At 49.6% G+C, this 57,671-nt stretch carries 48 protein-coding genes (2 of these 48 cut by a window edge); 13 read left to right on the forward strand and 35 right to left on the reverse strand.

The window, feature by feature from the left end; genetic code table 11:
- On the forward strand, positions 1 to 959 hold the 3' portion of the coding sequence (locus Q0698_RS01530) for a TolC family outer membrane protein (protein WP_298633035.1). Its footprint begins 400 nt before the window's first position; 959 of the gene's 1,359 nt are visible here — the last part of the coding sequence; its start codon lies off the left edge, out of view; its stop codon occupies positions 957 to 959.
- A 233-nt stretch (positions 960 to 1,192) separates the two neighbouring features.
- On the opposite strand, the gene waaA is transcribed toward Q0698_RS01530, so the two are convergent.
- A complete protein-coding gene (waaA, locus tag Q0698_RS01535) occupies positions 1,193 to 2,452 on the reverse strand; it encodes a lipid IV(A) 3-deoxy-D-manno-octulosonic acid transferase (protein WP_298633037.1) in 1,260 nt (419 codons plus the stop codon).
- A gap of 121 nt (positions 2,453 to 2,573) precedes the next feature.
- Between waaA and Q0698_RS01540 the strand changes: the two genes are divergently transcribed.
- Entirely contained in the window at positions 2,574 to 3,233 is a 660-nt protein-coding gene (locus Q0698_RS01540) for an NAD(P)H-binding protein (protein ID WP_298633039.1), read from the forward strand.
- Here Q0698_RS01540 and acs read toward each other — a convergent pair.
- The 9 genes from acs to Q0698_RS01585 form a co-directional block, all read right to left on the reverse strand.
- On the reverse strand, positions 3,223 to 5,160 hold the full coding sequence (gene acs, locus Q0698_RS01545) for an acetate--CoA ligase (protein ID WP_298633041.1): 1,938 nt from the start codon (positions 5,158 to 5,160) through the stop codon (positions 3,223 to 3,225). The genes Q0698_RS01540 and acs overlap by 11 nt on opposite strands.
- Before the next feature lie 261 nt (positions 5,161 to 5,421).
- Positions 5,422 to 6,270 (reverse strand): pantoate--beta-alanine ligase, encoded by an 849-nt coding sequence (gene panC, locus Q0698_RS01550; RefSeq protein WP_298633043.1) that lies wholly within the window; start codon positions 6,268 to 6,270, stop codon positions 5,422 to 5,424.
- A 9-nt stretch (positions 6,271 to 6,279) separates the two neighbouring features.
- On the reverse strand, positions 6,280 to 7,662 hold the full coding sequence (gene dnaB, locus Q0698_RS01555) for a replicative DNA helicase (RefSeq protein ID WP_298633045.1): 1,383 nt from the start codon (positions 7,660 to 7,662) through the stop codon (positions 6,280 to 6,282).
- 79 nt (positions 7,663 to 7,741) lie between these two features.
- Positions 7,742 to 8,188 (reverse strand): 50S ribosomal protein L9, encoded by a 447-nt coding sequence (rplI, locus tag Q0698_RS01560; RefSeq protein ID WP_298633047.1) that lies wholly within the window; start codon positions 8,186 to 8,188, stop codon positions 7,742 to 7,744.
- 46 nt (positions 8,189 to 8,234) lie between these two features.
- The gene (rpsR, locus tag Q0698_RS01565) at positions 8,235 to 8,465 is read right to left on the reverse strand and encodes a 30S ribosomal protein S18 (protein ID WP_121875657.1); all 231 of its coding nucleotides are present in this window, start codon (positions 8,463 to 8,465) and stop codon (positions 8,235 to 8,237) included.
- A gap of 11 nt (positions 8,466 to 8,476) precedes the next feature.
- The gene (gene rpsF / locus Q0698_RS01570; RefSeq protein WP_298633053.1) at positions 8,477 to 8,923 is read right to left on the reverse strand and encodes a 30S ribosomal protein S6; all 447 of its coding nucleotides are present in this window, start codon (positions 8,921 to 8,923) and stop codon (positions 8,477 to 8,479) included.
- A gap of 241 nt (positions 8,924 to 9,164) precedes the next feature.
- Positions 9,165 to 9,434 carry a hypothetical protein gene (locus tag Q0698_RS01575; protein ID WP_298633055.1) on the reverse strand — a complete coding sequence of 90 codons (270 nt, stop codon included), beginning with the start codon at positions 9,432 to 9,434 and terminating at the stop codon, positions 9,165 to 9,167.
- Positions 9,435 to 9,485: 51 nt separating this feature from the next.
- Positions 9,486 to 9,704: a VF530 family protein gene (locus Q0698_RS01580; RefSeq protein ID WP_298633057.1), complete on the reverse strand. Its 219-nt coding sequence runs from the start codon at positions 9,702 to 9,704 to the stop codon at positions 9,486 to 9,488.
- 108 nt (positions 9,705 to 9,812) lie between these two features.
- Positions 9,813 to 10,151: a zinc ribbon domain-containing protein YjdM gene (locus Q0698_RS01585; protein ID WP_298633059.1), complete on the reverse strand. Its 339-nt coding sequence runs from the start codon at positions 10,149 to 10,151 to the stop codon at positions 9,813 to 9,815.
- Positions 10,152 to 10,682: 531 nt separating this feature from the next.
- Here Q0698_RS01585 and Q0698_RS01590 point away from each other — a divergent pair.
- Both Q0698_RS01590 and Q0698_RS01595 read left to right on the forward strand, forming a co-directional pair.
- Positions 10,683 to 13,259 carry a TonB-dependent receptor gene (locus Q0698_RS01590; RefSeq protein WP_298633061.1) on the forward strand — a complete coding sequence of 859 codons (2,577 nt, stop codon included), beginning with the start codon at positions 10,683 to 10,685 and terminating at the stop codon, positions 13,257 to 13,259.
- Between the two features lie 55 nt (positions 13,260 to 13,314).
- Positions 13,315 to 15,300 (forward strand): tetratricopeptide repeat-containing sulfotransferase family protein, encoded by a 1,986-nt coding sequence (locus Q0698_RS01595; RefSeq protein WP_298633063.1) that lies wholly within the window; start codon positions 13,315 to 13,317, stop codon positions 15,298 to 15,300.
- Positions 15,301 to 15,353: 53 nt separating this feature from the next.
- Here the strand turns inward: Q0698_RS01595 and Q0698_RS01600 are convergent, their stop codons facing one another.
- The 5 genes from Q0698_RS01600 to Q0698_RS01620 all read right to left on the reverse strand — a co-directional run bounded on the left by Q0698_RS01600 (position 15,354) and on the right by Q0698_RS01620 (position 22,671).
- On the reverse strand, positions 15,354 to 15,896 hold the full coding sequence (locus Q0698_RS01600; RefSeq protein ID WP_298633065.1) for a phosphoglycerate mutase family protein: 543 nt from the start codon (positions 15,894 to 15,896) through the stop codon (positions 15,354 to 15,356).
- A gap of 61 nt (positions 15,897 to 15,957) precedes the next feature.
- Positions 15,958 to 17,121 carry an FAD-dependent oxidoreductase gene (locus Q0698_RS01605; RefSeq protein WP_298633067.1) on the reverse strand — a complete coding sequence of 388 codons (1,164 nt, stop codon included), beginning with the start codon at positions 17,119 to 17,121 and terminating at the stop codon, positions 15,958 to 15,960.
- A gap of 167 nt (positions 17,122 to 17,288) precedes the next feature.
- Entirely contained in the window at positions 17,289 to 19,955 is a 2,667-nt protein-coding gene (locus Q0698_RS01610) for a TonB-dependent receptor (protein WP_298633068.1), read from the reverse strand.
- A gap of 81 nt (positions 19,956 to 20,036) precedes the next feature.
- Positions 20,037 to 21,638: a hypothetical protein gene (locus Q0698_RS01615; protein ID WP_298633069.1), complete on the reverse strand. Its 1,602-nt coding sequence runs from the start codon at positions 21,636 to 21,638 to the stop codon at positions 20,037 to 20,039.
- Between the two features lie 337 nt (positions 21,639 to 21,975).
- A complete protein-coding gene (locus Q0698_RS01620) occupies positions 21,976 to 22,671 on the reverse strand; it encodes a hypothetical protein (protein ID WP_298633070.1) in 696 nt (231 codons plus the stop codon).
- A 246-nt stretch (positions 22,672 to 22,917) separates the two neighbouring features.
- Here Q0698_RS01620 and Q0698_RS01625 point away from each other — a divergent pair, with 246 nt between their 5' ends.
- A complete protein-coding gene (locus Q0698_RS01625) occupies positions 22,918 to 23,979 on the forward strand; it encodes an aromatic ring-hydroxylating dioxygenase subunit alpha (RefSeq protein ID WP_298633072.1) in 1,062 nt (353 codons plus the stop codon).
- On the opposite strand, the gene rlmB is transcribed toward Q0698_RS01625, so the two are convergent.
- Complete coding sequence (gene rlmB, locus Q0698_RS01630) at positions 23,971 to 24,708, reverse strand: 23S rRNA (guanosine(2251)-2'-O)-methyltransferase RlmB (protein ID WP_298633074.1); 738 nt, start codon at positions 24,706 to 24,708, stop codon at positions 23,971 to 23,973. The genes Q0698_RS01625 and rlmB overlap by 9 nt on opposite strands.
- A 45-nt stretch (positions 24,709 to 24,753) precedes the next feature.
- Entirely contained in the window at positions 24,754 to 27,540 is a 2,787-nt protein-coding gene (gene rnr / locus Q0698_RS01635) for a ribonuclease R (protein ID WP_298633076.1), read from the reverse strand.
- 219 nt (positions 27,541 to 27,759) lie between these two features.
- Here rnr and Q0698_RS01640 point away from each other — a divergent pair, with 219 nt between their 5' ends.
- The 6 genes from Q0698_RS01640 (at position 27,760) to Q0698_RS01665 (ending at position 35,913) form a co-directional block, all read left to right on the forward strand.
- Positions 27,760 to 29,256, forward strand: a complete 1,497-nt coding sequence (locus Q0698_RS01640) for an MFS transporter (RefSeq protein ID WP_298633077.1) — start codon at positions 27,760 to 27,762, stop codon at positions 29,254 to 29,256.
- Entirely contained in the window at positions 29,253 to 30,665 is a 1,413-nt protein-coding gene (locus Q0698_RS01645; RefSeq protein WP_298633078.1) for an MFS transporter, read from the forward strand. The genes Q0698_RS01640 and Q0698_RS01645 overlap by 4 nt, the downstream gene beginning before the upstream one ends.
- A gap of 66 nt (positions 30,666 to 30,731) precedes the next feature.
- Entirely contained in the window at positions 30,732 to 31,607 is an 876-nt protein-coding gene (locus tag Q0698_RS01650; RefSeq protein WP_298633080.1) for an aldose 1-epimerase family protein, read from the forward strand.
- 66 nt (positions 31,608 to 31,673) lie between these two features.
- A complete protein-coding gene (locus tag Q0698_RS01655) occupies positions 31,674 to 34,322 on the forward strand; it encodes a family 20 glycosylhydrolase (RefSeq protein WP_298633082.1) in 2,649 nt (882 codons plus the stop codon).
- A gap of 216 nt (positions 34,323 to 34,538) precedes the next feature.
- Positions 34,539 to 35,258, forward strand: coding sequence for a CPBP family intramembrane glutamic endopeptidase (locus Q0698_RS01660; RefSeq protein WP_298633084.1), 720 nt, complete (start codon positions 34,539 to 34,541; stop codon positions 35,256 to 35,258).
- A gap of 13 nt (positions 35,259 to 35,271) precedes the next feature.
- Positions 35,272 to 35,913, forward strand: coding sequence for a glutathione S-transferase family protein (locus Q0698_RS01665; protein WP_298633086.1), 642 nt, complete (start codon positions 35,272 to 35,274; stop codon positions 35,911 to 35,913).
- Between the two features lie 10 nt (positions 35,914 to 35,923).
- Here the strand turns inward: Q0698_RS01665 and Q0698_RS01670 are convergent, their stop codons facing one another.
- From Q0698_RS01670 to Q0698_RS01700, 7 genes are all read right to left on the reverse strand, one after another.
- The gene (locus Q0698_RS01670) at positions 35,924 to 36,193 is read right to left on the reverse strand and encodes a hypothetical protein (RefSeq protein ID WP_298633087.1); all 270 of its coding nucleotides are present in this window, start codon (positions 36,191 to 36,193) and stop codon (positions 35,924 to 35,926) included.
- 152 nt (positions 36,194 to 36,345) lie between these two features.
- Entirely contained in the window at positions 36,346 to 37,686 is a 1,341-nt protein-coding gene (locus Q0698_RS01675; RefSeq protein WP_298633089.1) for a sugar MFS transporter, read from the reverse strand.
- Positions 37,687 to 37,748: 62 nt separating this feature from the next.
- The gene (nagA, locus tag Q0698_RS01680) at positions 37,749 to 38,879 is read right to left on the reverse strand and encodes an N-acetylglucosamine-6-phosphate deacetylase (protein ID WP_298633091.1); all 1,131 of its coding nucleotides are present in this window, start codon (positions 38,877 to 38,879) and stop codon (positions 37,749 to 37,751) included.
- Positions 38,876 to 39,874, reverse strand: a complete 999-nt coding sequence (gene nagB-II / locus Q0698_RS01685) for a glucosamine-6-phosphate deaminase NagB-II (RefSeq protein ID WP_298633093.1) — start codon at positions 39,872 to 39,874, stop codon at positions 38,876 to 38,878. Before nagB-II ends, nagA begins: the two co-directional genes overlap by 4 nt.
- 108 nt (positions 39,875 to 39,982) lie before the next feature.
- Positions 39,983 to 40,990 (reverse strand): cupin-like domain-containing protein, encoded by a 1,008-nt coding sequence (locus Q0698_RS01690; protein ID WP_298633094.1) that lies wholly within the window; start codon positions 40,988 to 40,990, stop codon positions 39,983 to 39,985.
- 3 nt (positions 40,991 to 40,993) lie between these two features.
- Positions 40,994 to 41,698 carry a SapC family protein gene (locus Q0698_RS01695; protein WP_298633096.1) on the reverse strand — a complete coding sequence of 235 codons (705 nt, stop codon included), beginning with the start codon at positions 41,696 to 41,698 and terminating at the stop codon, positions 40,994 to 40,996.
- A 71-nt stretch (positions 41,699 to 41,769) separates the two neighbouring features.
- Positions 41,770 to 44,418 carry a TonB-dependent receptor gene (locus tag Q0698_RS01700; protein ID WP_298633098.1) on the reverse strand — a complete coding sequence of 883 codons (2,649 nt, stop codon included), beginning with the start codon at positions 44,416 to 44,418 and terminating at the stop codon, positions 41,770 to 41,772.
- Between the two features lie 388 nt (positions 44,419 to 44,806).
- Between Q0698_RS01700 and Q0698_RS01705 the strand changes: the two genes are divergently transcribed.
- Complete coding sequence (locus Q0698_RS01705; RefSeq protein WP_298633100.1) at positions 44,807 to 45,829, forward strand: LacI family DNA-binding transcriptional regulator; 1,023 nt, start codon at positions 44,807 to 44,809, stop codon at positions 45,827 to 45,829.
- A gap of 33 nt (positions 45,830 to 45,862) precedes the next feature.
- Here the strand turns inward: Q0698_RS01705 and Q0698_RS01710 are convergent, their stop codons facing one another.
- Both Q0698_RS01710 and Q0698_RS01715 read right to left on the reverse strand, forming a co-directional pair.
- Complete coding sequence (locus tag Q0698_RS01710; RefSeq protein ID WP_298633102.1) at positions 45,863 to 46,303, reverse strand: NfeD family protein; 441 nt, start codon at positions 46,301 to 46,303, stop codon at positions 45,863 to 45,865.
- Positions 46,304 to 46,315: 12 nt separating this feature from the next.
- Positions 46,316 to 47,218 (reverse strand): SPFH domain-containing protein, encoded by a 903-nt coding sequence (locus tag Q0698_RS01715; RefSeq protein ID WP_298633104.1) that lies wholly within the window; start codon positions 47,216 to 47,218, stop codon positions 46,316 to 46,318.
- Positions 47,219 to 47,335: 117 nt separating this feature from the next.
- On the opposite strand from Q0698_RS01715, the gene Q0698_RS01720 reads away from it, so the two are divergent.
- Positions 47,336 to 47,650 (forward strand): DUF6471 domain-containing protein, encoded by a 315-nt coding sequence (locus Q0698_RS01720; protein ID WP_298633105.1) that lies wholly within the window; start codon positions 47,336 to 47,338, stop codon positions 47,648 to 47,650.
- An 89-nt stretch (positions 47,651 to 47,739) separates the two neighbouring features.
- On the opposite strand, the gene Q0698_RS01725 is transcribed toward Q0698_RS01720, so the two are convergent.
- The 9 genes from Q0698_RS01725 to Q0698_RS01765 form a co-directional block, all read right to left on the reverse strand.
- Entirely contained in the window at positions 47,740 to 49,035 is a 1,296-nt protein-coding gene (locus Q0698_RS01725) for an adenylosuccinate synthase (RefSeq protein WP_298633107.1), read from the reverse strand.
- Positions 49,036 to 49,061: 26 nt separating this feature from the next.
- Positions 49,062 to 50,222: an ATP phosphoribosyltransferase regulatory subunit gene (locus Q0698_RS01730; protein ID WP_298633109.1), complete on the reverse strand. Its 1,161-nt coding sequence runs from the start codon at positions 50,220 to 50,222 to the stop codon at positions 49,062 to 49,064.
- A 139-nt stretch (positions 50,223 to 50,361) separates the two neighbouring features.
- Positions 50,362 to 51,243: a protease modulator HflC gene (hflC, locus tag Q0698_RS01735; RefSeq protein ID WP_298633111.1), complete on the reverse strand. Its 882-nt coding sequence runs from the start codon at positions 51,241 to 51,243 to the stop codon at positions 50,362 to 50,364.
- Entirely contained in the window at positions 51,240 to 52,382 is a 1,143-nt protein-coding gene (gene hflK / locus Q0698_RS01740) for an FtsH protease activity modulator HflK (protein ID WP_298633113.1), read from the reverse strand. Before hflK ends, hflC begins: the two co-directional genes overlap by 4 nt.
- A gap of 97 nt (positions 52,383 to 52,479) precedes the next feature.
- The gene (gene hflX, locus Q0698_RS01745) at positions 52,480 to 53,799 is read right to left on the reverse strand and encodes a ribosome rescue GTPase HflX (RefSeq protein ID WP_298633115.1); all 1,320 of its coding nucleotides are present in this window, start codon (positions 53,797 to 53,799) and stop codon (positions 52,480 to 52,482) included.
- A 14-nt stretch (positions 53,800 to 53,813) separates the two neighbouring features.
- Positions 53,814 to 54,062 (reverse strand): RNA chaperone Hfq, encoded by a 249-nt coding sequence (gene hfq, locus Q0698_RS01750; protein WP_121875610.1) that lies wholly within the window; start codon positions 54,060 to 54,062, stop codon positions 53,814 to 53,816.
- Between the two features lie 112 nt (positions 54,063 to 54,174).
- Complete coding sequence (gene miaA, locus Q0698_RS01755) at positions 54,175 to 55,119, reverse strand: tRNA (adenosine(37)-N6)-dimethylallyltransferase MiaA (protein ID WP_298633117.1); 945 nt, start codon at positions 55,117 to 55,119, stop codon at positions 54,175 to 54,177.
- A 10-nt stretch (positions 55,120 to 55,129) separates the two neighbouring features.
- A complete protein-coding gene (gene mutL, locus Q0698_RS01760) occupies positions 55,130 to 57,004 on the reverse strand; it encodes a DNA mismatch repair endonuclease MutL (RefSeq protein ID WP_298633119.1) in 1,875 nt (624 codons plus the stop codon).
- Position 57,005: 1 nt separating this feature from the next.
- Positions 57,006 to 57,671, reverse strand: the 3' portion of a protein-coding gene (locus Q0698_RS01765; protein ID WP_298633121.1) for an N-acetylmuramoyl-L-alanine amidase. 633 nt of this gene lie beyond the right edge of the window; the window shows 666 of its 1,299 coding nt (coding positions 634–1,299); its start codon lies beyond the right edge, outside the window — the gene reads right to left on this strand; the stop codon is at positions 57,006 to 57,008.

Here is a 57,671-nt window from a genome sequence, read left to right on the forward strand (position 1 = left end):
GGGTAGTTCAAGCATATCTTGATGTACTCCGTGCCGTTTCTGACTTAGAAACTTCTAAGGCCGAAGAAACCGCTCTGACGCGCCAGTACGAACAAACCCAACAGCGCTATGATGTTGGCTTAATCGCTATTACCGATGTTTACGAAGCCCGCTCTACCTTAGATGGAGTCATTGCTAATCGCATTCAACTTGACGGCCAAGTGGCGGTGAAATTCGAAGCATTGGAAGCGATCACAGGGCAACCTGAATCGAGTGTAGCTCCGCTGATGTCCGAGTTCCCCATTACTCAGCCCGTTCCGTCTTCACCAACACCTTGGGTAGCGGCATCGTTAGAAAACAATCTCAACCTCAAGGTTTCCATGGCACAGATGAATGCTGCTGAGCGAACCGCGTCTGCTACGAGCTGGAATAGAGGCCCGAAGGCAACGTTGTCAGCCGACTATGGGCAATCCACCGCTGAGATTGAATCTCCTATTGCTTCGGAAACTGATATTGACGGCTGGACTGCGACACTGAGCGTAAGCATACCGCTATTCGCTGGCGGTGGTTTGAACGCCTCGAGTCGCCAGGCTCACGAGCAGTTCAACGCTGCGAAAGAGCGACACGTAGGTACTCAGCGTGCGGTTACTCAGCAAGCTCGCTCTACCTATCTTACCGCGACTACTGGTGTCGCAACGGTTGATGCGCGCAAGCAAGCAATCATTTCAGCACAGAGCTCATTGGATGCTACCCAGGCAGGCTATGAAGTGGGCACCCGAAATATTGTTGATGTGTTGAACGCTCAACAGGCACTTTTCCGCGCTCAGTCTAACTTCAGTAACGCGCGATTCGACTATATCATTTCCCTACTTCAACTTAAGCAGGTTGCAGGCAGTTTGAGCCCTGAAGATATTCAGCGCTTGAATAACTGGCTGGACTCAGAAAATGAATTAAATCGCGTTGATCTTTCATCGTACTAAACTGTTCGTCTCATCCTATTGAGATTGTCTTACGTCAGTTTTGCGTAAATGATCGAAGTAAAAAAAGGGGTCTTAGTTATTAACTAAGACCCCTTTTTCACGCTATCTTCATATTCGTGCGTTAATGCCGAACGCGCCTCCCCGTCAGAATCACTTCATAACAGCATGGTAAGATTGCTTGATTGGAATGTAATAGGTACAGCCAAAAAACTACTAAAACTGAGATTTGATTCCTATAACAAGGCGAGTATGCATTGCAATTGCATCACTAGCGCACCACGCTTAGTGTCTAAAAACGCCGCCGAACCATCACCTTTCTCTTTACACATTCGCGCATCGGCCACAAGGGACTGCAAGTACTCAGCTAAAGCTGCACTGTTAGCAACAATTTCAAGCGCTCCGGCGGCTCTCATCTCCGTACAAATAGCCTCAAAGTTATGCACATGCGGCCCACTCACTACTGGGATTCCCCATACTGCAGGCTCCAATACATTGTGACCGCCATGTTCGATGAGGCTGCCACCAACGAATGCCGCTGAGCTTGCACCGAAAAGCACCATCATTTCGCCCATGGTATCGCCCACATAGATCGCTGTGACCTCTTCGGGCAACTTGCCAGATGAACGCCTCACGGTAGGCGCTGACTTAGCGGCCAGCTGTGCGACTTGATCGAACCGTTCTGGGTGACGAGGCACCAACACTAGCAACGCATCGGGAACCAGCGTGCGAAGCGCAAGATGAGCGTCGATAATTTGCTCGTCCTCTCCCCGGTGAGTGCTTGCTGCAACCCAGACGAAGCGACCGCCAAATTGTTGCTTGAGTGCTTCGGCGGCGCTGAGCTGAGGTGGCGTAATCCTAATATCAAATTTAACACTACCTACCTCATGTACTTTCTCTGGCAGCGCTCCAAGCTCAACGAAGCGCTGTGCATCACTGTGATGCTGGGCTAAAATTGCCTCAAAGCTGGTGAGCATTGGCTTCGTGATTCGCGGCAGCTTTGCGTAGCCTTGCGAAGACTTCTCGGATAGACGAGCATTAGCAAGCACTGAAGGCACACAACGAAGTGCTAAACCAGCAATGAGGTTGGGCCACAGTTCAGTTTCCATCATCACCGCTATGGTCGGCTCCCAATGACGGAGAAAACGTTTTACACAGCCCGGTGTATCCCAAGGGCAATAGACGTGTTCAACCCGGTCACCAAAAATTGCCTTAACCCGATCGGATCCCGTTGGGGTGGTAGTGGTTATCAGCACTCTATTCACTCGTTCGTCCGCCATCACCGCCTCAATTAAAGGCGCCGCGGCAATGGTTTCACCCACACTAACGGTATGAAACCAGACTAAGGAGCCTTCTGGACGAGGGCACTTGCTGTAGCCCATCCGCTCGGACCAACGCGCTCGGTAGGCCGGCGATTGACGACCCTTCAACCAGAGCCTCAGAACAAGAGCGGGCAAGAGTAGGGTTATTAAAATGCTGTAAAATGTGCGGCCCATTCGAGCTTCCGTCAATTAGTTGAATAGAGGTAGTTTAGCGAATATCGATGGCTGCGCCTAACGCTTCGTTGACAGTAGATAGCTTTTTGCGCTCTAGTAGCGCTAAAGCTAGGAGATATAAATGAATACCGCATGGATTTTTGGCGCCACGGGCGCCACCGGACAAGCTCTTATCACACTCATCGTCGAACAGCAGAATTTTAGTGAGGTGGTGTGTATTAATCGTCGACCACTGGCCGAACGGCCGGCCGGAGTGACTGAGCAAATTGTTAGCGAATTATCACCTGAATCCGTGAGCGAACTAGCGGGTTCACCTGATAGTGTCTTCATCTGTCTGGGAACCACGCTTGCTAACGCAGGCAGCAAAGCGGCGTTCAAGCGTATTGATTTAGATCTCATCTGCGCGGTAGGTAAGTGGTGCTTAGATCACCAAGTTAAGCAGGTTCACCTAATTAGTGCTGTAGGCGCAAATCGCAGCGCTATGAGCTTCTATTCACGCATAAAGGGCGAAACTGAGGATTATTTTCAATCGCTCAAACTACCTATTCTGACCATTTACCGACCAAGTATACTGACCCAAGCTACGCGAAGTGATGAGCGGTTTGGAGAGAAGTGGGCGGCACGAATTATCGCGATCTTTGACTGGCTACCGCTCTTCGCTGGTATTCGACGCGTGCCTGTCAAAACACTGGCACACGCCATGCTTAGCGCCGATGAAAAGCGCCTTAACGGCACTATTTCATCAACTCAGATTCAGCAACTTGGGAAGGCTAGCGATTAACCCGCCCCTCAATAATTGCGTCGACCACGGAAGGGTCTGCAAGGGTTGAAGTATCTCCTAAGGTATCAATCTCATTGCACGCTACCTTGCGCAAAATACGGCGCATAATCTTCCCAGAGCGTGTTTTCGGCAGTCCCGGCGCAATTTGAATGATGTCTGGCTTCGCAATCGCACCAATTTCCTGAGTGCAGATTTGGCGAAGCTCCTGTTGGAGTTCGTCAGTAACTTCTGCACCGGTCATCAGGGTCACGTAGGCATAGATGCCCTGACCTTTGATGTCATGAGGGTAGCCAACCACGGCAGCTTCGTTAATCGAAGTGTGCTCAACCAATGCGCTTTCTACTTCTGCAGTACCCATCCGGTGACCGGAAACGTTTAAGACATCATCAACGCGACCAGTAATCCAGTAGTAGCCATCTTCATCCCGGCGAGCACCGTCGCCCGCAAAGTAGTAGCCCGGGTAAGTGGTATAGTAGGTATCGATACAACGCTTGTGATCACCGTAAACAGAGCGGATCTGGCTTGGCCACGTGTTCTTAATAACAAGAGAACCTTCGCCCGGACCTTCTACCTCTTTACCGTCTCCGTCTAACAACGCAGGTATGACACCAAAGAATGGACGCGTTGCCGAGCCCGGTTTTAGGTCCGTAGCACCAGGTAGCGGCGTTAGCATGTGCGCACCCGTTTCCGTTTGCCACCAAGTATCAACGATTGGACAACGAGTCTCACCCACTACGTCGTGGTACCACTGCCACGCTTCGGGGTTGATAGGCTCTCCTACCGTACCCAATAGACGCAAGCTCTTGCGACTTGAGCGAGTTACATATTCGTTCCCAGCGCCCATGAGTGCTCGAATGGCGGTAGGGGCCGTGTAAAATATAGCCACATTATGCTTATCGCAGATATCCCAGCAGCGCCCTGCATCAGGGTAAGTTGGCACACCTTCAAACATTAATGACGTTGCACCGTTAGCCAGTGGGCCGTAAACGATATATGAGTGGCCGGTAACCCAACCTACATCGGCGGTACACCAATACACATCACCCTCTTGATAATCGAAGGTGTATTTGAAAGTCATTGCCGCCTGAAGCAGGTAACCGGCGGTGGTATGAAGTACGCCCTTAGGCGTCCCAGTGGAGCCGGACGTATACAGAATAAACAGCGGATCTTCCGCAGCCATTTGTTCCGCCACGCAAAGCGTACTCACCTTCGCAGTTGCCTCGTGATACCACACATCACGGTCGTCATTCCACGCTACATCCGCACCGGTGCGCTGCACCACGATGCTTGTATGGACACTAGGGCAACTTTCCAATGCTAGGTCAGCATTGACTTTAAGCGGCACCTGGCGCCCACCGCGAACACCTTCATCAGCAGTGATTAATGCGCTACACGTGGCATCATTGATTCGATCCTTCAGCGCCTCAGGAGAGAAACCACCGAAGACAACGGAGTGAATTGCGCCAATTCGGGCACACGCTAACATTGCGTAGGTTGCCTCAGGAATCATTGGCATATATATACAGACGCGATCACCTTTGGCAACACCCCGTTGGCGCAGTACGTTCGCCAATTTATTCACTTCGTCGGACAGCATTTGATAGCTAATGTGCTTGCTGTCTTCAGGATTATCGCCCTCCCAAATCAGTGCAGTCTGATCAGCGCGTTCAGGAAGATGACGGTCAATACAGTTTTCGGATACGTTTAGTGTGCCGCCTTCAAACCAAGCCGCTTCGCCCTGAGCAAAGTCCTGACGCATTACCGAATCCCACTTGCGACTAAAACTCAGAAATTCCTCAGCCTGTTCGGCCCAGAATTTTTCGGGCTCATTAACCGACTTAGCGTACATCGCTTCATAACGCGAGTGATCACAGTGTGTGTTGGCTGTATCCGCTTCAGATACCTTACGAATTGCGTGTGCAATCATCGTGAATTACCTCAATTTATTGTTATCTTATGGGGAGCAATATAACGAAAATTGATCAATTTTAAAAGCCAGCTGTAATAAATTTACAAGAATTTATAGTCATAATGTCGTGACACTAGCAATGACACAAAATGTCTACAGGCTAGTTGTTCAAGCAATCTGAATCATCAAGCTACAAGGCATACGGTGTGAAGAAGAAATGGGAATTAGATCTATTTGTAATTTTATTACAGATAGGAACTTAACTGATAACCAATTGGATTACAGGCTAATTTCGATATTATCAATGAGACGTGTATTACCTAAATAAACCGCCACTAGCACTACGAGATTACGATCATCAAGGCCAGCAGGCTCTAAGTCATGATTGCGACGGATACTAAAGTAGTCAATACGCATCCCGCTATTAATCAAATGCGCCTCAGCCGCCTGTTCAATTGCACCAAAGTCTCTCCGGCCTTCGTCGAGCATTCCCTTGGCAAGACACAAACTCTGATAAACTTCTGCGGCAACGGGTCGCTCATATTCATCAAGATAGCCGTTTCGCGAAGAAAGCGCCAAACCGTCATGATCCCGAGCAATTGGGGCTGCCACAATCTCGATAGGCAAACATAAATCCGTGGTCATCTTACGAATTACAGCTAACTGCTGGTAATCCTTAATGCCAAAAATGGCCACATCGGGTTGAACCATATTAAAGAGCTTAGCCACGATAGTGGTCACCCCCTCAAAGTGACCGGGGCGACTGGCACCACAGAGGATATCAGTCATTGTCGGCACACTAACCCGCGTCTGATTTGCCATACCCGTTGGGTAGACTTCAGTTTCCTTCGGGTACAACAGGAAGTCACAGGCTGCAGACTCCAATTTTTCACAGTCGGGTTCGAATGTACGAGGATACTGCTCCCAGTCTTCGTTTAACCCAAACTGCAGCGGGTTGACGAAAATACTCGCCACCACCACATCAGAATGCTCCCGAGCTAAGCGAACTAACTGCAAGTGCCCTTCATGAAGATTGCCCATGGTCGGCACAAAACTGACGCGTTTGCCCTGCCCACGATACGTTGCTAGTGCCGAACGCAGTTCGGAGATGGATTCGATTACTTTCATAGCGTTGTGTTACTCGTCGTAGTCCCCGCCGTATTGATCTGGCGAGAGATTTTCGAAACGAGAGAGCTTACCAACGAAGGCGACACGCGTGGTGCCAATAGGACCATTACGCTGTTTACCAATAATCAATTCGGCCACGCCGCGATCAGGACTATCTTCGTTGTATACCTCATCTCGATAGATGAACATAATGATATCAGCATCCTGCTCAATTGCTCCGGATTCGCGCAAATCTGAGTTAACCGGCCGTTTATTCGGACGCTGCTCCAAGGAGCGGTTGAGCTGACTCAGCGCCAACATAGGGCACTTAAACTCTCGAGCAATGGCTTTTAGGGACCGAGAAATCTCGGAAATCTCTTGAGTACGACCTTCGCTAAAGCCAGAAATTCGCATCAACTGAAGGTAATCCACCATCACCATGGCCACCTTGCCATGCTCGCGCTCAATCCTACGCAGACGCGCACGGATATCAGCAGGTGACAGGCCCGGGGTATCATCAATAAACAATTTGGTATCGCGAAGCTGCTCAATCGCAGCCGTAAGCTTTGGCCAATCATCATGTTCCAATTGCCCAGTACGAATTCGCGTTTGATCTATCCGCCCCACCGAAGCCAACATTCGCATCATCAACTGTTCCGCCGGCATCTCTAAGCTAAACACACAAACCGGCTGTGACTGACTTAAGGCCGCCTTCTCAACGGTGTTCATCGCGAGCGTGGTTTTACCCATCGATGGACGAGCAGCAATGATCACCAAGTCCTGATCCTGCCAACCTGAGGTCATATCATCAAGGCTATCCCAACCTGTGGACAAACCCGTCAGCCCGTCCTCTGACTCAAATAATTCGGTAATTTTTTCTACTGACTTATCTAGTAGTTCTTTGGCATCTAACCAGCCACCCTGCTTGGGTCGATTCTCTGCAATATCGGCAACTTTACGTTCTGCTAACTGAAGGAGTGAATCTGAATCCATCCCAGCCGGCGCTAAACTAGTACGAGAGATCTCATTAGCCGCAGTAATCAGCTGCCGAACGGTTGCGCGCTCACGAACAATGTTCGCGTACGCCATAATATTTGAAGTAGAAGGAGTACTCTCGGCCATTTCCGAGAGGTAAACTAAACCACCAGCACGACCCAGCTCATCGCGAGCATCAAGGGACTCCGACAGCGTGATGATGTCAAACGGTTGCGAACGCTCATGCAGACTTTGCATGGCGCTGAAGATCAATCGATGACGATCAATAAAGAAGTCATCCTCAGTTACCACTTCCATCACGTTATCAAGATGACCATTCTCAATCATCAATCCACCGATAACGGCAACTTCAGCTTCCTCTGAATGGGGTAGTGAGGGGCGCTCGGTTAACGGCGCTTCAACTTCGTAATCTTCCATTTAGTTTCCCAGATACAAAAAAGGCACTCCTAAGAGTGCCTGATTTTGAAGTAAATTTCTGCTTTTTAAAACAAAAATATTACTCAGCAGCTACCACAACAGTGATAGTCGCAGATACTTCAGTGTGAACCTGAATAGCTACTTCGAAAGTACCGATTTCGCGTAGTGGGCCTTCCGGCATGCGAACTTCAGACTTTTCAATAGCTACGCCAGCAGCAACTGCTGCGTCAGCGATATCACGGTTACCAATTGAACCGAATAGCTTACCTTCGTCACCAGCATTGGCTTCGAGGGTAAGAGTCAATTCATTTAGCTGTACAGCGCGAGCTTCAGCTTCAGCTAATTTAGCTGCCGCTGCTGCTTCTAGTTCTGCACGACGTGTTTCAAATTCAGCAACGTTAGTTGCGTTAGCTGGAACAGCTTTGCCGAACGGGAACAGGAAGTTACGAGCGAAGCCCGATTTAACATTCACTTGGTCACCGATAGAGCCCAGCTTGCCAACTTTTTCTAAAAGAATCACTTGCATGGTGAATATCCTTTTAAGTTATGTCGCCGCATGGCGAGCTCTAGAATTAACGCTTGTGCGCATCCGTGTAAGGCAAAAGAGCCAAGTAACGAGCGCGTTTGATAGCGGTCGCCAACTGACGCTGGTATTTAGCCTTAGTGCCGGTGATACGGCTTGGGACAATCTTGCCAGTCTCAGAGACATAAGCTTTAAGAGTGTCTAAATCTTTATAGTCGATCTGCTTCACACCTTCAGCGGTGAATTTGCAGAACTTACGACGACGGAAAAAACGTGCCATTTTAACTCTCCTTATTCTTCGCCTTCGGCTGCAGGCGTCTCAGCGGCTGGAGCTGGTGCTTCAGTTGCTGCTTCTGCAGGTGCTTCAGTTCGTTCGCGACGTGGACGGTCAGAAACCTTCTTACGATCACGAGATTCTTTTTCGCTCTTGGCGATTGGAGATTCACCAGTAACAGCTTCGTTCATGCTAACAACCATGTTACGCAAAACAGCGTCATTGTAACGGAAGTTAGTAGTAAGCTCTTCTAGTGCTTCAAGCGTACATTCAACGTTCATTAGAACGTAATGTGCTTTGTGAATCTTGTTGATTGAGTATGCCATCTGACGACGACCCCAATCTTCAAGACGGTGAACCTGGCCGCCATCTTTCTCGATGCTAGCTGTGTAGCGCTCGATCATAGCAGGCACCTGTTCGCTTTGATCTGGGTGTACCAGAAATACGATTTCGTAGTGACGCATTGTAGCTCCTTACGGATTAAACAGCCTGCGAACTCAACCATGGAGAACGTAGGCAAGGAGAGATAACCGAACCATTACGGCTATCAAGGCGCGCGATATTAAGGCATTTGAGGATAATGTGCAAGTTTCAACCAAGGTCGAAGCTAGGGAATTTCGCCTATCCTAGAATTGGCGTCAGTAAGCGTGAGTATTGAAACAGACACAATCCTCTGCACCCGACTGCACTGAAGTCTATGAGTGACTAATCTGACTTCTCAGCCTGGATTTCGGGAGGGAGTTGATCTCGGTAAGTTTCCATACATTGCTGATAACTGACGTCTAGGTCTTCACCGGGCTCGGGCGGTCGATAACCCTGAATCGCAGCGCGATTGGCAGGCTCGCACCAAAACTGCGCGTAGTCAGACTCATTTTCTGGATCATACTCATGATAAACACAGCCATTGAGACTAGCGATAGTCACCACCGCTGCCAGCAAGATCGAAAAACTGTAATGTCTAATTCGCAATAACATAGCCCGTGACCTTAAGAGGCGAACAACCCGAGTGACGATCTCACTCCCCGATTAGCAAAAAGTATTAAGATATAACGCTTCCACTTTCTCGCGCGCCCACGGCGTACGCCGAAGAAACTTCAATGACGACTTAATAGAAGGATCACTCTTAAAGCAGTTGATGTTAATTCTCTCAGCAAGCCCTTGCCAATGGTAGTGCTCCACAAGACTACGTAATAACGCTTCTAAGGTAATCCCATGCAGCGGATTGTTAGGCTGTTCATTGGTCATCCAAGCACTCCTCCATTAACAAGCCCCAGCAGAATGACTGCACCCTAACAGAGCTTGATAGCGACGACTGAGAACTCAGCCCCTACACTTCGCTATCCAAAACGATGGTTAGTTCGACTTACGTACAAATTTTGACTTCAACATCATGGCGCCTGAACCATCAACTTTACAGTCAATATCATGATCACCATCCACGAAGCGCTTAATGACGGCCTTGGTACCTACCTTGAGTACCGTAGAGCTTCCTTTCACTTTCAGATCTTTAATCAGCGTTACTTTATCGCCTTCAGCCAACGCATTACCCACGGCGTCCTTAAGAGAAATAGCGTCTTCATCTGGGGCGTTAGGGTCCCATTCGTGTCCACATTCAGGGCAGATAAATAGCGCCTGGTCTTGATAGACATATTCTGAACTGCACTGAGGGCAGGGAGGTAGCGTGTCACTCATGACAAATCCTTGGTTAAATCAGTTCCATAGCGGTGACCGATGTATGACGGTTAGGCAAATCATTCAATGTTAGAGAGTGTAGCTGATTTGGCCACTTCACACTATGCCAGCTACCCAAATACCATCCCAAGCTAAGCGACGTTCGTCATTCATCTCATCTAGGCTAACGACGTGCCTGCAAGGTCGCTATTTGGCAAATGCGGTTTTATCATCTTCGACACCATAATTAGTTAGAGTTCTGCTGGATTCATGGCTAATTGAACCACCAAAGGACTAACTCAAATAGAATACAAACTATTTACTCATCACTTAAGTTTGACAGCGATGCTGAAATTCTTCTCCGAATACACCGTCATTACTGGAATCAAAGATAAATCTACGAAGTCCATTGCAACTAACCTAGGTAGTTATTCGTACTAAAACTGAAGTAATAGCTGAAATTTTAATTAGAGTTCAATATAATTCAACTGATAACAAATAAAACTAATCCAAGCGAACATTAGCTACTCAATGAAATCCGAGGGGGATTACATGCGTAAGACAACGCTAAGCCAAGCAATTGGCATGGTGACTATTGGCCTAATGGCCAATACACACGCTCAAATTGAAGAGGTCGTGGTGACTGCAACAAAGCGAGCCGAAAACGCACAGGACGTACCTGTGGCGGTAGAAGCTATCACCGAAGAGTCTCTTGAACAGTTCGGCATTTCAAATTTCACTGACTACCTAGTCCATTTACCCGGCGTTACAGCTGGCGGTAGCGGTCCTGGACAGAATACCGTTTACATTCGCGGTGTAGCTTCTACCACTCCCAACCTTACCACCGCCGGTGTGGCAGGTTTAGCGCCTAACGTTGCGCTTTACTTAGATGAACAACCACTGTCTCAGCCTGGACGTAACTTAGATGTTTACGCGGCAGACATGTCTCGAGTCGAAGTTCTATCAGGCCCACAAGGCACGCTTTTTGGTGCTAGCTCACAGGCTGGTCTGATGCGCTTGATTACCAACAAACCGGACCCTACAGATCAATACGGTAAGCTTAAGTTGGGCGCCGCGAGTACGAGTGGCGGTGACGCAAGCAATAATGTAGAAGTTATGTATAACCTTCCCATCAGTGATGGCCTGACAGTCCGAGCGGTACTCTATCGCGATGACCAAGGCGGATACATTGATAACGTAGCGTCAACGATTGACCTATCTGATAGCGGTCGATTCCGCTCGGCAGGTACCGTTCGCGCCAATGGTGTTCCAGTTAGCGCCGGTCGCGGTGGGTTTCAGGCGGGGCAAGACCTAAGCAACGTTGATTTTCTTCAGGCTGATAATGCCGAGTTTGTTGAAGAAGACTTTAATGGCGTTGTGTACGAAGGGGCTCGCGTTAGCGCGCTGTTCGACATTGCCGAGAACTGGGAGCTACTTCTAGGCTTTGGTACGCAAACGATTGAAGCGGATGGCGTGTTCTCAGCTGATCCTGAGTTGGATGACTATGAGATCGCCAGCTTTACGGATAACCAGCTTGAAGATTCATTTGATAACTATAACTGGACCTTGACGGGCGAATTCGCGGACCTAGAAATGGTCTACACCGGTGCGTACACCAGTCGCAACACCGAACAAACCGTTGACTACACAGACTACCTCTTCGTAGGTCAGTACCTGCCCTACTACCTGTGTGATTACAGTGTGGTTTATCCTGGAGCTGCAGGTCCGGTCGGCACCTGTCAGGCGCCTAATCTACTGGTTGACGTGACCAGCGAAACCACAGTTCAAACCCACGAATTCCGTATTAGCACGGATCAAACTGCCTCGATTCGAGCAACTGCAGGTTTGTTTTATAGCGATCTTGAGCTGAAGGAATTTAACGATTTCGACTATGCCAACTCAATTTATATTGACGGTGGTTTAGGGTTCGTAGATAACTATGCCTTTGATACCGGATATCGTTCAGATGCCGGTGCGTTCCCGCCAGGGGTTATCTTCCGAAACGACATTCTTCGTACCGATGAACAGTATGGCATTTTCGGTGAAGTCACCTTCGATTTAAGTGATACCCTATCCGCCATCTTAGGCGCTCGTTACTATGACGTCAGTGTAGATATGGAAGGTAGCGCAAACTCATCTTTCTGTAATCGCGCCCTGTTCTTCACAGAAGATATGGAGGCCTATGGCACCGATATCAGCGATCTATACAATGGCGACGGTGAGTTCACTGACCGCAGGGATTGTAGCGGCAACCAAACCACCTATACTCCGGATACTGTTGATGCCAATACGCCAGCATATGTGGTCGCGGCATTAAACGCACCAGACAAAGCCCACACCTCCGGCACCATTTTTAAGGCTACCTTAAACTGGCGCCCAATGGATGACGCTCTTTATTATGCAACCTTTTCAGAAGGTTTCCGCCCAGGCCTATTGAACCGCCCTGGCGGTGCTTCAAACGGGCAGGGTTTCACGGTGCCGTTCGCGCTCGATACCGATGAGGTGAAGAACTATGAATTCGGTTGGAAAACTGAGTGGCTAGATCGCACAGTTCGCTTCAATGGTAGCTTATTCTTCGTTGATATCAGTCGCCTACAAACTACTATTTTCGACCCATCAATCACCAACTTATTCTTTGCGGATAACGCAGCGAATGCCGAAGTTTTTGGTCTTGAAGGCGATGTAGTTTGGGCTCCATTGAACATTGAAGGATTGATGGTTAATGCCTCATTCTCAATGCTCGATACTGAAATCACCGAAGTATTGACGCCAACTGACGACGTAAACAAAGGCGACTCACTGGCTTTCGCACCAGAACTTCAGGTTACCCTCTCGGCTCGCTATGAGTGGCCGGTTTTCGAGAACTTCACTGCCCACGTTATGCCACACGCTTCTTATTCTGACACGGTGTATACGGATATCATTGATATCAACCGCTTAGAACTAGATTCTTGGATGCTGTTGGGACTAACGGCCGGCGTGAGCGCCGACGAGTGGACCCTTGAAGGCTACATTGACAATCTTAGCGATGAGAAGGCCGAAATTTCCGGTAATTTCAACTTCGACCGCGCGCGCATCAATTACGCTCGCCCTCGCACGATTGGTGTTAGAATGAGCTACTCATTCTAAATCACTAGTCCATGTGCCGCAGATACTGCGGCACATGACTTTCTCGGAGTTACACTTGAACAACCTGGACCTAGCTGAGACACACCAACAACTCGAGCAATTACTGCGCGCTAAACAATACCAAACTGCGATTCGTCAAGCCGAGCAAGCGCTAGTTCTTTTTCCCGATGATCCTCATTTATTATACCTAGGCGCTGTAGCGGCACGTTACGACCGTCAGTTCGATATTGCACAGCAACTTATTGACCAGCTCCTCAGTAAAGATCCAAGTTTTGGCAGAGCCTATCAAGAAAAGGCACACCAACTCAGAGATCAGGATCAATTAGATTCCGCCTATCATTTTTACCAACTTGCCGTGCGCCACAACAATGCATTAGTTGCAGCATGGACCGAAATGACCCGCGCCGAACAGCGTCGTGGTGACCTCGTTGCAGCGCAGATCTCCCAACAGCAAGTCAACTATCTATCAAGCTTAGTAAAACCCCTTCAAGTCGCGCTAGACCACTGCAACGAAGGTCGCTACGTCAAGGCAGAGAAACTTTGTCGTCTCGTTTTATCTAAGCAACCCAAGAATATCGAAGCGATGCGGCTATTAGCCGAGATTGGCATTAAGCTTGGCGCGATGGACGACGCCGAGACCTTACTCGAGCACGCCGCAACTTGGGCACCTGAGAACCTTAGAGTTCGCACCGAGTACGTGCAGTTACTTCGCAAACGTCAGAAATACGAGGCCGCTCTAGCTGAGAGCAATAAGCTTCATCAGGCATTCCCCGACAACAGTCAATGTCAAGCCATCTACGCTATAGAGCTCATGCAAGTTAGCCGCTACGATGAAGCGATTGCGATGTTCAATATTATTCTTCTTAAGCAACCTAATGACCCCATTACACTGGTATCTAAGGCTCATGCATTAAAAACCAAGGGCCAGCAAGCCGAAGCCGTTGCCTGTTATCGCCAAGCAATTGAAGCGAAGCCTGAACATGGTGAGGCTTGGTATTCACTCGCCAATCTTAAGATGATTGATTTTAGTGATGATGAAGTTGCGCAAATGAAGGAATTGATGACTAAGCGCCAGGAACTCGCCGGCATTGATCAAACCTATTTGAGTTTCGCTCTTGGCAAGGCAATGGAGGATAGAGAGGCCTTTAGCGAATCCTTCAATTATTACTCGCAGGGTTGTGAACTTAAGAAGCAGCAGTCTAATTATCGCGGCGACGCAATTACTGATGAAGTGGACCGTCAAATAGCCAATATCGACTTCAAGTTTGCGAACACATCCACTCAACTCGGCGCCCAAGCAAATGATCCTATCTTTATCGTAGGTCTACCCCGAGCTGGTTCTACTTTGCTAGAACAAATCTTAGCCTCGCACAGTCAAGTTGACGGCACGCTAGAGCTACCGAACATCCTCGCACTGGTTCATCAACTTAGACGCGGTACCGATCAGAATCCGGCGGGGAATTATCCCGAGTGCATTAAGGATCTTTCAGCTGATGAACTCAGAGCATTTGGCCAAGCTTATATTGACGACACTCAGGTGCACCGTGAGGACGCGCCCTTCTTTATTGATAAGATGCCGAACAACTTCCGTCACATTGGCTTAATTAAAAGCATTCTACCCAACGCAAAAATTATTGACGCTCGACGTCATCCCATGGCCTGTTGCTTCTCTGGTTTCAAACAATTATTCGCTGAAGGCCAAGAGTTCTCCTATTCCCTGGCAGATATTGGCCACTATTACGCTGATTATATTCGCCTAATGGATCACTGGCACAGCATTTACCCGGGTGAGATTTTGACCGTGAACTACGAAGACGTGGTAGATGATTTAGCTGGCCAAGTACAGTCTATTCTAAACTACTGCGAACTACCCTTTGAAGCGACCTGTATAGACTTCCACAGTAATCAGCGCTCAGTACGAACCGCCAGTTCTGAACAGGTGCGAAAGCCTATTTACCGTCAAGGGGTTGACCAATGGCGTAACTTCGAACCATGGTTAGGTGAATTAAAGAATGCGCTGGGCAGGGCTTATCTGGATTAGAATTCAGAGGCTCCGCGAGCACTTATTAAGGTTGTATCGACTCGGAGAATTCGCTAATTAACGATACATTCAAAAGACTGCAGTTCTAGCTGCCAGTCCCCGTCATCATCGATTCGATACAAACGGTCGTACTGACTCTCATCCAGATCTTCTACCTTGCCGGAGGTAATTAACCTAAATAGCTGCGGAGTGGTATTGGAATGGCCCACTACTAACACATCTCCCTCATACGTAGCCAGAGCGCGGGAAAAACTTGCGAGATCCCTTGGGTTATATTCTTGCAGTGTTAAATGATGATCCTGAGCGACGGGAGCAGCCGTTTCGCGCGTTCGCAGATAGGGCGTAGTGAAGACTGCCGTGATCGGAACTGACGAAAAGTATAACGCCAACCACTGGGCGCGTTGCCTACCACAATCGGTAAGGCCCGGATCCTCGCCTTCCAGTTTTTCTGCATGCCGAACGAGGTAGATATCGGCCGCTACGTCCGCGGGGACCATCATCGATAAACTCATTGCCGCTAACGCGACGCGGGATAGTGAAAGCTTCAGCGATAATTTTCGGAACAGGCCTTGTACGAATACGTGAAAAAGGTCCATTTTAATCCTCGTTAGTGGGGGTGTTACTTTACGCTCTTGGTCCAGATAGCGAAAGTCTTCGCTACGACACTGAGGGTCGTGTCGTGTTAGCTAAGCTGGATTTCACACCATCCTCGGGCGGGGACGCCACCGGTATCATGGCAACTTTACTTGCAACGTCTATCGCCAAGCTTGGCGCCGAGGTCCATTTGCCACCAAAGACATTACATAACCTTCCAACCACTTCAATCTCTGCTTCACGTGAAGCTTTAGACATACCCTCACCGGATTGCACAATAGGTCTAACTCCAGAGGTCGTCGCCACCACATCGTCAGGACTTAAGGCTCGTTTGAAATAGCGATTGTAAATCTGACTCAGATAGCTCTTTTCATCCGCGCTAATTCCCGTATTGGCCGGGCCAGCTTGGCTCACCTCAGTAGTACCAAAGAGAGTTTTACCGTCGAGAGGCAGCGCAAAAACTACGCGTTTCGCATCATCCTGTAGCACCACGCCATGAGCTATCTGCCTATCAATGATCAAATGACTGCCACGAACGTAATCCAAATGAAAGCGACTGCTAATCCCCGAAGTCCTCAGGATGTTACTTGCCCATGGGCCGGCCGCGTTAACCACCTTATCAAAATGCAGGTTCTCGCCTTCAAGCAATTCCACCTCACCATCAACACTAAGACGGCTCACTACACACTGTGTCTTGATCGTTACGCCCAAAGTTTTAAGCTCGCTAATAATTTCCATCATCAGCGCTTGATCGTCCATCATGACGTCAAAGTAACTCCACGCCCCCACTAAATCGCCATGTTTTGCATCGGGAAAGCGGGTCATGTACTGATAGCGACTCCACCAGCGACTAGCACCCAGTGAATATCGCCCGCTTAGCCACTGGTAGAGTTTTACTCCGGCGCCAATTAGCCAACGACTGCGAGTTTGATTGCGGTGGATGGGGATGAAATTCTCGACTACCCGCGTGTGCTGCGGGTAGCGTTTAAGCCAACTGGAGCGTTCCATCAGCGCATGGTAGACAAATCGCAGCTGCCCGTGTTCTAAGTACCGCAGCCCTCCGTGAAGCATCCTAGATGAAGCCGACGAAGTTGCCTGCCCAAGTTCGGCACGTTCAATAAGCGTTACGGCGTTACCTTTAAGTGCAAGCTCGCGAGCAATACACAGTCCGTTTATACCACCGCCGACGACACCAATCTTTATCGCATTTTTTGATTTATTAGGCACCAGAAAACTCCCCTTTGATACCTTAAATTTAGCAGCCTATTAGCTCCTACGCTCGACATTTTTATCAATGGTCGAAAATGCGGTTGAATGGCCTTGGGTAGTCGCCAAAACGAAAAAAGCCCACACTGAGGTGGACTTTACATTAGTTAAGCGGCTTAAGATCTTTTCTAGAACTCGTATCGAAGTCCTAAGCTATAGCTACTACCCACAGTTTGCTCAACGATCGCTGTGTCACCTTGCTGGAACTCAACCTTTTCGTCCAATACGTTCTGAACTTTTAAGCGGATACGTAGTTCATCAAGCGGAAACACATCCACGTTGAGATCCAGCGAGTTAAACGGCTGTTCATAGGCGTCTGGAGCACCCGCTCGTCCTGCGAAGACGAGTCGTTCACCAGCGATATTGTAAACCATGTTCGCGGCAATCAAACCACCATCTGAGTCATAGCCTAGTGTGGCATTCGCCACCCATTCAGAATGACCGTTCATACGTCGGTTGTTATTAGTTAGGCCGATATCAGTTTCTGAAATTTGAATTTCAGAATCTGATAGCGTCACGTTACCACTAACAAAAAGACCTGAACTGATGGCGGACAAGTCCTTTAACGCTTCGAACTCAACCCCGTAAACCTCTGCTGAGTCAGCGTTAACAAAGCCAATCACCACATTGTCATCAGAGCCCGGTCGCTGGATAGCTTCGATCGGCGCGCTGATATCTTTGTAGAACAGCGTAGAAGTAAAACTATCGCCATTATCAAAGAACCATTCAAACCGCAGATCCGCATTACTGAGATCAGAAGGTTCCAACAGTGGGTTACCCACAACTCGGAATTCGGTAATGGTATCAATATACGTGGCGTCAGAAACTTCACGTAAATCGGGTCGCACTACCGTTTGCGAGAGCGAAGTGCGTACCTGAAAGGTTTCAGCGCCTAAGAAGTTGTCACTGCTATAAGTAAGCGCTAAAGAGGGATACCAATCATCGGAGATACTAAAAGAATCAGCAATCTCTTGTTCCGTCATGCCGATAGGATCACTCGTATAGTTCAGGCTGTCATAGGGCAGCGAGAACTGAGTGTACTCTTCCCAGCGAATGCCAGCGTTTAAGCGCCAGGCCTCGGAAAATCGAACATCCAAACTTCCCCAACCCGCGTGACTCTCAAGGAAAGCGACATAACTCTCAGAACCGATACCACCGGTACGGAAACCTAGTCCGCTAGTCACATCACCCAAACTCGCGTCATCAAAGATTCGATCTGGTAACGTGAGCACATCACCGGTGTCGCGAAGGTCCGCTGCAGTTTGCACCCCTGCGGTACTAATATTAGTTGGCAGGTACTCGAAATTACGCACCTTCATCCAGTAGTCGTAGCCGCCGCTTAGGGTCCATTCGCTGCCACCTAAGGTGTCACCCACCTCAAGCTCCCAGCCGTAGCTTTCGACCTCATCTTCAAGGCTAGTCCAGTTAAACGATGCAACGCTAGACGACGAGCGTATTGCCGAACTCATTAGCTCGCCCGCAGAATTCAAGCTATCTAGCCCTAAAATTGAGACCTCTCCTGGTACATCACTCGTAGCCGTGGCATCCGAATAGTACCAACCTGCGCCGATACGATCGAACAGGAACAAATCGTCAAACCGATGACTGCCCCGCACCTGATTTACGAATAACTCACGCTGCTCATAGCGAGTCGCCCATTCACGTTCGCGGTTGCCATCTGCCAAGATGGTGTTTAAGTCGTTACCAACCGCTACTCGTGTTTCGTCTTCGGTGTTACGAAGAAAGAGAGAGCTAAACAACACTTGATGGTCATTGGTATAGCGCAAACCTACGTTGAACGCGCCGGTTAGGGATATTTCGTTAACGGTACGCTGAGTGTCCGTGTAAATATCATCCGGTTGCGCCCAGTCTTTGGTCATACGATCTTTGTTGCGCCACTTACTATCTTGTCCCGCGAGCGCCATGAAGCCAATCTCTAGATCATCGGTCAGGAAAAAGTTGTTTCCTAAGGTCAGTTTTGCATTGAGATCTGGGTCTAGGGACTCCTGCTGAATCGCAAAATTTCGATCTAGGCTCGCAGCAAAAGATTGATTAATCGCCACGGCATCATTACGTGTGGCCGAGATATCCGAGCTGCGGAGCGTGTTGAAGATATTCGAAACACTTAAATCTCCACGATAGTCAGATAGCCCCTGACTAATAGCGCTTGGAAACGCCATGCTATCAGACGCTGCACCTAGACTGTCACCGCCGTTGGCATTCGTAAAGCCATCTTTTGACGCGCTGTTGAAGCCCGTTGACACATCCAGATTCAGAACGAAGTCGTCTGGAATGCCCTTAGTACGAATATTGATGTTACCGCCGCCGAAGGCCGCTGGTAGGTCTGCACTGTAGGACTTTTGAATGACCATCGAATCGATGATATCTGCCGGGAAGATGTCCAATGGCAGAACATTTCGACTGAAGTCAGGCGAGGGAACCTGTGCTCCATTCAGCTGGGTAGACGAGTAGCGCTCGCCCAGACCGCGAACATAGACATATTTCCCGCCTAATAGTGTTAGACCTGGAACTCGGCGCAGCGCCGCGGCAAGGTCTGAGTCACCGGCTCTGGAAATTGTCTCCGAGCTCAGAATGTCAACCTGATGAGACTCTTCAATTCGCTCTACGATAAGTTGCTCAGCAGCGTCACGTTGACGACCCGTGACCAGAACCTCTTCAATGGGTGCCGGGCGATCAGGATCAACCCCGGATTGCGCCATTGCAGCGGGACTGCTTACCAGTGCCAATCCAATCGCTGAGGCAAGAGCAGAAGGAGTAAATAAATTCGGCTTCATGAGCTTAAACCTATTATTGTTACATGAATGAAAAGGAAAGAAGGGTGAGGCGCCAAGCACCCCGCCCTTTGCGATTGGCAATTAGTTGCTTACGCCAGCTGGAAGTGAATCAAGTCCCACTGTCCATCCTGCAGTCCAGTCATCTCCGTCTTTTACCGCACCAATGAAGTCTGAATCATCAAAGCGAGTATCAATGGCGGTTAGCGTCACTGGGCTAGCTCCTAGCGTTTCAGTAGCGCTTACGTAACCATTTCGAATTGATTGAATCTCAGCGAGGTCCATCGTTACCGCGTTATCATTACCGCTAACAAAGGTCGCCATGTCGGCAATGGTGTTGCCGTCGATGTCCTCAGTACCTGGATCCTTAAGTGGCTCGGAACCCGCGAAGATGTTTCCTTTTAGTTCAATGCGACCCTGTGATGCTTGATAAGGCGCGCCATCGTCAAATTCAACGAGCTCATTTGATTCACCCGTTGTGTTGAAGGTGGTGACAATCGAGTTGTATAAACCACCGTTGAAACCTTTGCGGAACAACACCCCTTCAGAATCACCGTGGGTACCGCCAGCGCTCTCGTCCGATGCCGAGGTTAGGCAAGTCATGTTCGCGATTTTTACATCCGTATAAGGCATCAGCGAATGCCACATTTCTTCCTGATTACCTGCACCTGAAGCCTTGCTCTGACCATCGGCCTCAATACAGCGGTTACCGTCAGTCTCTTCATGGACAATCAATGCGTACTGAACAACACCTGTGTGTCCGTCAGTGAAATCTAATGAGTCATCATCTACGTAGCTCAATACCGCATGTGATACCGACACGTCACCACCGAAGAATTCCAAACCGTCATCGTAGGTGCTGTAGACCTGAACATAATCCACTTCAGTGTTGCCACCTACCGCGTAGAAGCTAATGCCGTTTAGCTCGTCACCTTCTGATACTTCGAAGCCTGAGTGCTTAACGACTACGTAATTCATCGCGCCGGAGCTCTCGTCATTGTTGTTGCCGCCGTAATAAGACGGAACACCTTCGGTTTGCACTGCGCAAGTTGCGTTAGTGCGCTGGTCTTCAGTACAGGCCTGAGTGATACCGTTACCATTCAGCTGTAAACCACCCCACTGCTGGCGAGCATTTTCTGCGTTATTACTATCTTCAATATCGGCAATAGAGGTGAACGTGATCGGTGCATCAACGGCGCCGCGAGCAATGATCTGCGAACCACGATTGATGCGTAGGAAGGTACCTTCTGGGAACGCCAAGGTAGCGCCTTGGTTAACAAATAGAACTGGACCTTCTGGTGCACCGCCTTGATCTACTGGCGCGTTACCAGCCGAAAGCACTGTGCCTGCAATGGAATTATCTACGTCTTGACCCATCTCTAGGGCACCAGCGAACTTGTGTACACCGCCGCTTTCCAATGTACTAAAGGTCACATCAGCCATCACCGGCTTGCCAGCGCGAGCGAATTCTAATGAGTACGAGCAGTTACCATCCGATAGATACTCACCTTGGAAAGTTGTCCCGTTTAAGTCGTATGCTGCACACGGGTTGGTGACACCACCGCCAGAATCACCGCCAGAATCGCCACCGTTAACGGTGTTGCCGACGTTCAATTCTACATCACTACCACATGCAGCCAGGACGGTAGAAAGGCTCACTGCGAGAAAAAGTTTGTTGTGTTTCATGGTTCTCTCCAAAACAATTATCAGTTCAGCCAAACGGCTTAGTTATTTTTGAAACTGGTAATAGCTTGGCGCGCCAAGATGACAGTGGGATGTCGGGAATGTTGCAGAAGGATGAAAGCTTTATTGCGAAATTATGACAACATTTTATCGAGCTAGGGTTAGTATTGGCAGATTCGCGATGCTTCCGCCTTTGACGATATTATTGCGTAGCTTTTGGCACTGATTATCGACGATCTGTCACGCTAAAATTGGCTTCTGAGAGTAGCATCTGACTTCCGGCTGCAGCCAAGTTAATTCTGGTCCTCGGCATACGGCGTTCGGGGATTTGCTCGCGCTCTTAATTACCGGCCAGCAACAGTCGAAGATCTACGGTAAGGGTAAGCGTCTGGCTTCCCCTTCGAACATCAAGCGTCGCTAGATCCTTGGTGGAGAGTCGCGACCACGCCGCATTGGCCGCTGCCGGGGAATCGAGCAATTCGCCGTCAACCTGAGTAATCACATCATTAACACGTAATTCTGAGCGTTCCAGCCAAGCGCCATTAATAGCATCAGAGATCTTCAAGCCCTTTCCCCGTCCTGTCCGCGCGAACCATTCAACCGCCACGAAGTGATCGAATCGAAGTACTCTGGCTGATCCCTGTTCCTCAGTATCGGCCGGTGAATCAAGCACAGATTCGGAGGACCCACTGAACGAAGCGCTGGTCGATGTCGTCGACCTGTCAGCTGCAGCACCGCGGGCAGACACAGTTAAATTCGATTGACCACCAAGATACCAACGTTGAGGACCTTGAGGGCCATCAAGCACAATGTATCGATGAGTGATTTCAGTGATGATGCGCGGATCAGTGTTGGTTATTGTCGCTCCGATATGGCGAACGCTGATAGTAGAGTTGTGAATGACGAGGGCCCGAGACAGCTGTGTGTTAGCACTAACGATGATGCCACTGAGCTCCTGAGCTTGCGCACTCACTGGGTTCAGCAAGCCTATTAGCACCATACCGGTATACATGATTTGACTAACCTGCTTGCTCATAATTTTAATCGCGCTGAGTATCGTGGACGTTAAGTTTATTCTTCTCGTATTACAAAATTATTAATCCTGAGATGAGCAACGCTATGTGTTATTCCTAAAAAAGGCAGGCAATAAGCTCCGGAAGTGGTGCCGTTGCTGGTCTGTGAATGAATTATTTTTTCTGGTCATTAGGTAAGTATTTTTCATGCAGCGAATTCTAAAATTTGCAGTATTCTTCAGATATACCTCGGTTTCGAGCGCCACATTATGCTTTATTCTGATCCTATTACCGCTAATGATTACCATCTTGAAAATATCTTAAAGGCGGAGCAAGAAACTCTATTCTCAAAAGGTTGGCACTTAGTAGGCTGCCACAATGACTTCGCCCAAAATGGCGACTTCTTGGTCGTTGATATTGGCATGGAGTCAGTGGTGGTCATTAATGACCAAGGCACCCTGCGCGCACTGAGTAATATCTGTCGACATCGCGGCCACCCTCTTTTAATGGGCAGCGGTAACACTCAGCAGATAGCCTGCCCTTATCACGCTTGGCGCTACCAAACGAATGGACACCTTCTGCGTGCTCCAAATGCCAAACGGGTCGAGGGCTTTAACGAGGCCGATGTTTGCCTTCCTCAGTATGTAGTTCAGCGTCAAGGTGATCTTGTCTGGGTCTGTCTAACAGACGATGAGGCGTTTCCCGCAGCGCTGTTGACCGAATCCGCCAATGAGATCTACCAGCGTTTGGGCGCGCTTTCCGCCTTGGAGCATTCAACTCAGAGCGAATATTCGGTGGCCGCAAATTGGAAGGTGGTCATGGACAATTACTTGGAGTGCTATCACTGCGGAGTTGGCCATAAAAGCTTCTGTGAGGTTATGTTGCTACCAACCTATCATCGCGTTCCAACGAATAGTTGGAGTCTGCAAACCGCCCAGTATAAAGGGGACGTTGAACTTTCAGAGAACGCTCCTCAAGAATGGGCTTTCTTCACTTTCTTCCCCAACATGATCATCAATATCACGCCTGGGTTAAGGCAAATTAACTTCATGCAAGCTGTGCCACTCTCAGCTGAGCAGACGCTCGTTAAGTTACGAACTTGGCACTCAGGGGAATGTACCGCGCTCGCCGAACAACTTCGGAGCGTGATTTTAGATGTAAAGCGGGAAGATATTGCCTACTGCGAGGCCGTTCAGCGTGGTTATCGCAGTGAATCCTTCGCTCGGGGAATCATCATGGCGGATAGTAGTGGCGGGCCGCTAAGCGAACTCGCCGTGCTGCATTTTCATCAGTGGTTAAGCGAACGAATGGCTAGCTGCCATTCAGCCTAGCTGACGCTGACGCACCGCTTCGAATAGAATCACGCCCGTCGCCACCGATACATTCAGCGATGACACCGAGCCTGCCATAGGTAAGTTAACTAAGAAATCACAGTAGTCGCGTGTTAAACGGCGCATACCCTTATCCTCTGCACCCATCACAATAGCCAACGGACCTTTCAGGTCCTGCTGATAAACCGTTGTTGGCGCTTCGCCCGCAGTCCCTACTATCCAAATTCCCGCCTGTTGGAACATATCCAAGGTTCTGGCCATATTCGTTACTACCACAAACGGCGTGGTATCCGCTGCGCCACAGGCTATCTTTCTTGCAGTTGCGGTTAAGCCCGCTGACTTATCACGGGTGGTGATCACCGCATGGACGCCAGCAGCATCGGCCGAGCGTAAACAGGCTCCAATATTGTGCGGGTCAGTGACGCCATCAAGTAACAGGAAAAACGGTGGTTCATCCAGTGTTTCAATCAATGATGCCAGATATTTTTCATCCTTCAATTCACCGGGAGTACAGCGAGCGATCACGCCTTGGTGATTGCCCTCAACCATTTCATCCATCACTTTTCGTGACTTAGTAGTGACGGTGATGCCGTCGCGCTGAGCCTGTCCAAGCACCTTCTGCAGGCGTTGATCAACGCGCCCTTGAAGAACAATCAGTTCCTGAATCCGCGTTGCGTCAGTTTTTAGAAGCGACTGAACGGCGTGCAGTCCGAAGATTAAATCCATCATTAATTCCTAATTGTTCGTTACCTTGAGGGCTATTACAGGGGCAGGCTAGCTGCGCCCGAATTGCCACCAACGCTTCTTTTTCTCGGTCGGCTTAGCATCGGTTGATCCAGCCTTAGCGGGCTTCCTGGGCTTCGACTTGGCTTTGCCAGGCTTAGCACGCGCCTTAATTTCAGCGTGACTCTTGGATACGGTTCTCGGCAAAGCTGACGAAGCATTCTCACCTGGCGCCGAAGTTCGGCGACGTGGTTTGCGAGTATCAACGCTTTCGCGATCGCGAGGTTCATTAAAAGCCTCTGCTTTGGCAGTGCTTCGGCGCCCGCTCTTGCCGATGGACTTTGGCTTGGCTTCGGTCTTGGTATTCGGCTTTGGCTTGGCTTTGACTGCACCCATCGACACCGCCTTACCGGCAGGCTTAGCCTTGGACTTAGCGGCCTTACTGGTACTCGCCTTCGCTGATCTAGGCTTAGCTTCACTCGCCTTTTCAGACTTAGCGCGTGATCCTGATTTAGAGGCTGTCGCCTTAGATTTCCCACCTGAACGAGTAGACTTTCCTGCCTTATGAGCAGACTTATGTACCCGTCCCTTATTGCGCGTTTTGTTGGCAGATCTGCGCGACTCGTGATCCACCAGCTCCAGGTCAATTTTTCGCTCATCAAGGTCAACGCGAGCTACCTTTACACGTACACTATCACCTAGGTTAAAGCTGTTACCACTGTGTTCAGCGATCAGTCGTTGCTTGGCTTGATCGAAGTGGTAGTAGTCCTGGGTCAAGTTACTAATGTGCGCCAAACCCTCAATAAACAAATCGTTTAGCTCAATAAATAAACCAAAGCTCGTTACCGTGGCAACGGTGCCGTCAAACTCTTCGCCGAGGTGGTGGCGAAGGAATTCACACTTCAGCCAGGCAATCACATCACGGGTCGCCTCGTCGGAACGGCGCTCCGTCATTGAACACTGCTCACCCGCTTGCAACATAGCATTCATGTCATAGGGATAGAGTTCAGCAAAATCAGTCGGTGCAGCATCGGGATGTTTCTTCACCTTTGCGCCATCGTTCTTGGCAATCAACGCGCGGATAGCACGGTGCACCAACAGGTCTGGATAGCGGCGTATAGGACTGGTGAAGTGCGTGTAGGCTGAGTAAGCCAAGCCGAAATGACCTTCGTTATCCGGCCGATATTGCGCTTGCGCCATGGAGCGCAGCATCATAGATTGAATCACGTGCGCATCAGGACGATCACCAATACTGCCAAGCAATAGCTGGTAGTCTGCTGGTGTAGGTTGATCACCACCCGTTAAGCTCAAACCTAGCTCACCTAAATAGGCTCGAAGGTTTTCCAAGCGCTCCTGAGCGGGCCCCTCATGGACACGGTAGAGGGCCGGGATTTCGGCTTTGGCCAATAGCTCCGCCGCACAGACGTTAGCGGCCAGCATGGCCTCTTCAATCATCTTATGTGCATCGTTACGCTCTACCGGGACAATTTTCTCAATCTTGCGCCCTGGACCGAAGATGATTCTGGGTTCAACGGTCTCAAAGTCAATTGCACCGCGAGTGTCTCGCTTCGCGCGCAATGCAGTGTAAAGTGCCTGAAGCGTCTCTAAATCAGCAATTCGATCTGCTAGGCGCGCACGAGTTTCACCGTCCGGTCCCTCACTCAGTGCTCTGCCTACTTCGCTATAGGTTAAACGCCTGTGCGAGTGGATAACTGCCTCATAGAAACTGAAGTCATTAACTTCGCCTTCAGCACTAAGCTGCATTTCACATACCATTGCGAGGCGATCAACCTCTGGATTAAGTGAACATAAGCCATTAGACAACTGCTCTGGCAACATTGGTACGACATAACCGGGGAAGTAAGTTGAGTTACCGCGGTTTATGCCCTCGATATCCAAGGCGCTCATGGGCTTTACATAATGCGAGACATCAGCAATGGCAACATAAAGCGTGAAGCCACCATCCGGCTTGCGCTTGGCATACACGGCATCATCGAAGTCACGCGCATCTTCACCATCGATAGTAACTAGCGGCACATCCCGTAAATCAAAACGACCTAGCTTATCGCTTTCAATCACTTCCTCGGGTAGTTGATTCGCTACCTCGGTGACACCTTCTGGCCATTCTGCAGGGATCTGGTGAGAGTGGATAGCCACCTCAATTTCCATGCCTGCTGCCATGGTCTCGCCCAGTACTTGGACAATCTTCGCTGTAGCCAAGTTGCGCTTGCTTGGGTAGCTGATCAGTTCGGCAACCACCATCTGACCGTCACGCGCATCTAACTGATCCTCGGGCGCGATGACAATATTCTGATTAATCTTTTGATTATCAGGGATGACATAACGAACGTAGCCTTCATCCACGAAGCGTCCCACCAACGTGGTGTTGGCTCGCTGGGTAATATGAATAATGGTACCTTCGCGACGCCCGCGACGATCCACCGCACCCGGACGAACCACCGCAATATCACCATCAAAGGCTTTCGCCATCTGGTGTTGATTGATGAAAATATCGTCGGAACCATCATCAGGTCGAAAGAATCCGAAGCCATCTCGATGACCAATAATCTTTCCGTGGAGCACGTCTGCTTTGCTCATTGGCACAAAACGATCACGGCGATTTAGCAACACCTGCCCATCACGAATCATCGCCTTAAGGCGACGACGCAAACCTTCTCGTTGATCCTCGGACTCAGCATGAGCAAGCTCGCACAATTCCTCATAGCTTTGCGGTTTGAGATCTAGGGCCTCAAGCAACCATTCGCGGCTTACAACAGGATTGGCATAATTTTTCGCTTCGCGCTCAGCATGAGGGTCGGCTTTCGGTTTTTGGGGCATAAAGTGTTTCTATTCCACGGTTAGTGTTTGATGTTTATGCAATTATAAGCTGAAAACGCGCAAATAAACTTTTTATTATGGGCTCAAACGCTACATTTTAGTCAGTAATTACACGGCTAAGCCCCATTTAGGGGGATGATTAGGCGAGTTTTTGCTCCTATAGTGCCGGTTACTATAATAATGTGCAGAGTCTATCTGCTGTCAGTAAGTGGGATCTCTATGCAACAACCCGTGCTTCGAACGCATCAAATCGTCAACATGTGCCTAGGTTTTATGGGCATCCAGTTTGGCTTTGCACTACAAAATGCCAACGTCAGTCGTATCTTCCAAACCTTGGGAGCGAATATGGATGAACTGGCCATTCTCTGGATTGCCGCGCCGCTGACAGGACTGCTGATTCAACCCATTATTGGCTATTACAGTGATCGAACTTGGACTCGCTGGGGCCGACGCAGACCGTTCTTCTTCGCCGGTGCTCTCCTGTCCGCCATCGCACTATTTATCATGCCGAATTCGCCAGCACTCTGGATTGCGGTGGCGATGCTATGGCTATTGGATGCCGCCATCAATACCTCGATGGAACCGTTTCGCGCCTATGTGGGCGATAACTTACCACCCAAGCAACGGCCATTAGGTTATGCGCTACAAAGCTTCTTCATTGGCGTTGGCGCGGTCATAGCAAGTTCGCTACCTTGGCTACTTACAGCCCTTGGCGTTAGTAATGAGGCGGCTGAGGGTGAGCTGCCTAACTCGGTCATTTACTCATTCTATTTTGGCGGCGTCGTATTCTTTAGCGCCGTGCTTTACACCATTGTCACCACCGATGAGTACACCCCAGAACAGCTAGCTCAATTCAACCGCACTAATGATGCGCGGGTAGCGCTAGATTACCAACCGCTAACACTTCAGCCTTGGCAAATTGCGCTGCTACTCAGCGGCTTGCTATTAGGAGCTGCAACCTACGTCCTGGGCTGGAACAAAGAGCTCTGGGTACTAGTGGGGCTGTTAAGTGGAGGCTTTGTGCTCTTTGCGATGGCTGGTTGGCTTCAGCGTCGTGGCACCGACAACATGGTTGTATCATTGGCCAATGACATCGCCCACATGCCACCGATGATGCGGCGTTTAGCCGTGGTTCAATTCTTTACCTGGTTCGCGCTGTTCTCCATGTGGATCTACACAACCTCAGCGGTTACTGGCTTCCACTTTGGCAGCTCCGATGTTAGCAGTGTTTCCTACAACGAAGGCGCCAACTGGGTAGGCGTGTTGTTTAGTGCCTACAACGGCGTAGGTATGTTGGCGGCACTATTGCTGCCGCTGTTGGCGCGCAAGTTCGGGACACCGGCAACCCATGCGCTAGCACTATGCTTCGGCGGATTGGGGCTCATAAGCTTTTACCTCATTAGTGACCCACAGTGGTTGCTGGCGTCGATGATTCTGGTTGGCATAGCGTGGGCATCAATTCTTTCTCTGCCCTATGCACTGCTATCTAATTGTTTACCGTCACATAAGATGGGCACCTACATGGGCATTTTTAATCTGTTTATTGTCATTCCGCAGCTCATTGCCGCGAGCGTTCTAGGGCTCTTGGTCAGCCAGCTTTTTGACAATCAACCTATCTTCGCCCTAGTTATTGGTGGGGTAAGCTTTTTAGTAGCCGCCGCTTCCCTAATTGGTTTTAATGATGATAGCCACGTCACCCACGAGGATGCACAATGAATAATGCACAGCGCCAACTCTCTCCGCTATTTTACGGAATACTCAGCCTACCTGCCACGGCAATGGGCTTCGCGCTATCAGTGCAAATTGCCGCATTAAGCTGGATTCTCACTACTCAGTATGGATTGGACATTCATGAAGTAGGTTTCGTTTGGGCTGCTGGTCCCATCGCCGGAATTCTCGGTCAAGTGATCATTGGCATAGTCAGTGACCGAACTTGGTTTTGGGGCGGCAGGCGTCGTCCGTTTATCTTTATTGGCGGTTTTATCGCTGCCATCATGCTACTCGCTTTACCTAATATTGATGTCATCTCGGCGGAGCTCGGCATCGAGGCGCTTATTGGCGTAGCGATTGTTGTTGCCCTCAGCTTGGACTTAGCAATTAATGTCAGCTTTAACCCGACTAGAAGCCTGATTACCGATGTGACTCCCAGCGGCGATCAGCGTACCCGCGGCTACACCTGGATGCAGACTATTTCGGGAAGTTTTGGTGTGTTGGCCTATGCGATTGGTGCCTACTGGGGGAACTATATACTCATCTATTTCGCCGTAGGTTTAGTACTTGCGTTCTCGCTACTTCCGCCACTTTTCATCACCGAGCCTCGTGAATTAGAACAGGTTGAAACCGAGGATGAAGAACAGGGTACCGTAGTTGAAATGCTGATGGCTATAAAACCTCTCTGGGGCTTCGCGCTCTATAGCTTATACGCTATGCCGGCTCGAGTTTTTGGCTTCGAAGCTGACCACTTCTACGTAGAAATTGCCGCAATTTTGCTGACTCTCGGCTTGATGGCTGAAACGATTTTGCGCACCGAAACCGCTGCGAACTCAGCGACGGTTGGCTTCCGCAAGGTCGCTACCGCTAACGCACTGAGTTGGATTGGGGTTCAATCCATGTTTGTGTATATGATCGCCTTTGTTCAGGGTCGTATTAGCGGGTTAGATGACGCTAGCGTAGGTCAAGTTATCTCCATCAGCTTTTTAATTCTTAATGCTGTCGCTGCCATTTTGCCCGCTACGGTTTTAGAACCTCTCTCACGCCGCATTGGTACGGTGGCGACCATGGCGCTATGTACTGGAATTATGGGGGTAGGCTACTTACTCATTCTCGGCATTGCCACAAGTGTCACCTCGCTCTACTTACTTATGGCAATCCTTGGTGTAGGTTGGGCAGGTATCGTCAGTCTCCCCTTCGCCATTATGAGCCGTAAAGCTAATCCAGCGAAAATGGGCCAGTTTATGGGGCTATTTAACCTCTCCATTGTGTTGCCGCAACTATTTGTCAGTTTAGCCATTGGTTTACTAGTGTCTCGCATGGAAGATCAAAGCCAAGTGTTTTGGGTGAGCGGCATCGCGCTACTACTTTCGGCGCTGGCGTGGTCACAAACGCGCGATAGAGAAGGGCACTAAGCGCTCATTCTTGCCTTAATGCCCCAAGAAAAATAGTGTAGAATGGCTGCCTAAAAAGGAGCTGTGATGCTAACGTATATTGAGAGCGATACCCTGCGAGTGGGTATTCGCCATGTCGGGGCTGAACTCGCCTCTATGACTACTAAGAGTGGTAACCGTGAATACATCTGGCAGGCGGACCCCGCCATTTGGGATGGCAGCGCTCCCATCCTGTTTCCGATTACCGGAGTGCTACGTGAAGGCCATGTATTCATTGATGGTAAAGCCTGCGAAATCCCAAAGCACGGTTTTTGCCGCACTCGTAACTTTGAACTGGTTGCGCACTCGCCATCTGCCTGTACATTTCGCACCACGCACGATGCAGAGACACTAACCTACTACCCCTTCGAGTTTTCGCTCGAGGTTGAATTCTCGCTTTCGAATAGCGATCTTAAGGTGACCTACACGGTGATCAATACCGGTAGCCGTGAGCTCCTATTTAGCATCGGTTCACACCCAGCATTGATGCTACCAACCGAGGAAGTAAGTGCCTACGAGCTGGCCGTCGATACCGTTGAGCCATTAACGATTTCTCGTGTGACCAATGCCGGGCTGGTAGAGCCTGATGCCATGCCATTGGAGCGCAATGAGAATGCTGCCATTCAGTTAACGCCTACACTATTTGATGACGACGCGCTGGTGTTCATTAATTCACCCATTCGTACAGTCACCCTGAGAGATCTTGACGGCAACGAACATTGGCGAATGCGTTGGGAGCACACTCCTCACCTCGGCATCTGGGCAAAACCCAACGCTCCCTACGTGTGTATTGAACCCTGGCAGAGTTATGCCGATAGCAGCATAAGTAGCATCGACTTTGCTAAGAAGGCGGGCATTCGGCCCCTAGCGGCAGGCGCCACCAGCACCGATAGCTACACCGTTGAAGTATTAGGCAGTGAATAACAGCTGGCGAGTCCCGGTAAATTTTGCTAGCGTTGCGAGAGTTAATAAAAAAAAGAGAGTACTACCATGTTTAAGCGTTTGATTGCCACCACGATGGTGTTAGTTGGCAGTGGTTGCCAGCCTGACGTCAGCGAACAAACCCAAGCTGATCAAATGGCTAATAGCCTACAAATGCAGTATGAGCTCATCTCCAACCAAGCCCCTAACGGCGACAGTCGCGTCTGCCTTGAACTTGGTGCGGAATGGGCTACCTGTAACCAATTTGATATTTTATTGACCGCAAATGACAACGGTGTCATTTCTTCTGATTGGACTATTTACTTCCATAGCGTTCGACGTCTCTTAGACATTCAGTCAGATCAGGTGGAGATTATCCACCACACCGGCGACTTCTACGAAATGCGTCCCACTCCCTCGTTTGCCGGCATTGATGCTGGCGAAACGCTGCGCATTCCTATCGTAGGAGAGTTTTTCGAAGTTGGCAAAAGCGACTTTCTGCCGGGTGCATTTGTGGTGGTAGGCAACTCAGAGCCACGCCAGATAGTGGCCATGGATACCGAAGACCTCAACGCCATCGTTCTAGATATCCCTGAATCTGAGCTGCAGCGAAATAGCGATGAAGCTTCCCTTATTGAAACCTCGGCGCTCCGTTACGAGCAGAACAAGGCACGCGGCAATATGCCTGTTGCCGCCGCTATCTTCCCATCCCCCGTCGCCGCTAACCTTAGCGAAGTTCGTGTGGATGTTGGTTCAGGTTTCCAATTTGCTCAGGTAGAAATGAGTGCCGGCAGCTTTGACGCGCTAGTTGTCTCAGCCGATCGTCAAGCTATTGAGTTAAACGGTGAATTCCCAGTTATTGCCGTAATTCGTCAGAGCGATTTCTCCGGTGAAGCTGCCGTATCGGGGGCCTACCGTCTCTCCATCACTCCCGATGGCGTTGGTGTTAGCGGCTTCGATGAACGCGGGGTATTCTATGGCCTCAACACGCTCTTCGGCCTAGTTTCTGACCAACAGCTTCCACTCGGTGACGTGCTCGATTATCCCCGCTTTGACTACCGCGGCGTAATGATTGACGTTGCGCGTAACTTCCACTCCAAGGAGTTCATTCTTCGCTTAATTGACGAAATGAGCTTCGCTAAACTTAACAAATTGTCGCTGCATTTAACGGATGATGAAGGTTGGCGATTAGAAATCCCCGGACTACCCGAGCTCACCGAAGTGGGTGCAGAGCGTTGCTTTGACCTCACTGAGCAGGAGTGCTTATTACCGCAGTTAGGCAGTGGGGCTACCACTGACAACTTCGGTTCTGGTTACTACAGCCGCCAGGATTTCATCGATATACTTCGCTACGCGCAAGCACGTCAAGTAGACGTGATCCCTGAAATCGATATGCCAGCGCACGCGCGTGCCGCCGTGGTTGCCATGGAAGCTCGATATAATCGACTCGTCGCCGAAGGTGATGTGGCCGGCGCAAATGAATTCCGACTAATTGACCCTGAAGACACCTCTAACGTTACCACGGTCCAGTACTATGACCGTTTGAGCTTTATAAACCCTTGTGTGGCGTCTTCGACACGTTTCACCGAGAAACTACTTTTCGAAGTTGCCTCAATGTATCGCGACGCCGGTGTTCGCCTTGATCACTGGCACTTTGCTGGAGACGAAGCCAAGAATATTAAGCGCGGTGGAGGTTTCCAAGATAGCGCCGGTGAGGAATTGGTGGACTTCCGGGGCGCTATTGATTTAGCTAATGAAGACTACCCCTTCGAAAAATCACCGGCCTGTCAAATGCTCATCGACGATGGCGTCATTAATTCCGCCGCCGAGTTGCCTACCTATTGGGCTGAGAAGGTGAGCGAAATGTCAGTAGCTGCTGGCTTCCCGGTTTTTCAAGCTTGGGAAGACGGTCTGAAGTACGCTGACGGCCCACAGGACTTTGCCAGTGAACAGGTGTATGTCAACTTCTGGGAAATGCTGGCTCCGGGCGGAAGTAGTACTGCCTACGATTGGGCTGCCAAGGGTTATGACCTAGTTATCTCGGTACCCGATTACCTCTACTTTGATTTCCCCCAGGCAATCGATCAGCACGAAGCCGGCTACTATTGGGCAACTCGTGCGAATACGCTACAGAAAGTATTTGGTTTTGCCCCGGAAAACCTCCCTCAGAATGCCTCAAATTCTGTTAATAGCCACGGCCACGGTTTCACTGCTGACTCTGATCGCAGCGCGCAACACTTCGCCGGGATGAGTGTTCAACTTTGGAGTGAGCTAGTCCGTACCGATGTGCAAGCGGAGTATATGATGTATCCTCGCCTTTATGCCGCCGGAGAGCGCGCATGGCATCGAGCTGATTGGGAGTTAGATTACACCCCTGGAACAACGTTTAGCTTGAACGATGGATTAGTTGATCAGCTGGCTATTCAAACTGACTACAAGCAGTTCTTAGCAACACTTGCTGAACGCATCCTGCCTCGACTACATGTAAGCGGCGCAAACTATCGCCTTCCTCTTCCCGGAGGCGTGATCGTTGATGGTGAGCTAAAGATGAACACCGAGATTCCTCAATACAGCTTGGAATACTCAGTGGACAACGGCGTTAGCTGGATCGTATATGACGCCTCTGAAACGATTGTTATTGCTGCTGAGAGTGTGCTCGCGCGATCGGTAGCAGGAGATCGTTATTCCCGTGCAGTCGTTATCAGTGCCGCGCAATAATCGGTCAATTTGACTTCTAGCTTAGCGCAGCTTCGATATCAGACTTCTCACTGATATTGAAGCTGCCGGCTTTTAAACCCCTTAACTTCTCCGCATTAGTTTTTGCGGCTTGAATTTACTAATACCCTCCATTGCAATCGTCACTAACTTTTTAGTGGCGAGCTTGTATCAAAACTTGATAATCTATTAAGAAAACAATAGCAATGGCGGTGAAATATGAACACTCCTATCACACGACTACTTCTATTCTTTATCCCCGCAATACTGCTCTCAAATCTTGTGCGCTTTGAAATAATCGATGTGGCCGTTACCCAGTCGATGCTGATCGAAAAACTGATTAGAATACTGCTCGAAGGCGTAAGCGTGGCGATTTTTGCGCTAATCGCCATGGCGATGCTACGGCGCCAGCAGCCACTTAGGGTTAGCTTTTTAGGTAATGCGCCGGTGCATGCCATTGTCGCTGCCGTCGCCACCGTAGCGCTGTATATTGTTATGAACCGCAACGCGCTTACCCTAACACCATTGGTATTGTTTGCCTCTGTTAGCTTAGTGTACGCCGTCTTCGAAGAAGCTGGCTGGCGTGGCTATCTGTTTGCCGAGCTACAAAACAAAGCACGGTGGCTACAAATTTTAGGGCCTGGCCTGCTTTGGTATCTGTGGCACCTAAGCTTTATACAAACTACCTCGGTGCAGGCTAACCTTGTATTCTTGGGTATCTGCCTTGCGGCATCTTGGGGGCTATTTGGCGTGGTGCAATCAACGCGTTCGATACTGATGGCCGCAACGCTGCACTTTGCCTTTGGCGCAGTGTTTACCAATCAAATTCTTAAGAGCTATTGGCACTCGCCCGACCATTACATCTTTATCGGCCTGGCGTTTTCAATTAGTTTAATTGCGATAAAGCTGTACGAAAACCAAACCAAACCAAACAACTAGCGAGTAACTCAGCATGCGGCTAGTCATCGGTAACAAAAATTATTCGTCTTGGTCACTGCGCCCATGGCTGCTACTTCACGCCAACGGCATCAGGTTTACCGAGGTATCCGAGTCACTTACCCAGCATCAGATTAAAGACCGCCTAGGCAAATACAGTGAAACCTGCCGTGTGCCGGTGTTGATTGACGGGGAGCTAAGCGTGCACGACTCACTGGCCATCTGCGAGTATGTCAACGAGGCCCATTTGAACGGTAAGGGCTGGCCTACTGATCTAGCGCAACGGGCACAGGCTCGCGCCATTGTGGCCGAGATGCACTCGGGCTTTAACGCACTTAGGGCCGAGATGCCCATGAACTGCCGCCTAAGCAAACCGCTAATCATCAGCGATAGCGCCAAAGCCGACATGGCCCGTATCGAGTCGATTTTTAACCAGTTTGCCAAGCCCAATGGTGACGGTCAGCTACGCCTATTTGGCGAGTTTGGCATTGCCGATTGCTTCTTTATGCCCATCGCTTCACGATTAAATAGCTATGGCTTTACCCTAGCTGGCACTGCGGGTGAGTATGTGGCAAGTATGCTTAACCACCCCTCTTACCAAGCCTGGTTGGTTGATGCATTGACCGAGACCGAAGTTGTGCCAGAGGATGAGGTTTGAAGCTAATGGCTCAAACCCAGTCACGTATCACCACCCATACCATTGCCACGCTAGTCGCGTCAGCGCAAACCCAACCGTGACCGGGGGCCCTGCTCAGCGGATAGCCGATAGTCGATAGCCGATAGCCGATAGCCGATAGCCGATAGCCGATAGCCGATAGCCGATAGCCGATAGCCGATAGCCGATAGCCGATAGGATGATAGTTGAGAAAAAAGGCGCCGCTAGCAAATACCAACGGCGTACTGAAGGGCCAGTAAAAAGCGCGAGTCGAAACTCGCATAGGGTAAGGGTGAGAGCAGTCGCTCTCGATAACAAGTTTGGTACTTCATTCGGGGGAATGAATTGGCTAACGCTAATCTCTTATCGTCAGCCGGGTGTTTCAGTATTCTTCGCTGAATGTCCGCTAACCTCCTAGCGAACATTCAAAACCATTTACCACTCACGCTTCTTATGGCCTTTGAACGCGTAGTAGGCAATGTAAGCATATAGCGGAAGCATTACTGCATAGGCAGTTTGACCATCGATGGACTCTGCTAGCAGACCATAAATAAGCGGTAGTAACGCACCACCTGAGATACCCATAATTAACAGCGCTGAACCTTTGGCAGTGAACTTACCAAGACCTTCAAGCGCTAGTGGCCATACCGCAGGCCAAACTAGGGCGTTAGCGAAACCGAGCAAGGCAATAAAACTAATTGTGTCCGGAAGCAGTGGCACACCCATCCAGCCCCAAAGCAGGCTAGAAACAGCGGTGCTTTCTGGGTTGCTTAAGATAACCGCAAAGGAAAAGATGATTCCTGAGATGGCGGAAGCCTTTAGCGCCATTTCCTGATTAATGACTCTTGGAATTAGCGCAATACCTAGCGCGTAACCAATTAACATGAACGCCATTGTGTAAGAGGTCAACGACGTTGCGTTAGCCACACCAAGGTTCGACGCAAACAAGCCAATGGTATCACCGGCAATAACTTCTGCACCCACATAGACGAAAATCGTGATAGCACCCAAGATTAGGCTTGGGAATTGCATGATAGACGTTTTGTTTTCAGAGCCTGAGGCATCGCCTACTGCATCCACTTCGTCGTCTTCTGGAGATAACTCAGGAAGTGGCGACATCTTAAGGAGCGCTGCCAAGACTAGGAACGTGATGGCTAAGCCGATGTAAGGGTTGATTAAGCCATCTGCCAAGGCAGTAATCGTTTCCGCCTTCTGCGCTTCAGGCATTGCCGACAATGACTGGGCTGAGATGCCATCAAAACCACTCAGTACAATCGCGGTGAACGCCAACGGAGCAATAAAGCCTGCCCCTTTGTTCAGAAGCCCCATGAACATGATACGAACCGCTGCGCTTTCCGCTGGGCCAACCTTAACAACGTATGGATTCGCACCGGTTTGTAGTAACGTTAAGCCAGTACCTATTACGAACTGAGCCAACAGGAAGAGGACAAAATCCTGCGCCTGTGCCGCGGGGATGTACATCAAGAAACCAATGACTAGCGTGAATAGGCCGATCGCCATGCCATCTTTGTAGCCGAATTTTTCCAGAATCATCGCCGATGGCAATGCCATAGCGGTGTACGCAAAATAGAAAGCCGAGGCCACGAGAAGCGCTTCGGTTTCGGATAGCTGGCACACCATCTGCAGATACGGCACGAGTGCACCGTTCGCCCAGGTAATGAAACCGAAAATAAAGAACAGCGCACCGATAATGGCAATTGGACCGAAGTTACTCGCCTGAGCAGCCTTCGATGAATGGTTAATTTCTGAAGTCATACGACTCTCCCTGATTAGTAAAGTAGGAGTGGGCGCACCCGATTACGTCCCGCTTTTTGTTGTTATTGTTGTTGGTAAATAATTTGGCCGTCGATGACCGTTGTTAAAACCTTGGTATTATCTTCATTTAACTGCACCCACGATGCCGCTGAACCCACTTTAAGCTGGCCAAGTGACGATGCATTTATAAATTCGGCAGGATACTCGGCAGCCATGGCCACCGCTTCTTCAAAGCTTACGCCTAAATCTTCCATGGTATTGTTGACGGCGCTAAGCATGTCTAAGTGTGAGCCGGCAAGTTCACCGGTAGTCGAATTCAGCCTATCACCCTGACGAATGACTTTTCTGCCAAAAAATTCGAACTCACTGTCGTTGGTACCAATCAGTGACATGGCGTCAGTCACCAAAACCAACTTCCCCTTCGGCTTGCTACGCAACGCAACTTTTAAGGCTCCTGCACTAACATGATGGCGATCAACGATAATGCCACACCAAGCATGATCGGCTAAAAGTGCTGCCCCAACTACGCCCTCTGCGCGCGAGGTAAAGGCGCTCATCGCGTTGAAGAGATGAGTGAAGCCTGTAGCGCCGGCTGCTAGCGCGGCGTTGGTTTGCTCGAAGCTCGCGTTGGTATGCCCAAGGCAAACAATAACGCCGGCAGACACTAGGCGCCTGATGTCGTCGAGCTCGACACACTCTGGCGCGAGGGTAACCATCTTGATGCCAAGATCAGCTCGCTCGTAAACGGACCACTCGGCTTCGCTAATAGGTCGTATCTTACTTTCTTCGTGCGTACCCTTCTTCGGCACTGATAGATGCGGACCCTCGAAGTGAACACCTAAAATTCCAGGCTCTTGATCGGCTACAGCTGAAGCGATTGCGTCAGCGGCTGCTGCAATAACGCCAACATCATCGGTAATCAAGGTAGGCAGCATGGCGACCGTACCGAACTGAGCATGCGCCGCCATCATAGTCTGTAGGCCTTCACGCGTTGGTGCGAAATTGAATAGCGCCCCTCCGCCACCATTGACCTGCGTATCAATAAACCCAGGCACCACTTTTCCACTCAAATACTCAGTGCCGTCACCGCCGTCGTTGATGGCTGAAATAACACCATCTACAACTTCAACGGTGGCGTTGTGTAGCCACTCGTTGCCGTTAAAGAGTGCTTTGAAGTGGAATTGTTGGCTCATAGTGTTTGTGTAACCTTCTTCAAACCCTTCGGCTCATCTGGCGAAAAGCCAAGGCCTACCGCAACGTGCGCAATGTCCACATAGAAACGCTGCAACAGGCTTAGTGGCGCAAAACGTGGGTGAATATCCGCAGCACACTGCTGAAGGTGCAGAACGTTCGCCCCGCGTGAAGCAACCTCCGCGACTTGCTCGCCATGAGCTTCTTCTGACTCATCCTTAACGGACAACTCGAGAATAGTGAGCTTCTGCTCTACTAGCGTCACAGGACCATGGAGGAATTCGGCTGAACTAAATGACTCAGCGTGGATGGAACACACTTCCTTCAACTTCAAGGCAACTTCTTTTGAAACGGCAAAACCAAGACCACGACCTAGCACTACAAGATTGCGTTCACCTTTGAACTGCTCAACATTCAGCTGAGGCTTCTCCGCTAGCGTCGCGTCAAGCGCAGCTGGCAAGTGAGTTAGACCTTCGCGAAGTTCATTGCTGTCAGCCCATTCGGCGGTGATGTGAGCTAGGGCCGCAAGCGTACATAAATAACTCTTGGTTGCCGCAACCGACGTTTCTGCGCCAGCGTGGAGAGGAATAAAGGTATCAACGATGTCTTTAATCGGTGAAGTTTCATCGTTTACTAATGCCACTACATGCGCACCGGCTTTCTTCGCCATTTCCGCCTGCGCTAGGATATCAGGAGAGCGTCCCGACTGAGAGATCACAATAACGAGAAAGTTTTCGAGCTTTAACTTGCGGCCATAGACACTTGCCACTGAGGGTGCAGCAGCATAAACCGGCACACCTACTTCAATCTCAATAAGATACTTACCGTAAACGCCAGCGTGATCGGAAGAGCCACGTCCTACAATCATAACTCCTGCTGGAGGCGTATTTCGGAGACGCTGACCTAACTCAGCCACTGTAGACTGGTTCGCTTTAAACTGCTCGGCGATACGTTGCGGGGTTTCGCGGGCTTCGCGTTCCATAAGTGTATTGGTCATCATTTGCTCCATCGGTCATTTTGGGCAATGAGAGGCTAGCTCACATTACACGCTTACGCTATTTCAATATACGTATTAAACCGTAAATGAAGGCAAATGACAACGTTGTCATTTGGTATTTTTAGTGACCACGCGCTGAGCAATGTTCGCAGCCACTGAAGTTGCCGCTGTAGTATCATGCTTCGACAAGACCCCGTGCACTTCTTCGGGAAGGTGGGCAAGGGCTACATCATCTTCAGAGAAGGCATAATAATCAAAGAACGACTGCCAGGCTTGGCGTTGTTTTGCGGTTCGCCCACGCATCGCGAGTCGCGTTAACAGCATTGCTTGAATAGGATTAACCACATCATCACCGCCAATAGAGCCACCGTTCCAGTAGTTCAACAGTACATTAATATCAGCTAACGCCTCTACCTGATGCCACCAAAGCATTGGGATAAAGATCGCATCACCCGGCGCCAATTCAGCCACAAGCTTAGTCGATTCGGCCTCGCGATAGCGCGGAAACTCATCGTAGTTTGGCGAATTAATATCAACCAAAGAGATGGATGCTCCACTTGGCGTATGATCCACTGGCCCGACATAAAGATTATGGAGCTGCGCGGGAGGGAAAAGCGTAAACCTACGATGACCCGCCGCCACCACAGCGATATTATCACTGTCATCGACGTGTGGTGCGACGGTAGTGCGATTGCCAATCCAAATGCGAGGTTCGACGGTCGGCCACACAGCCAATTCAACATCCTCACTCAGATCACCAAGATAATCCGACACATAGGCCGATTGAATTGAATAAAGCGGAGGGTTCTCAATTGTTTGAGACTGGGCCAAGCGGGCGAGAAATTTGTCAAAGGCGATTTCGCGGCGGTCAAAGTTAAGTCGAAAGCTTCCCGCTCGATAACCTACTCGTCCCTGGTAGCGCGAGGGCGCTTCCAGTGTATTAACACGGGCTACAGAAGCCTTTTTTTGGAGTAATTCTAGGAGTTCGTCAGTGCCTGACTTAGCGGCCTTCACCAAGGAAAATTCATTGGCGAAGCCCCGAATGACGAGGGGCTCCTGCTCCTCGATTGCTAGGGCTAATGCCGCAGCTGAGTCGTCATTCGTTACTTCTTTCATGTCTTACTTCTGCTGCGCAGCCTTAAGATCAATTAGCACTTGAAGCTGAGCTAATGACTGAAGGTGTGCGAAAATAGCAGGGAAATAGTTACGACGGTGCAATTCAAGAACCTTGTCATCACTAAGTTCCTGTACTTTCTTGTCATCGACGCGGAACAAACCATTAAGCAAACGTGACTCGCCTTCAATAGTAACGCGAACCTGTGCCGGAGCAATCAGTTCGTACTCATCAAGTACACGAAGTAGTTCACGCGTGACTGCTTCTTGCTCTACGTATTGCTTCATGATTTCCTGCGAACGCTCAGCACGTGCACCAAGGGTACCGTCTTCAGAGATGATTGCCTCACCCTCGTCAGCGAGTAGATCACTCTTGACGTCAACGCAAAGTACTAAACGCTGGTTTTCGTCATCACGAGCAACCGCAAATGGGTAGCGCTGAATATCCATAGGGATATAGGTAGCGTTGACTTTTTCTGGCGTAAAGACAAGGTTCTCACCCTCTTCCACACCCAGAATACCTACCGAGCGGAATTCGCCGTTATTTGGATCCTTCACAAACATCACTGGGAAGTTTGCGCTGGCAAAGCCGAACTCTTGCGCTACAAGAGGAACAACATTCTGGCCTTCGAGGTGAGCGAAGCTCAAGCCTGGTTTAATTTTTAGTTCGCTGTGAACGCCCTTATCTAGGGGCTGAAATTCTTTGGTCATTGCTACATCCATTATTATATACAAACAAAAACGCCGGGCTAAGGCCCGGCGTTTCATTTTACGCGATTCGCTTAGAAGCTAAAACGACCGCTGATTACGAAACGTCGTCCGTTTTCATAGACTGACATTAGGCGATCTTCGTACTCACTGTACTGAACAATCTGCTCGTTGCCAAGGTTAAGCGCCTCAACATCTAGCTGGAAGTAATCAGTAACATACCAGGTTGCAGAGGCATCGATCTGGCCATAAGCGTCAGTGCTTAGGTCGTTACCGTTCCAATGCAAGCCGTTGTAGAAGTCACTACGGTAGTTATACATCAAACGAGCGCCAAAGTCGTCGTTTTCGTAGTAACCCATCAAGTTTGCAGTGTGCTCAGATACGCCAGGAACTTTATCTTCCATTGACGCGTCGTCAGCAGAAGTTGAAGTGTAAGCGTAGTTACCCTGTACACCGAATCCGCCAAAGTCGTGCTGTAGGCTGAATTCTAAACCTGTAGCTGTGCCACCGGGACCGTTCTCAGGACGAGTGAAAGTAACGTCAACATCTTGACCAGTTTGCTGGTCATAAATTGGCTTAACGTAAGTTGAACCTACCTGGTAAGAATCCTGGTCGTTGTAGAAGAACGTTGCTGCAAACATTGATGCATCAGCGTAGTACCACTCGTAGGAGACATCTAACTTGTTAGCGAAGAATGGCTTCAAGTTAGGGTTACCCGCCTGGCCCGTTGGGTTTGGCGAATTAAGTGCACCGTATGATTCGAAAGAAGATAGGTTAGACCAGTTCTGACGAGCCATTACACGTGACGCAGCACCACGAATAATCATATCTTCGTTGAGATCATAAGCAATGTTCAAGCTCGGCAAGAACTCGCTGTAGCTATTATCAGTCTCAACCCAGTCAAGCTGCGACGGTGTCAACCAATCACGATCAAGTGTTAGGAAACCCCAAGAATCACCGCTGAAGCTCCAAGCGCCAGAAGTCTGATCCGTCGTTACGTAGCGAACACCAACATTACCGCGGAAATTATCAGTTTCGAAATCAGCCTGGACGTATAGTGCAGTCGTATCTTCTTCAACAGACCACTGGTTAGCGAGCTCACGTGAGATTGCGTAATCTGCTGCTACACCGTTAAGGCCACCGAATGCGATCTCTTCCATCACATCGCGGTTTTGAGCTAGCTGATCAGTGATATTGCCGCCAACTGGAGCGCCAGTGTTGATGTTACCTAGCGCATCTAGGCCACAAGACGAAAGATCAGGACATTCGTTGAAGATGTACTGTAAGTATACGTTCCAACCGATATCGCCATTTGCAGCGGCATCATAGGTTTCCGGACCGTGCCACGAGTAGACTTTACGGTCTTGAGTACGTTCTGCCTGACGCATTTTCGCGCCAAACTTAACGCCTGTTACCATACCCATGTCTAGCGGAACTTCGAAATCAACCTGAGCGTATTGCTCTTCGTCTGTCGTTGGCTTCTCACCACCCCAGATCCAACCTGCGCCGAAATCAGCAGCATCCGTTGGTGAAGGAGTCATGCTCATGCTTGGGCTGCCTAAGTCATAGCTGTAATCGCCACCGACGTAGCCATACTCCCAAGAAGTCTCACGGTAAGTACCGCCGCTTGCTTCAGTTGAACCTACTGCTGCGTCAACGCTGTATGCATCAGTGTCATACTCGAAGTTCAATGTAATAGATGAAGTTTCAGTAGAAGATACACGGTTAATGTAGTTAACCACTGCATCACCGCCGCCCATGATAGAACCAGCAACGGTAGAGTTACTCTTAATAGTACCAGTCTGCTCTAGCTCGTCTTCGTCACGACCAGTCCACGCCAACCAGTTAGCGTTCATATTGTCTGAATCAAGCTGAGAATCTAAAACGTCAAGCGTGAACACCATGTTTTCGGTAGGAGCGAACTGCACCGATGCAAACAAAGTCGTTAACTCGCGTTCTTGAACGAATAGAGGAGAGCCCATAACGGTCGGCGTCATGATGCCGTTCTCATTGGTGTCAGCCCAACCCAACACTTCGAAACCCGCACGATTTACAGTATTCTCTTGACGAGTAGCTGAGATCAATGCACCGAAGGTTTCAGAATCATTCTTCCAAGAGAAAAGTCCGTTTACTGAAGGATCAACTTCCTCTGAGTTTTCGCCGTAGCTAGCGCTTGCACCGAAGTTAACGGTTGCTGCATCTAGATCTAGTGGACGACGAGTATTGACGATTACAGTACCACCTAGTGAACCTTCATCCACTGAAGCCAAAGAAGCTTTGTGTACTTCTAGACCTGATACCAATGATGATGGGAGAAGCGTGTAGTTAAAGCTACGCGCTGGATTGTCTAGAATAAACCAATCAGCTGTTGCAACAGTCTGACCGTTTAGAAGAGTACGGTTGAAATCTGGGCCAGCACCACGAATGGTGATTTTCTCACCTTCACCGAAGTCACGTGAAACAGAAACACCAGGTAGGCGAGAAAGAGACTCCGCCACGTTCTTATCTGGGAACTTGCCAACATCTTCAGCGGTAATTGCTTCAATTACCGTGTCAGAGTTACGCTTGGTGTTCATCGCGTCCTGCATAGAGGCGCGAATACCAGTTACTACTACTTCTTCTACTACTGCTTCTTCCTGAGCTACCGAACCAGCAGCCATCGCGCCAGTGGTTACAAGAAGTGCGGCTTGGATAGACCGAGCCATTAACGTACGCTTACTCATTGAGTTTCCCCCAAAAGGATCATTATCATTATATGCGTCTCTAACGGACGCGAGTCTTAGACTGTGTAACAGAATGAGACTTTTGCCACGCCGTCACTTGAACTTTAAAGCCTTGATGACAACGGTGTCATTGTTATCTTATTCAAAGAAAAAAAATAAAACAAGAAAAATTTGACAACGTTGTCATCAATAGTTTTCAATCGGTAGTCATACATATAGTGGCAGCAATTCTACTTAGCGGCTTAGGTAGCTTTGCACAGCTTGCCCTCTTATCATTCAGGGGCAGCCCCAATAAGCCGGCTAAGCAACTGATATAACTGAATTTTTTGATGTGGGAATACCCCCAGCATCATTAGCTATTCACAACAACAATAAGTTGGGTCTGATTTTGAATATTACGATACGCGACATTGCAGCCAGAGCCGGCGTCTCCTTCAAGACCGTTTCGCGGGTGCTGAACAACGAGAGTTCAGTGAAGGACGCCACCAAAGAAAAGGTCATGGCGATAGTCGAAGAGCTCGGATACCAACCCAATAATGCGGCGCGAAACCTCGCAGGCAATCACACCTATTCCGTGGGTTATATCTATAACAACCCTAACGCCTATTACGTCATTGAGTTCCAGGAAGGCTTACTAAAGAGCTGTCATAACGCGGGGTTTGAACTGTTAATCCACCCAGTAAAGGAAACTGATGAAGCGCTAGCAGATGTAGTGGATAAACTGGTAAAACGGTCTCGTATCGCAGGGTTGGTACTAACACCTCCGTTTTCCGAAGACCCCGCTACTATCGAAATGCTCACGACACGAAAGATCCCCTTTGTGCGCGTTATTTCGGGACAAGCACCTATCACCAACGAACCAAACTCAGTCTACGTAGACGATTTTAAAGCTGCAAAGGAAATTGGGGACTATATCGTCAGTCTAGGACATACTGATATTGCTATCCTGAGTGGTGATGAAGAGCACGCATCGACCCAGCAACGTGTTAGTGGCTTCAAATCAGCATTAGAGTGTCAGCACCATGTAAAGGTGTTAAACGGAGAGTATTCCTTTGAATCGGGTGTCGCGAATATGCGCGCGTTAATTGAAGAGGGTCGAGTTCCCTCCGCTGTATTTGCGCTCAATGATGAAATCGCCGCGGGAGCGTTATTTGCTGCAAGGCTCTATGGACTTCAAATACCTGAGCAACTTTCTATCACAGGATTTGAGGATAGCCCATTTTCTCGCCAAACCTGGCCACGCCTTACCACTGCACATCAGCCCAACCACGATATCGCGCGATCGGCCGGAGAGCGCTTAGTTAAGCTTATTTGCAACAGCGACCTAAGCGACACCCCAACACTATCGTTTCAGCCTAAACTGGTTAAGCGAGATTCAACTAGCGAAGTCGCTGAGCTTAGCTTAGCTTAGCTTTAAGAGGTCTTTGAGTAAGAGAAAGGCGCGTCAATGACACGCCTTCTTTGCCTGCAACGTATCACCGCTGAATGCGGTAATCACCACCTTATCTCCAACCTCAAGTGACTCATCACACACTACTGACCAGAGGCTATCGCCAATCTGAATCTTCACGCTAGCAGCGCCAACATTGACTACGCTACCTTCGTGACCGATCAACTGCGCTAAACGGTTATTAAGCTGCGGACGATCCGTTTTCTCATTGAAGGATTTGAATCGTTTTATATACAGGAATGAGAGCAATGCGGCTGATGGCGCAAAGGCCAATAACTGCAACTCCCATCCAATGGGAATTAAGGCGACTAATAATCCCGTGCCTAGGGCAGCCACTGCTATTCCCATTAGAAAACCCGCAGCCCCTAGCAGCTCTAGTGCGATTAACGCTCCAGCTAGGACTATCCAATGCCACCATAGAATTTCAATATCCATAATTAGCTCCTCTTACTCTTTGGTTGAAGCTAGTACATTTTTTATTCCGTCCAGCGAACCAATTAAGCTACTTGCCTCAAGCGGCATCAATACCACTTTAGAGTTTTCCGCACTACCAATTTCAGTAAGCGCTTGTGTATATTTTTGTGCGACGAAGTAGTTGATAGCATTAATGTCGCCGGCTGCAATAGATTCAGAGACTACTCGAGTTGCCTTTGCCTCGGCTTCAGCTTCTCGTTCACGCGCCTCAGACTCAAGGAACGCAGCGGTTCGAGCACCTTCTGCGCGAAGAATCTCGGCTTGTTTTTCGCCTTCCGCTCGCTGGATCTCTGCCTCCCTAACACCTTGTGCAACCAGGATAGCGGCGCGCTTATCGCGCTCAGCCTTCATTTGGTTTGCCATGGAATCTACGAGGTCACGTGGCGGAGTAATATCACGAATTTCAATACGTGTTACCTTCACACCCCAAGGGTCAGTGGCTTCATCAACCTTTTCCAGGAGTGCCATATTGATCCTATCGCGACTGGACAGCATTTCATCTAACTCCATAGACCCGAGTACCGCACGAATATTGGTCATCACCAAATTCTGCATAGCGCGCTCAAGGTCATTCACTTCATAGGAGGCTTTCACCGAGTCAATAACTTGGAAGAAACACACGGCATCGGTTGTGACCATGGCGTTGTCACGGGAGATAACCTCTTGAGGATGAACATCCAATACTTGCTCCATGATGTTCTGTTTGCGACCAATCTTATCAACGACTGGAACAATGAAATTAATTCCAGGACCAATGGTTTTGGTGTAGCGACCAAATCGCTCCACGGTGTACATCCAACCCTGATCAACCATTTTAATTGACATTAATACGGTAATGACCGCTACAATCAGTATGACTATCGATACGATATCCATTATAAAACTCCTTTTTTGTATTATTTGTTAACTATTATTAACACATAGTTAATATAACTTCAAATTAATTATCAACTATCGTAATATTAAGTATGTTTAACAAAAGGTAATTTGGATATGGCTGGCAGCAATTATGACACCCCCGCATTGCGTGAGGCACTCAAACGCCTAATCCGCTCTCAGATGGTACTAAAGGGGATGGAGTATAAAGAGCTCTCCGAGCGGCTAGAAGTCATGGGTATTCATCAGCGTCCTGGTACACTGCGCACTAAGATTACCACTGGCACGCTAGGTGCCCAGCTGCTCCTTGCCATTCTTATCGCGATTGGAATGAGAACACTAGACCTTGAACAAGTTCAGGATGTGATTGAAGACATCGAGAATGAGCTAGCGCAGGATCACTCGAGCAATCCTGCGACACCAACTATGTAATAGCCTCCCGAAAACGTATCGATGGCATACAAATATCAGACACAAAAAAGGCGCCTAAAGTAGGCGCCTTTTGCGATTCTCAATGTAGCTTATGCTTCGAAAGGATGGCGCAATACTACCGTTTCAACTCGGTCTGGGCCCGTAGAAACGATATCGATAGGAACGCCACATACTTCCGAAAGGCGGGCGATATAATCCAGCGCTGCCTGAGGAAGCTGATCCATAGACGTAGCGCCCACGGTATTCTCAGTCCAACCGGGCATCGACTCATACACTGGCTTAATAAGTTCGTATTCGTCTGCAGAGGTAGGCGCTGCAACTGACTCACCGTTAGCATTATGGTAAGCCGTACAAATCTTCACTTCTTCTAGCCCGTCTAAAACGTCCAACTTAGTTAAGCAAATACCGGAAATTGAATTGATACGAACCGCTTGCTTAAGCGCCACGGCATCAAACCAACCGCAACGACGTGCACGGCCGGTAGTGGTGCCAAATTCGTGGCCGCGTTCTGCTAGGCGAGCACCGACATCATCAAAGAGTTCGGTGGGGAAAGGACCGGAACCAACACGGGTTGTGTAGGCTTTAGTGATCCCTAAAATGTAATCCAGATAAAGCGGACCGACACCAGAACCTGTCGCAGTGCCACCGGCGGTAGTATTCGACGAGGTTACAAAAGGGTAGGTGCCATGATCAATATCAAGCAATGAACCCTGAGCGCCTTCGAACATGATATTTGCGCCATTCTCACGATAGGTGTGAAGTAATTCAGTCACGTTAGCGACTAATGGTCGAAGATCTTCGGCCATTGCTAGCGTTTCCTGAAGTGTTTGCTCATAAGAGATTGCTTCTTCACCGTAATACTCGGTTAGCATGAAGTTGTGGTACTTCATAACACTTTTGAGCTTTTCAGCGAATAGTTCTGGATTGAGTGCATCGCCCAGGCGAAGGCCGCGACGCGCTACCTTATCTTCGTATGCCGGACCAATACCACGACCGGTGGTGCCGATCTTTTTAGCGCCACGGGCCTTTTCTCGTGCTACATCAAGCGCCACATGAATAGGCAGAATCAGTGGGCAGGCGTTCGAAATGGTGAGACGTTCACGAACCGGCACGCCATTGCCTTCGAGGCCCTTCATTTCTTTATGAAGCGCATCGAGCGCAACGACTACACCATTACCAATGGCACAGTGAACTTTTTCGCGCAAAATTCCTGACGGAATCAGGTGCAAAGCGGTCTTTTTGCCGTCAATTACTAACGTGTGTCCAGCGTTGTGGCCGCCTTGAAAGCGAACAACTACTTGCGCGCGATCCGTTAATAAATCAACAATTTTACCCTTGCCCTCGTCACCCCATTGCGTGCCAAGTACAACTACATTATTTCCCATGGTATCTCTGCCAGTCGTTTTACAAGTTAAAGATCAATCAGCACTGCGCGCTGATCTCGATAAATTAGCTGTCGGCCACCTCTCGGTGCATCACCTTCAACTACGATGTCGCCTTTTTGGCGACGTACTTCAATTTCCTGCCATAATTCCTCAACCGCTGAAGCGGAAACGTGAATCGGCACTTGGCTATCCGGCTGCTCAACAGTTGCAACGAGGCTAAGCGCCTTCAAGTCGCAGTTAAACCCTGTTGCCGCCCGATCACGCCCAAATTGGTGACTAATATTGTTGTATCGGCCGCCGTTGGCTAATGGCTTTCCTGAGGCACTAGATAATGCCGAAAAAACGAGTCCTGTATGATAGTCAAAGCCACGCATCTCTGTCAGATCAATAAATACGGCAACCGATGGGAAGCGTTTAGTTATCGCCTTAAAACTCGTTTGTAGCTCATCCAACGCTACATCTAAGTTGTTAGTCGTGCCGCGTAACAGCCCATCTAATTCAACCAGCGCATCGCTACCACCTTGAATAGTAGCAACAGCGCGAAGTTGCTGCTGAATTTTTGTGCTTATCTGCAAATTAGCCAGTACCGCATCAGTCTGAGCAAGCGACTTTGTCTTCAACGCCGCAGCCAAGGCTTCACGATCGACCTCGCTGAGGTTCGCCGCCAACTGTAATTCTTCGAGTATGGAGATATGTCCAAGATCGAGCGTTAAGTCGGCCACGCCAATGGTCGTAAGTGTTTGCAACATTAACGACATGACCTCTACGTCACCGTTGACCGAGGGTTCGCCGTACAACTCACAACCAATTTGAATGGGCGAGCGTGATGCGAGCGGCGCAGACGGTGTAGTATGAACTACGGAGCCGGCATAGCAGAGACGATTGGCACCGGAGCAGCGCATGGTGTGGGCATCGATACGAGCAATCTGCGCAGTGATATCGGCTCGGAGCCCCATCATTTTGCCGCTAATTCGGTCCATCACCTTCAACGTTTTGAGGTCCAAGTCACTATTCTGATCTAACAGAAGTGATTCGGTAAATTCGACGAGAGGCGGGATAACCAGTTGATATCCCCATGAGGTATAAAGGTTGAGCAAATGCCGACGAAGGAATTCAACACGACGCGCGGTCTCAGGCAATAGCTCTTCAATGCCCTCCGGAAGTAACCAACGATTAACGCTACTCATCTCAACTCTATTCCTTAATAATTCCGCCCGACTGAATGCTGAATTTAGCACACCAAAAAGGCGATTTTCTTGCACAAAAAAACCGGGCAAGCCCGGTTAACGGATTCTACCACCCTATAGACGGGGCGGCTAACCTTTTTTAGTCAGCCTGGCCTTTAGAGTCCTTCAGGTAATTGAAGAATTCTGAATCTGGCTGCAAAACCATGATATCGCCATCACGGTTGAAAGTATTACGGTAAGCATCTAGGGAACGCCAGAAGGTGTAAAATTCGGTATCTTTTCCGTAGGACTCTGCATAGATAGCCGCCGCACGGGCATCGCCCTCACCGCGAAGAATCTCCGCATCACGGTATGCATTTGCTTCGATAACGATTTTCTGACGATCAGCATCAGCGCGAATACCCTCCGCAACTTCCTGCCCCTGTGAACGGTATTCACGAGCCTGACGCTCACGCTCCGCGCGCATGCGGCGGAAAACGTCGCTCGAAACATCGTTAGGTAGTTCAATTTTCTTGACGCGAACATCAACAATTTCAATCCCCAGTTGCTCTCGGGTAGCATCTACCAAACCAGCAGTCAGATCTTCCATCATTTCGTCACGCTCTAACGCTACTGCTTCAGAAAGCGAGCGCAGGGCAAACTCGTTACGCAAACCCTCTGAAATACGCTGCGCCAATAATGATGCCGCTCTGCGCACATCACCGTTAGTTGAAGTGTAGTAGCGGTCTACATCGATGATTCGCCATTTCGCAAATGAATCGACGGTTAACAATTTCTTTTCGGCGTTTAGGAAGTCTTCCGGTGGCGCATCCAGAGTTTGAACTCGCGCATCGAAGAAGCGAACATCCTCAACAAACGGTACTTTCAGGTGTAAGCCTGGTGCAATATCCGCCTCTTCCATCTTACCAAAACGAAGTTTCACAGCACGCTCAGTTTCCGACACCACGTACAAAGACTTCGACGTAATGAAAGCGAGAACTAACAGGCCAATTAGGACAAAAACTGGTTTATTCGAGCTCATCGGCGTGGACCTCTCGCATTATTTGGAACTTCGGTTGGTTGCTGGGTTCGCAGCGACTCTAGTGTTGCCTGCGCTTCGCGCATGCTAGTTTCACTTAGGTTGTAACGAGGTGCGTTGGACTGCATCAGGCGATCAAGTGGAAGGTACATCATATTGTTACCACCCTCTACATCGATCATGACCTTGTTACTGTCACCGAGGACATCTTGCATCATATCGATATATAAGCGCTGTCGAGTAACTTCCGGCGCTCGTTGGTATTCAACGAGAAGAGAATTGAAACGCGCTGTCTCACCTTCCGCTTCCGCAATCACTCGATCACGATATGCTTCCGACTCTTGGTAGACTCGCTGCGCTTGACCACGCGCAATAGGAACGATACCTAGCGCGTAGGCTTCAGCTTCCTGCTTTAGTCGGTCCCGATCCTCAAGCGCTCGGCTAACATCATTAAACGCATCGCGAACATCCGCAGGCGCTTCAGATTGCTCAATGGCAACTTTAGTCACCTCGATCCCCGTATCATAGACATCCATTAGTTCTTGCAGGCGAACACGTGCTTCCGTCGCAATCGCTGCTCGACCATCCGTAAGCACCGCGTCCATATCCGTTGCACCGATGACTTGGCGTAGCGCCGAATCGGTCGCTTCACGCAAAGATCGCTCAGGGTTATCAACCTTGAGTACAAAGTTTTGAATATCAGAAATGCGATACTGCACCGAGATGCTTACTTCGACCAAGTTGAGATCTTTGGTCAACATACGGCCGCTGGTGCGGTGAGGACGGAGGTTCGTCACGTTCTCGATCGTTACATCATCGATTAATGGCGGATTCCACTGCAGACCAGGGCCGACGACTTCATGGAACATTCCCAGACGCAAGACTACGCCGCGTTCCTGTTCGTTCACTTGGTAGATGCCCGAGGCACCCCACAGAAGAATCACGACAGCGATAACCAGCCCAACAATCCCCATGGAGGATCCTGAACCACCTTTGCCACCGTTTGATGAGCCACCACCGAACAGGCCGCGCAGGCGGTCATTCAGCTGTTTCAGTGCATCGTCAAGGTCCGGTGGGCCGTCGTTCTTATTGCCGCCACCCCAAGGGTCACGGCCTTTATCGCCGGGCTCATTCCAAGCCATAATTTTTCTCCAATATCGTTAAGCAAATTGTTATGTATGCAAATATAGTCATTTGCCGGAGCAATTACTACCGCAGTAACCGAAGTGCTGCGTCAAATTAGAATAGCGTTGGTTTCGGCTTCGGATGTCCAGCTGCCGCGAAAGCCCCATCCGCCTCGGCGTCGTGAGCTCGCATCTGAGCAAGGTTAATTGTACTAATTTTGACATCCAAACTGACGTTACCATTATCTAAGTAAGCTTCACTAGTCACGACACCCCGATTATGGAGTTCAGCACGTAGCCGCCCCTGAGAGGGCTGTAGCTCCAACCGAGCACTAATGACCCCGGTGCCCAAGCGCTCTCGTAGCGCCGCCGCCAACTGACCAATACCCGCGCCCGTGACGGCGGAAACCCATACTCGCCACGGCACGCCATGTTCGTCACGATCGATGCGCCCCTCTTCATAGCCCAAGAGGTCAATCTTGTTGAACACCATCAGCGTAGGAAGTTCCTTAGCTTTGATCTCCTCCAATACTTCATCAACGTGCGCAATTTGTTCATCCCGCCCCATCTCACTCGCATCAACGACATGGATCAATAGATCGGCTGAAGCCGCCTCTTCTAGCGTGGCGCGAAACGCTTCAACTAAGCGATGCGGCAGGTGGCTGATAAAACCAACGGTATCAGCTAACACTACTGGCCCCACATCTTCAACCTCAATCCGACGCATAGTGGGATCTAGCGTGGCAAACAACTGATTCGCTGCAAAGACGTCTGAATTAGCAAGGCGATTGAACAGCGTGCTTTTACCCGCGTTAGTATAACCAACCAACGACACGGTAGGTACTGATGCACGTGTGCGAGAGCGACGACCTTCGGCACGAGTCTTACGTACTTTATCAAGCCGGCGTTCAATATACTGTATACGCTCGCGGAGCATTCTCCGATCAGATTCCAACTGGGTTTCACCCGGACCACGCAGACCAATACCACCCTTTTGACGCTCCAGGTGCGTCCAACCGCGAATCAAACGTGTAGACATATGGCGTAACTGAGCCAGCTCAACCTGCAGCTTCCCTTCATGGGTCCGTGCACGCTGAGCGAAAATATCAAGAATCAAGCCAGTTCGATCAAGCACTCTACAGCCCAATTGCGCTTCAATGTTGCGCTCCTGTGACGGGCTTAGGTTGTGATCGAAAATAACAAGTTGGGCGGCTTCCTGCTCAACCGTTGCACGAATTTCCTCAAGCTTACCGGTACCAACAAAATATTTTGCGGTGGGCATTGCTCGCTTTCCAGTAATAAAAGCTACAGGATCACCGCCAGCTGCTAGAACTAGCTCTTCAAATTCGCGGGGGTCTTCGGAAGATTCTAATTGAGAGAACTCAAGGTGAACTAGAACGGCAAGTTCACCTGAGTCGGGTCGATCAAAAAACAAAGGAATATCTTTCCTTATTCAGCGTCGCTAGCCTCAGCTGGATTAGCAACTGGAACGCGCACGGCACGAGCAGGGACAATTGTTGAAATTGCATGCTTGTAGACCATTTGGCTAACTGTATTCTTAAGGAGGACAACAAACTGGTCGAACGACTCAATTTGACCCTGCAACTTAATACCGTTGACGAGGTAAATTGACACAGGAATGCGATCTTTTCTAAGAACGTTTAAATAAGGGTCTTGTAGGGTATGCCCTTTTGACATGACTTTCTCCTTGAGTGATTAAGCAATCTAAAACGACTATAGCAAACTTAGGTATAGCATGACTGCCAAAAAAATGGCGAATTAATTCTTCGCAAGTCGAAGTGTACCACCGTTAGTCCTGCTGATAGTAGCGCAAAGCGACATTATTTAGACTGTCCCAATCAGGGGTTCCCGAAACATTGAGGTGAAAAACATCCTCCCAGCCACGGAGCCAGGTAAATTGTCGTTTGGCCAGCTGCCGAGTAGCCGCGAGAACCTGCTCCCTCATCGCATCAAAGCTAAGTTCACCAGCCAAGTAAAGCCACATTTGCCGGTAGCCCACGGAGCGCATAGAAGGCAAATCGAGATGAAGATCCCCTCGATTCATCAGTGCGGTCACCTCAGTTTCGAAACCAAGCTCCATCATCTGGGCGAAACGCAGCTCAATGCGCCGATGAAGTATTTTTCGATCGGCTGGCATAACTGCCATTTGCCGAACGTTGTAACGTTCACGCAGGTCATCCTTTTTCTGCTCGGTGTGCCACTGCGTTAGGGGTTTGCCGGTTTGTAGAAACACCTCATAGGCGCGCGACAAACGCTGGGAATGATTGGGGTGAATTCGTTCTGCGGCAGTGGGGTCAACCTGAGCAAGTAACTCGTGCACAGCCTGCCAACCACGATCCTCTGCAATGGCCTCCACCGCCGAGCGCACCGCTGGGTCAGCAGACGGCATATTTGCTACACCTTCTAACAGCACTTTGTAGTAAAGCATGGTGCCGCCCACAAAGAGCGGCGTCCGATTGCGGGCATGACTGCGCTCAATTTCACGTAACGCATCATTACGGAAGTCTACCGCGTTATAAGCATCAGCTGGGTCGCGAATATCAATTAAACGGTGCGGCGCTTGAGCAAGTTCTTCCGCTGAGGGCTTGGCGCTACCAATATCTAGACCACGATATACCATGGCCGAATCCACCGAGATGATATCAAAGCCGCCGGTCTTATAGAGCTCGATAGCCAGTGCGGTCTTTCCCGATGCAGTAGGGCCCATCAAAAAGCCGACGCGATCTGTCGCCAATGAACTCACGCTACTGACCCCGAAGGAAGAGTTTATCAAGTTGGTTCAAGGTCATAAGCGCCCATGTAGGGCGGCCGTGGTTGCACTGGCCGCTGCGTTCAGTTTCTTCCATGTCACGAAGTAAGGCATTCATTTCCGGGATCGTAAGCTTTCGATTCGCTCGGACTGATCCGTGACAGGCCATGGTGGAAAGTAATTCATTCACATGCGCTTCAATACGATCGGAAGTGCCGTATTTCTCAAGATCCACCAGCACATCATAGACGAGCTGTTCGATATTCGCCTGACTTAACAGCACTGGAACCTGACGAATAATCAAACTTTCATCACTGACTACATCAATCTGAAAGCCGAGCTTTTTAAACAGGAGTTGATGTTCCTCTGCCGCTTCTACCTGGCCTGCTGACGCCGCTAAACTCTGGGGCACAAGCAGCGGTTGCGCTAACAATCCATTGGCGGAAAAATCGGCTTTCATACGCTCATAGGTAATGCGCTCGTGAGCCGCGTGCATATCAACCACAATAAGTCCCTGCTCATTCTCCGAAAGAATGTAGATGCCCTTTAGCTGCGCAACTGCGAAGCCAAGGGGCGGAATATCTGCGGCGCTGGTTTCGCTCAACGGCTGAGGCGAATAGGGGGCTACTGAAGTTAGGTCAGCGCTTTCAGCCGCCGAGGTAGTGTCAGAATATAGCCCCTTCCAATCGCTATTCTGACTGGGTGGCGCAGGCTGATAGCCAGCGCCAAAATTCCCAGTGCTACCGGCAGCGTCCGCCGCCTTCGCAAAACCCAGTGGGCGTTGCTCGTTAATTGCGTTAACAACTGCTTCATTCGCCAACGCTGATTGCATTGCCGATGCATCCATCGCGCCGGGTAGCGAGTCACTTGGCTTTAAATCCGCAATGACTCTATGGAGCGTCCGAAATAGGAAGTCATGGACGAGACGCTGATCGCGGAAACGGACTTCGTGTTTAGTTGGGTGCACGTTCACATCAACGGTTGCTGGATCCAACTCCAAATACAGGACAAATGCTGGGTGGCGCCCGTGGAACAGCACATCACGGTATGCCTGACGAACCGCATGGCTCACTACACGATCTCTGATGGCTCGACCGTTGACAAAAAAGTACTGAAGGTCTGCCTGAGAACGAGAGAATGTAGGCTTGGCTAACCAACCCCATAATTTCAATCCCGACGCCGCGACGTTAACGTGAATCGCATCTTCCATAAACGCCCTGCCACAGAGCTCTGCAATTCGGCGCTCCATGGATAATTGGTCTTCTCCAGAGCGAAGCGAGTGAACCGCCTTACCATTGTGCCTCAGCGTGAAGTTCGTACTAAAATTGGCAAGCGCTATGCGCTTGAAAGTATCATCGATCCGCCCGAACTCAGTTTTTTCAGTACGCAGAAATTTGCGTCGTGCTGGCGTATTGAAGAAGAGATCTCGGACTTCAACCGTGGTTCCCTGAGGGTGTGAGGCAGGGCTTAACTCAGGCACCATATCAGCGCCCTGAGTTCGAGCTTGCCACGCCTCTTCACCATCTTCACTCGAACTCATCAACAGCTTCGACACTGAACTTATCGATGCGAGCGCCTCACCGCGAAAACCCAAGGAAGTAACCGCCTCAAGATCGTCGAGCTGGTAGATTTTTGACGTTGCGTGGCGGGATAGAGCTAAGGGTAGATCATCCGATGCTAAGCCGGAACCATTGTCGCGAACACGAATGAGCTTAACGCCTCCTTGCTCCACATCAATATCAACACGAGTTGCGCCAGCGTCTAACGCATTTTCTAACAGCTCTTTTGCCACCGAGGCCGGCCGTTCAACAACTTCTCCCGCAGCAATTTGGTTTGCTAGCCGAGGAGTGAGGGTACGAATTTTAGTCATATTACTCGTTAGGAATGATTAAGGTTTGACCAATGCGAATCACATCGGTGCTCAAATTATTCGCCGTTTTGATGGCTTGAACGCTAACGCGGTTGCGCTGAGCAATCAAACCAAGCGAATCGCCCGGCGCAACCGTATGCTCGCGAATCAAGCCAGTCTTATAGGCAGCTAGCAGCGTGCCAGCAGGAGGAAGAGCACGGAAATAGGCGTCGACTCCGTTAAAGATACGCTGCGCCATCTTGCTGCGATAATCTCTCGTCGCCAATTTGCGCGCTTCCCCGGGATTCGAAATAAAACCGGTCTCGACCAAAATCGAAGCAATATCTGGGTTCTTCAGCACTACAAAACCCGCTTGCTCTACACGTCGCTTATGCAGACGAGCGATACCGCCGATTTCATCAAGCACTTCTGCACCCACCTCGAGACTGTGAGACAGCGTTCCGGTCATCGAAAGATCGAGCAGTACGCCCGCGAGGATTTGATCTTCCATATCTACGAGATTAACGCCGCCAACCAAGTCCGACTGATTCTCGGACTCGGCGAGAAACCTTGCCATCTCGGACGTGGCACCGCTCTCGGATAGCGCAAACACCGATGCCCCGTTAGCTTGAGGGTTGGTAAAAGCGTCGGCATGAATTGAAATAAAGAGATCGGCTTGCCGCTCACG

The organism is uncultured Umboniibacter sp., assembly GCF_947497555.1.
Classification (GTDB): Bacteria; Pseudomonadota; Gammaproteobacteria; order Pseudomonadales; family DSM-25080; genus Umboniibacter.

Excerpts from the sequence above, each read along its gene's own strand:
- waaA (WP_298633037.1), bottom strand. The coding sequence starts at position 2,452 with ATGGGCCGCACATTTTACAGCATTTTAATAACCCTACTCTTGCCCGCT.
- Q0698_RS01540 (WP_298633039.1), top strand. The coding sequence starts at position 2,574 with ATGAATACCGCATGGATTTTTGGCGCCACGGGCGCCACCGGACAAGCT.
- acs (WP_298633041.1), bottom strand. The coding sequence starts at position 5,160 with ATGATTGCACACGCAATTCGTAAGGTATCTGAAGCGGATACAGCCAAC.
- panC (WP_298633043.1), bottom strand. The coding sequence starts at position 6,270 with ATGAAAGTAATCGAATCCATCTCCGAACTGCGTTCGGCACTAGCAACG.
- dnaB (WP_298633045.1), bottom strand. The coding sequence starts at position 7,662 with ATGGAAGATTACGAAGTTGAAGCGCCGTTAACCGAGCGCCCCTCACTA.
- rplI (WP_298633047.1), bottom strand. The coding sequence starts at position 8,188 with ATGCAAGTGATTCTTTTAGAAAAAGTTGGCAAGCTGGGCTCTATCGGT.
- rpsR (WP_121875657.1), bottom strand. The coding sequence starts at position 8,465 with ATGGCACGTTTTTTCCGTCGTCGTAAGTTCTGCAAATTCACCGCTGAA.
- rpsF (WP_298633053.1), bottom strand. The coding sequence starts at position 8,923 with ATGCGTCACTACGAAATCGTATTTCTGGTACACCCAGATCAAAGCGAA.
- Q0698_RS01575 (WP_298633055.1), bottom strand. The coding sequence starts at position 9,434 with ATGTTATTGCGAATTAGACATTACAGTTTTTCGATCTTGCTGGCAGCG.
- Q0698_RS01580 (WP_298633057.1), bottom strand. The coding sequence starts at position 9,704 with ATGACCAATGAACAGCCTAACAATCCGCTGCATGGGATTACCTTAGAA.
- Q0698_RS01585 (WP_298633059.1), bottom strand. The coding sequence starts at position 10,151 with ATGAGTGACACGCTACCTCCCTGCCCTCAGTGCAGTTCAGAATATGTC.
- Q0698_RS01590 (WP_298633061.1), top strand. The coding sequence starts at position 10,683 with ATGCGTAAGACAACGCTAAGCCAAGCAATTGGCATGGTGACTATTGGC.
- Q0698_RS01600 (WP_298633065.1), bottom strand. The coding sequence starts at position 15,896 with ATGGACCTTTTTCACGTATTCGTACAAGGCCTGTTCCGAAAATTATCG.
- Q0698_RS01610 (WP_298633068.1), bottom strand. The coding sequence starts at position 19,955 with ATGAAGCCGAATTTATTTACTCCTTCTGCTCTTGCCTCAGCGATTGGA.
- Q0698_RS01615 (WP_298633069.1), bottom strand. The coding sequence starts at position 21,638 with ATGAAACACAACAAACTTTTTCTCGCAGTGAGCCTTTCTACCGTCCTG.
- Q0698_RS01620 (WP_298633070.1), bottom strand. The coding sequence starts at position 22,671 with ATGAGCAAGCAGGTTAGTCAAATCATGTATACCGGTATGGTGCTAATA.
- Q0698_RS01625 (WP_298633072.1), top strand. The coding sequence starts at position 22,918 with ATGCTTTATTCTGATCCTATTACCGCTAATGATTACCATCTTGAAAAT.
- rlmB (WP_298633074.1), bottom strand. The coding sequence starts at position 24,708 with ATGATGGATTTAATCTTCGGACTGCACGCCGTTCAGTCGCTTCTAAAA.
- rnr (WP_298633076.1), bottom strand. The coding sequence starts at position 27,540 with ATGCCCCAAAAACCGAAAGCCGACCCTCATGCTGAGCGCGAAGCGAAA.
- Q0698_RS01640 (WP_298633077.1), top strand. The coding sequence starts at position 27,760 with ATGCAACAACCCGTGCTTCGAACGCATCAAATCGTCAACATGTGCCTA.
- Q0698_RS01645 (WP_298633078.1), top strand. The coding sequence starts at position 29,253 with ATGAATAATGCACAGCGCCAACTCTCTCCGCTATTTTACGGAATACTC.
- Q0698_RS01650 (WP_298633080.1), top strand. The coding sequence starts at position 30,732 with ATGCTAACGTATATTGAGAGCGATACCCTGCGAGTGGGTATTCGCCAT.
- Q0698_RS01655 (WP_298633082.1), top strand. The coding sequence starts at position 31,674 with ATGTTTAAGCGTTTGATTGCCACCACGATGGTGTTAGTTGGCAGTGGT.
- Q0698_RS01660 (WP_298633084.1), top strand. The coding sequence starts at position 34,539 with ATGAACACTCCTATCACACGACTACTTCTATTCTTTATCCCCGCAATA.
- Q0698_RS01665 (WP_298633086.1), top strand. The coding sequence starts at position 35,272 with ATGCGGCTAGTCATCGGTAACAAAAATTATTCGTCTTGGTCACTGCGC.
- Q0698_RS01670 (WP_298633087.1), bottom strand. The coding sequence starts at position 36,193 with ATGCGAGTTTCGACTCGCGCTTTTTACTGGCCCTTCAGTACGCCGTTG.
- Q0698_RS01675 (WP_298633089.1), bottom strand. The coding sequence starts at position 37,686 with ATGACTTCAGAAATTAACCATTCATCGAAGGCTGCTCAGGCGAGTAAC.
- nagA (WP_298633091.1), bottom strand. The coding sequence starts at position 38,879 with ATGAGCCAACAATTCCACTTCAAAGCACTCTTTAACGGCAACGAGTGG.
- nagB-II (WP_298633093.1), bottom strand. The coding sequence starts at position 39,874 with ATGACCAATACACTTATGGAACGCGAAGCCCGCGAAACCCCGCAACGT.
- Q0698_RS01690 (WP_298633094.1), bottom strand. The coding sequence starts at position 40,990 with ATGAAAGAAGTAACGAATGACGACTCAGCTGCGGCATTAGCCCTAGCA.
- Q0698_RS01695 (WP_298633096.1), bottom strand. The coding sequence starts at position 41,698 with ATGACCAAAGAATTTCAGCCCCTAGATAAGGGCGTTCACAGCGAACTA.
- Q0698_RS01700 (WP_298633098.1), bottom strand. The coding sequence starts at position 44,418 with ATGAGTAAGCGTACGTTAATGGCTCGGTCTATCCAAGCCGCACTTCTT.
- Q0698_RS01710 (WP_298633102.1), bottom strand. The coding sequence starts at position 46,303 with ATGGATATTGAAATTCTATGGTGGCATTGGATAGTCCTAGCTGGAGCG.
- Q0698_RS01715 (WP_298633104.1), bottom strand. The coding sequence starts at position 47,218 with ATGGATATCGTATCGATAGTCATACTGATTGTAGCGGTCATTACCGTA.
- Q0698_RS01720 (WP_298633105.1), top strand. The coding sequence starts at position 47,336 with ATGGCTGGCAGCAATTATGACACCCCCGCATTGCGTGAGGCACTCAAA.
- Q0698_RS01725 (WP_298633107.1), bottom strand. The coding sequence starts at position 49,035 with ATGGGAAATAATGTAGTTGTACTTGGCACGCAATGGGGTGACGAGGGC.
- Q0698_RS01730 (WP_298633109.1), bottom strand. The coding sequence starts at position 50,222 with ATGAGTAGCGTTAATCGTTGGTTACTTCCGGAGGGCATTGAAGAGCTA.
- hflC (WP_298633111.1), bottom strand. The coding sequence starts at position 51,243 with ATGAGCTCGAATAAACCAGTTTTTGTCCTAATTGGCCTGTTAGTTCTC.
- hflK (WP_298633113.1), bottom strand. The coding sequence starts at position 52,382 with ATGGCTTGGAATGAGCCCGGCGATAAAGGCCGTGACCCTTGGGGTGGC.
- hfq (WP_121875610.1), bottom strand. The coding sequence starts at position 54,062 with ATGTCAAAAGGGCATACCCTACAAGACCCTTATTTAAACGTTCTTAGA.
- mutL (WP_298633119.1), bottom strand. The coding sequence starts at position 57,004 with ATGACTAAAATTCGTACCCTCACTCCTCGGCTAGCAAACCAAATTGCT.